Source organism: Ahrensia kielensis DSM 5890 (assembly GCF_000374465.1).
Classification (GTDB): Bacteria; Pseudomonadota; Alphaproteobacteria; order Rhizobiales; family Rhizobiaceae; genus Ahrensia; species Ahrensia kielensis.
In genome coordinates this window covers 1,093,142-1,150,812 of the sequence record NZ_KB894528.1, presented here as the reverse complement: position 1 = coordinate 1,150,812, position 57,671 = coordinate 1,093,142, and the positions used below count along the sequence as shown (strand labels likewise).

The 57,671-nt window shown below is 48.6% G+C and carries 54 protein-coding genes and 1 riboswitch (2 of these 55 running past the window's edge); of the genes, 25 read left to right on the top strand and 29 right to left on the bottom strand.

What is annotated here, in order from left to right:
* A protein-coding gene (locus C504_RS0105765; protein ID WP_018688365.1) for a hypothetical protein crosses the window boundary here: on the bottom strand, positions 1–393 show its 5' portion. The gene continues 1,302 nt to the left of window position 1, outside the view; the window shows 393 of its 1,695 coding nt (coding positions 1–393); its start codon is at positions 391–393; its stop codon lies off the left edge, out of view.
* Between the two features lie 95 nt (positions 394–488).
* On the bottom strand, positions 489–3,050 hold the full coding sequence (locus C504_RS0105760) for a GcvT family protein (protein ID WP_018688364.1): 2,562 nt from the start codon (positions 3,048–3,050) through the stop codon (positions 489–491).
* A gap of 178 nt (positions 3,051–3,228) precedes the next feature.
* Here C504_RS0105760 and C504_RS0105755 point away from each other — a divergent pair, with 178 nt between their 5' ends.
* Positions 3,229–3,888: an ABC transporter permease gene (locus tag C504_RS0105755; RefSeq protein ID WP_018688363.1), complete on the top strand. Its 660-nt coding sequence runs from the start codon at positions 3,229–3,231 to the stop codon at positions 3,886–3,888.
* Here the strand turns inward: C504_RS0105755 and C504_RS0105750 are convergent.
* The 11 genes from C504_RS0105750 to C504_RS0105700 all read right to left on the bottom strand — a co-directional run bounded on the left by C504_RS0105750 (position 3,885) and on the right by C504_RS0105700 (position 14,665).
* A complete protein-coding gene (locus C504_RS0105750) occupies positions 3,885–4,652 on the bottom strand; it encodes an ABC transporter substrate-binding protein (protein ID WP_018688362.1) in 768 nt (255 codons plus the stop codon). The two genes, C504_RS0105755 and C504_RS0105750, sit on opposite strands and share 4 nt — an antisense overlap.
* A 46-nt stretch (positions 4,653–4,698) precedes the next feature.
* A complete protein-coding gene (locus C504_RS0105745; RefSeq protein ID WP_018688361.1) occupies positions 4,699–5,715 on the bottom strand; it encodes a GlxA family transcriptional regulator in 1,017 nt (338 codons plus the stop codon).
* 157 nt (positions 5,716–5,872) lie between these two features.
* The gene (locus C504_RS17280) at positions 5,873–7,054 is read right to left on the bottom strand and encodes an MFS transporter (protein ID WP_018688360.1); all 1,182 of its coding nucleotides are present in this window, start codon (positions 7,052–7,054) and stop codon (positions 5,873–5,875) included.
* Between the two features lie 44 nt (positions 7,055–7,098).
* Positions 7,099–9,132 carry an ASKHA domain-containing protein gene (locus tag C504_RS0105735; RefSeq protein WP_018688359.1) on the bottom strand — a complete coding sequence of 678 codons (2,034 nt, stop codon included), beginning with the start codon at positions 9,130–9,132 and terminating at the stop codon, positions 7,099–7,101.
* A gap of 199 nt (positions 9,133–9,331) precedes the next feature.
* Positions 9,332–10,402 (bottom strand): methyltetrahydrofolate cobalamin methyltransferase, encoded by a 1,071-nt coding sequence (locus C504_RS0105730; protein ID WP_018688358.1) that lies wholly within the window; start codon positions 10,400–10,402, stop codon positions 9,332–9,334.
* Between the two features lie 51 nt (positions 10,403–10,453).
* The gene (locus C504_RS0105725; RefSeq protein WP_018688357.1) at positions 10,454–11,545 is read right to left on the bottom strand and encodes a methylenetetrahydrofolate reductase; all 1,092 of its coding nucleotides are present in this window, start codon (positions 11,543–11,545) and stop codon (positions 10,454–10,456) included.
* A complete protein-coding gene (locus tag C504_RS0105720; RefSeq protein WP_018688356.1) occupies positions 11,542–12,111 on the bottom strand; it encodes a methylenetetrahydrofolate reductase C-terminal domain-containing protein in 570 nt (189 codons plus the stop codon). The genes C504_RS0105725 and C504_RS0105720 overlap by 4 nt, the downstream gene beginning before the upstream one ends.
* Positions 12,112–12,117: 6 nt before the next feature.
* The gene (locus tag C504_RS0105715) at positions 12,118–12,420 is read right to left on the bottom strand and encodes a virulence factor (RefSeq protein ID WP_018688355.1); all 303 of its coding nucleotides are present in this window, start codon (positions 12,418–12,420) and stop codon (positions 12,118–12,120) included.
* A 100-nt stretch (positions 12,421–12,520) separates the two neighbouring features.
* Positions 12,521–13,285, bottom strand: coding sequence for a formyl transferase (locus C504_RS17275; RefSeq protein ID WP_169385084.1), 765 nt, complete (start codon positions 13,283–13,285; stop codon positions 12,521–12,523).
* Positions 13,282–13,917, bottom strand: coding sequence for an exopolysaccharide biosynthesis protein (locus C504_RS0105705; RefSeq protein ID WP_156815855.1), 636 nt, complete (start codon positions 13,915–13,917; stop codon positions 13,282–13,284). The genes C504_RS17275 and C504_RS0105705 overlap by 4 nt, the downstream gene beginning before the upstream one ends.
* 103 nt (positions 13,918–14,020) lie before the next feature.
* On the bottom strand, positions 14,021–14,665 hold the full coding sequence (locus tag C504_RS0105700) for a DUF1638 domain-containing protein (RefSeq protein ID WP_018688352.1): 645 nt from the start codon (positions 14,663–14,665) through the stop codon (positions 14,021–14,023).
* 98 nt (positions 14,666–14,763) lie between these two features.
* Here C504_RS0105700 and C504_RS0105695 point away from each other — a divergent pair, with 98 nt between their 5' ends.
* Entirely contained in the window at positions 14,764–15,855 is a 1,092-nt protein-coding gene (locus C504_RS0105695) for a glycosyltransferase (RefSeq protein ID WP_018688351.1), read from the top strand.
* Positions 15,856–15,924: 69 nt separating this feature from the next.
* Here the strand turns inward: C504_RS0105695 and C504_RS0105690 are convergent, their stop codons facing one another.
* A complete protein-coding gene (locus tag C504_RS0105690; protein ID WP_018688350.1) occupies positions 15,925–16,623 on the bottom strand; it encodes a corrinoid protein in 699 nt (232 codons plus the stop codon).
* Positions 16,624–16,915: 292 nt separating this feature from the next.
* Here C504_RS0105690 and C504_RS0105685 point away from each other — a divergent pair, with 292 nt between their 5' ends.
* Positions 16,916–18,526 (top strand): trimethylamine methyltransferase family protein, encoded by a 1,611-nt coding sequence (locus C504_RS0105685; protein WP_018688349.1) that lies wholly within the window; start codon positions 16,916–16,918, stop codon positions 18,524–18,526.
* A gap of 157 nt (positions 18,527–18,683) precedes the next feature.
* On the opposite strand, the gene C504_RS0105680 is transcribed toward C504_RS0105685, so the two are convergent.
* Both C504_RS0105680 and C504_RS0105675 read right to left on the bottom strand, forming a co-directional pair.
* Positions 18,684–19,058 carry a rhodanese-like domain-containing protein gene (locus C504_RS0105680; protein WP_018688348.1) on the bottom strand — a complete coding sequence of 125 codons (375 nt, stop codon included), beginning with the start codon at positions 19,056–19,058 and terminating at the stop codon, positions 18,684–18,686.
* Between the two features lie 77 nt (positions 19,059–19,135).
* Positions 19,136–19,645 (bottom strand): hypothetical protein, encoded by a 510-nt coding sequence (locus tag C504_RS0105675; RefSeq protein ID WP_018688347.1) that lies wholly within the window; start codon positions 19,643–19,645, stop codon positions 19,136–19,138.
* A 145-nt stretch (positions 19,646–19,790) separates the two neighbouring features.
* Here C504_RS0105675 and C504_RS0105670 point away from each other — a divergent pair, with 145 nt between their 5' ends.
* Positions 19,791–20,900 (top strand): S-(hydroxymethyl)glutathione dehydrogenase/class III alcohol dehydrogenase, encoded by a 1,110-nt coding sequence (locus C504_RS0105670; protein ID WP_018688346.1) that lies wholly within the window; start codon positions 19,791–19,793, stop codon positions 20,898–20,900.
* 70 nt (positions 20,901–20,970) lie between these two features.
* Here C504_RS0105670 and C504_RS18280 read toward each other — a convergent pair whose 3' ends face one another.
* Positions 20,971–21,675 (bottom strand): PRC-barrel domain-containing protein, encoded by a 705-nt coding sequence (locus C504_RS18280; protein WP_018688345.1) that lies wholly within the window; start codon positions 21,673–21,675, stop codon positions 20,971–20,973.
* A 167-nt stretch (positions 21,676–21,842) separates the two neighbouring features.
* On the opposite strand from C504_RS18280, the gene fghA reads away from it, so the two are divergent.
* A complete protein-coding gene (gene fghA, locus C504_RS0105660; protein ID WP_026317257.1) occupies positions 21,843–22,676 on the top strand; it encodes an S-formylglutathione hydrolase in 834 nt (277 codons plus the stop codon).
* A 3-nt stretch (positions 22,677–22,679) separates the two neighbouring features.
* On the opposite strand, the gene bmt is transcribed toward fghA, so the two are convergent.
* The 4 genes from bmt to C504_RS17265 all read right to left on the bottom strand — a co-directional run bounded on the left by bmt (position 22,680) and on the right by C504_RS17265 (position 26,535).
* Positions 22,680–23,702 (bottom strand): betaine--homocysteine S-methyltransferase, encoded by a 1,023-nt coding sequence (gene bmt / locus C504_RS0105655; RefSeq protein ID WP_018688343.1) that lies wholly within the window; start codon positions 23,700–23,702, stop codon positions 22,680–22,682.
* An 89-nt stretch (positions 23,703–23,791) separates the two neighbouring features.
* Positions 23,792–24,457, bottom strand: a complete 666-nt coding sequence (locus tag C504_RS0105650; protein ID WP_026317256.1) for a class I SAM-dependent methyltransferase — start codon at positions 24,455–24,457, stop codon at positions 23,792–23,794.
* A gap of 9 nt (positions 24,458–24,466) precedes the next feature.
* Positions 24,467–25,696 (bottom strand): BtaA family protein, encoded by a 1,230-nt coding sequence (locus C504_RS0105645; RefSeq protein WP_018688341.1) that lies wholly within the window; start codon positions 25,694–25,696, stop codon positions 24,467–24,469.
* 17 nt (positions 25,697–25,713) lie between these two features.
* Complete coding sequence (locus tag C504_RS17265; RefSeq protein ID WP_018688340.1) at positions 25,714–26,535, bottom strand: UDP-2,3-diacylglucosamine diphosphatase; 822 nt, start codon at positions 26,533–26,535, stop codon at positions 25,714–25,716.
* A gap of 239 nt (positions 26,536–26,774) precedes the next feature.
* Here C504_RS17265 and C504_RS0105635 point away from each other — a divergent pair, with 239 nt between their 5' ends.
* Positions 26,775–28,457 (top strand): NADH-ubiquinone oxidoreductase-F iron-sulfur binding region domain-containing protein, encoded by a 1,683-nt coding sequence (locus C504_RS0105635; RefSeq protein ID WP_018688339.1) that lies wholly within the window; start codon positions 26,775–26,777, stop codon positions 28,455–28,457.
* Entirely contained in the window at positions 28,457–31,246 is a 2,790-nt protein-coding gene (fdhF, locus tag C504_RS0105630) for a formate dehydrogenase subunit alpha (protein WP_018688338.1), read from the top strand. Before C504_RS0105635 ends, fdhF begins: the two co-directional genes overlap by 1 nt.
* A gap of 20 nt (positions 31,247–31,266) precedes the next feature.
* Here fdhF and C504_RS0105625 read toward each other — a convergent pair whose 3' ends face one another.
* The 4 genes from C504_RS0105625 to C504_RS0105610 form a co-directional block, all read right to left on the bottom strand.
* Positions 31,267–31,713, bottom strand: coding sequence for a glyoxalase superfamily protein (locus C504_RS0105625; protein WP_018688337.1), 447 nt, complete (start codon positions 31,711–31,713; stop codon positions 31,267–31,269).
* A gap of 178 nt (positions 31,714–31,891) precedes the next feature.
* On the bottom strand, positions 31,892–32,230 hold the full coding sequence (locus C504_RS0105620; protein ID WP_018688336.1) for a Lin0512 family protein: 339 nt from the start codon (positions 32,228–32,230) through the stop codon (positions 31,892–31,894).
* Positions 32,231–32,287: 57 nt separating this feature from the next.
* Positions 32,288–33,334, bottom strand: a complete 1,047-nt coding sequence (locus C504_RS0105615; protein ID WP_018688335.1) for a helix-turn-helix domain-containing protein — start codon at positions 33,332–33,334, stop codon at positions 32,288–32,290.
* A 56-nt stretch (positions 33,335–33,390) separates the two neighbouring features.
* Positions 33,391–33,651, bottom strand: coding sequence for a hypothetical protein (locus tag C504_RS0105610; RefSeq protein WP_018688334.1), 261 nt, complete (start codon positions 33,649–33,651; stop codon positions 33,391–33,393).
* Positions 33,652–33,955: 304 nt separating this feature from the next.
* Here C504_RS0105610 and C504_RS0105605 point away from each other — a divergent pair, with 304 nt between their 5' ends.
* Together C504_RS0105605 and C504_RS0105600 are read left to right on the top strand one after the other, a co-directional pair.
* Positions 33,956–35,326, top strand: coding sequence for an aspartate aminotransferase family protein (locus C504_RS0105605; RefSeq protein ID WP_018688333.1), 1,371 nt, complete (start codon positions 33,956–33,958; stop codon positions 35,324–35,326).
* 87 nt (positions 35,327–35,413) lie between these two features.
* On the top strand, positions 35,414–35,800 hold the full coding sequence (locus C504_RS0105600; protein WP_018688332.1) for a hypothetical protein: 387 nt from the start codon (positions 35,414–35,416) through the stop codon (positions 35,798–35,800).
* Positions 35,801–35,807: 7 nt separating this feature from the next.
* On the opposite strand, the gene C504_RS0105595 is transcribed toward C504_RS0105600, so the two are convergent.
* A complete protein-coding gene (locus tag C504_RS0105595; RefSeq protein WP_018688331.1) occupies positions 35,808–36,395 on the bottom strand; it encodes a DUF922 domain-containing protein in 588 nt (195 codons plus the stop codon).
* 421 nt (positions 36,396–36,816) lie between these two features.
* Here C504_RS0105595 and C504_RS17260 point away from each other — a divergent pair, with 421 nt between their 5' ends.
* The 6 genes from C504_RS17260 to C504_RS0105565 all read left to right on the top strand — a co-directional run bounded on the left by C504_RS17260 (position 36,817) and on the right by C504_RS0105565 (position 45,809).
* A complete protein-coding gene (locus C504_RS17260) occupies positions 36,817–38,310 on the top strand; it encodes a cobyric acid synthase (protein WP_041951595.1) in 1,494 nt (497 codons plus the stop codon).
* A gap of 23 nt (positions 38,311–38,333) precedes the next feature.
* Positions 38,334–38,555, top strand: a riboswitch (cobalamin riboswitch).
* A gap of 114 nt (positions 38,556–38,669) precedes the next feature.
* The gene (gene cobU / locus C504_RS0105585) at positions 38,670–39,209 is read left to right on the top strand and encodes a bifunctional adenosylcobinamide kinase/adenosylcobinamide-phosphate guanylyltransferase (RefSeq protein WP_018688329.1); all 540 of its coding nucleotides are present in this window, start codon (positions 38,670–38,672) and stop codon (positions 39,207–39,209) included.
* Between the two features lie 3 nt (positions 39,210–39,212).
* A complete protein-coding gene (gene cobW, locus C504_RS0105580) occupies positions 39,213–40,262 on the top strand; it encodes a cobalamin biosynthesis protein CobW (RefSeq protein ID WP_018688328.1) in 1,050 nt (349 codons plus the stop codon).
* Positions 40,263–40,268: 6 nt separating this feature from the next.
* Positions 40,269–43,964 (top strand): cobaltochelatase subunit CobN, encoded by a 3,696-nt coding sequence (gene cobN, locus C504_RS0105575; protein WP_018688327.1) that lies wholly within the window; start codon positions 40,269–40,271, stop codon positions 43,962–43,964.
* 1 nt (position 43,965) lies between these two features.
* Entirely contained in the window at positions 43,966–44,595 is a 630-nt protein-coding gene (gene cobO, locus C504_RS0105570; protein ID WP_018688326.1) for a cob(I)yrinic acid a,c-diamide adenosyltransferase, read from the top strand.
* Between the two features lie 98 nt (positions 44,596–44,693).
* Positions 44,694–45,809, top strand: a complete 1,116-nt coding sequence (locus C504_RS0105565; protein ID WP_018688325.1) for a hypothetical protein — start codon at positions 44,694–44,696, stop codon at positions 45,807–45,809.
* Here C504_RS0105565 and C504_RS0105560 read toward each other — a convergent pair.
* Entirely contained in the window at positions 45,806–46,564 is a 759-nt protein-coding gene (locus C504_RS0105560; RefSeq protein ID WP_018688324.1) for a TSUP family transporter, read from the bottom strand. The two genes, C504_RS0105565 and C504_RS0105560, sit on opposite strands and share 4 nt — an antisense overlap.
* Positions 46,565–46,633: 69 nt before the next feature.
* Between C504_RS0105560 and C504_RS0105555 the strand changes: the two genes are divergently transcribed.
* The 10 genes from C504_RS0105555 (at position 46,634) to C504_RS0105515 (ending at position 56,478) form a co-directional block, all read left to right on the top strand.
* Complete coding sequence (locus C504_RS0105555) at positions 46,634–47,077, top strand: tellurite resistance TerB family protein (RefSeq protein WP_018688323.1); 444 nt, start codon at positions 46,634–46,636, stop codon at positions 47,075–47,077.
* Between the two features lie 215 nt (positions 47,078–47,292).
* Positions 47,293–47,475 carry a DUF6732 family protein gene (locus C504_RS0105550; RefSeq protein WP_018688322.1) on the top strand — a complete coding sequence of 61 codons (183 nt, stop codon included), beginning with the start codon at positions 47,293–47,295 and terminating at the stop codon, positions 47,473–47,475.
* Entirely contained in the window at positions 47,468–48,601 is a 1,134-nt protein-coding gene (locus C504_RS0105545; protein ID WP_018688321.1) for a sirohydrochlorin chelatase, read from the top strand. Before C504_RS0105550 ends, C504_RS0105545 begins: the two co-directional genes overlap by 8 nt.
* Before the next feature lie 101 nt (positions 48,602–48,702).
* Positions 48,703–49,077, top strand: coding sequence for a polysaccharide biosynthesis protein (locus tag C504_RS18915; RefSeq protein ID WP_425393371.1), 375 nt, complete (start codon positions 48,703–48,705; stop codon positions 49,075–49,077).
* 428 nt (positions 49,078–49,505) lie between these two features.
* A complete protein-coding gene (locus C504_RS18910) occupies positions 49,506–50,138 on the top strand; it encodes a precorrin-8X methylmutase (protein WP_281167581.1) in 633 nt (210 codons plus the stop codon).
* The gene (gene cbiE / locus C504_RS0105535) at positions 50,138–51,340 is read left to right on the top strand and encodes a precorrin-6y C5,15-methyltransferase (decarboxylating) subunit CbiE (protein WP_018688319.1); all 1,203 of its coding nucleotides are present in this window, start codon (positions 50,138–50,140) and stop codon (positions 51,338–51,340) included. Before C504_RS18910 ends, cbiE begins: the two co-directional genes overlap by 1 nt.
* On the top strand, positions 51,337–52,074 hold the full coding sequence (locus tag C504_RS0105530; RefSeq protein ID WP_018688318.1) for a precorrin-2 C(20)-methyltransferase: 738 nt from the start codon (positions 51,337–51,339) through the stop codon (positions 52,072–52,074). Before cbiE ends, C504_RS0105530 begins: the two co-directional genes overlap by 4 nt.
* Positions 52,067–53,884, top strand: a complete 1,818-nt coding sequence (gene cobJ, locus C504_RS0105525) for a precorrin-3B C(17)-methyltransferase (protein WP_018688317.1) — start codon at positions 52,067–52,069, stop codon at positions 53,882–53,884. The genes C504_RS0105530 and cobJ overlap by 8 nt, the downstream gene beginning before the upstream one ends.
* Positions 53,881–54,654 (top strand): precorrin-4 C(11)-methyltransferase, encoded by a 774-nt coding sequence (gene cobM / locus C504_RS0105520; protein ID WP_018688316.1) that lies wholly within the window; start codon positions 53,881–53,883, stop codon positions 54,652–54,654. The genes cobJ and cobM overlap by 4 nt, the downstream gene beginning before the upstream one ends.
* 162 nt (positions 54,655–54,816) lie before the next feature.
* Positions 54,817–56,478, top strand: a complete 1,662-nt coding sequence (locus C504_RS0105515; RefSeq protein ID WP_018688315.1) for a mucoidy inhibitor MuiA family protein — start codon at positions 54,817–54,819, stop codon at positions 56,476–56,478.
* Here the strand turns inward: C504_RS0105515 and C504_RS0105510 are convergent.
* A complete protein-coding gene (locus C504_RS0105510) occupies positions 56,475–57,152 on the bottom strand; it encodes a cobalt-precorrin-6A reductase (protein ID WP_018688314.1) in 678 nt (225 codons plus the stop codon). The two genes, C504_RS0105515 and C504_RS0105510, sit on opposite strands and share 4 nt — an antisense overlap.
* Positions 57,149–57,671 carry the 3' end of a cobalt-precorrin-5B (C(1))-methyltransferase gene (locus tag C504_RS0105505; RefSeq protein ID WP_018688313.1) on the bottom strand. Its footprint extends 608 nt past the window's final position, so only the last 523 of its 1,131 coding nucleotides appear in the window; the start codon falls outside the window, past its right edge; the stop codon is at positions 57,149–57,151. Before C504_RS0105505 ends, C504_RS0105510 begins: the two co-directional genes overlap by 4 nt.

Genomic DNA, 57,671 nt, shown 5'->3' with positions numbered 1-57,671 from the left:
GCCGACTACAATAGCGGTGATCGGCCATGCTTTGGATTTTATCACGTCCCACATAATGAGCGCCATGACTGGCACGGTTACAATGATCATGGACCATGAGGCGGCAAGCATTGGTTGGCTGTCGGGCAATATCGAGCGAATGAGATAGACTAGGTAATAATCAAGTGGTCCGGCAGGCGCATCAAAATCGACATTTGGCAATTGTCCTGTCGCGATACGCTGCTCCGCATCAAGATAAATATAGCTATCCCAATACATTGCACCAATGGGTACAAGTGTCGGCAATATAAGAAGCAGTACAGAAATGATGGCGATGGCAATGAGCATTGCCCATGCGCTTGCAATCATCTTGTTAGTGTTTCCGTCTGCAACATTTTGAGGAATATGCGTCATAAATTTCTCTGCGGTTTATTATTTGCAAATAATACACCGCAAAGGGTTTACTTTATAGTTACCAAAACCTTGAAAAATACTTAGATTTACCCGATCTAGCTGCGCGGTTTTAGATTTTCTGGATCGTAAAGCGGTTCATAACCAATACCAGCGACTGATACGGGAAGCTCTTCTCCCATATAATCAATCAGCAAGCTGGTGCCTTTTTTCGCATAATCATGCGGCAGATAGGCAAGGGCGATGTTTTTGCCAATTGTAGGCCCAAAGGCCATTGATGTTGTGAAAGAGCGGCGGCCCTGTGCATCCACAAGCGTTTGTTTTGTGGCCGGATCAAGAACCGGACAAATGCCCACAGGATAGCGCGCAACGCCTTGGCTATCGGTATTGTCGTCAATGATAAGCGTGCACAGCGTTGCTGGTTGATGATCACGCGCACGAATGTCCAGATAGGCTTGTTTGCCGCGGAAATCGGCTTCTTTGACTTTCGGGCGGGCAAGGTCAGCCTCAATGAGGTTGTACTCGGTGAGAAGATCGGCGTTTTGCAAACGCAGGGATTTTTCCATGCGGCGTGTATTGGCATAGGTTTCAACACCGAACGGCATGACGCCAGCTGCGTAAATGGCATCCCATACAGCAAGACCATCTTCATATTTCATATGAAGTTCCCAGCCCTGTTCGCCAACATAGGAAAGACGCAAAGTGGTCACGGATTTACCAGCGATCTCAATTTGGCGCAGTGATGCAAAAGGTGAGCTTTCCTGACTAAGTGCATCTGGATCACTGATGACCTTTTGCAATGTTGCGCGTGCGTTTGGCCCCCAAACACCAATGGTGGTGTATTTTTCAGATACGTCTTCGATGGTGACATCAAAGCCTTTGTCTTCGGCAAGGCGGCGCAAATAATGATAATCGCGTGGGCCAGCGTCCGCACCGTCAATCACGCGGCAACGGTCTGCCATGCGAATGACAGTAAGGTCAGCGGCAACGCCGCCAAGATCGTCAAGGAAATGCGTATATATGCCTTTGCCGATCATGTTGTCGCCGCCGATTTTCGCAACGCAAGCATATTCCATCAGGGCAACATGGTCCGGTCCTGAGACTTCAAACATGGCAAAATGCGACAGGTTGACCATGCCGACATTTTCGCTCATCTCGAGATGTTCAGCGTTTGAAACGCGCCAGAAATGGCGGTTGTCCCACTCGTTTGTTCGAACCGGAACTTTATCGGCCCATTTATCAAGCAAATGTTCGTTTGACGCATAGCCATGCGCGCGCTCCCAGCCACCAAGTTCCATGAAATAGCCGCCAAGTTCAACTTCGCGCTCATAGAACGGTGAACGGCGAATGCCGCGTCCGCCTGCGAAAGGTTCGCGCGGGTGAACCGCAGGGTTATAAATCTTCATCGCCGTTTCTGTGCAGCGTGCTTCAATATATTCTTCTGTCGTCTGGAATGGATAAAAACGTGCATAATCAATCGCATGGTGATCAATTTCCGTGCGTCCATCGGTCATCCAGTCAACGAGCAATTTGGCCATGCCTGGGCCGTCTTTCACCCAGATTGCGACCGCATACCAAAGGCCGCGCACTTTTTGGCTTTCGCCCATTGAAGGGCCGCCATCGGTGGTTACTTGTAAAAGACCATTAAATGAGTGGCTTTCATTGTAGCCCAGCTCGCCAAGAATTGGCGTTAGCTCCATAGCACGCTCAAGCGGCTCCATGATTTGTTCGATTGGCAGATCACGCTGTGACGGCGAAAGGCGCGCTTCGTGCTTTTCTAGAATATCGCGTGGATGGCAGAGGCGTGGTTCTTTTTCCTCATAGTAGCCCCACTCAATTTGGCCGCCTTCTGGTGTCTTTGGATCGCCCGTATCGCGCATATAGGCCGAATTGCCCTGATCGCGCAAAAGCGGATAACCAATGTCTTTTCCTGTGCCTTCAAACTCTGTGTAAGGGCCAAAGAAGGTGAGCGGGTGATCAACCGGCATGACGGGCAAATCTTCGCCAACCATATTGGCCATAAGGCGTCCCCAAAGACCTGCGCAGATGATGACTTTGTCAGCCATAATGGTGCCGCGTTCAGTTTTAACGCCTTTGATATGTCCGTTCTCGACAATCAAATCGAGCGCTGATGTATTGGCAAAGCTATTGAGCTTGCCGCTGGCGATTGCTTCATCAACAAGTTCGCCAGCAAGGGTTTGGGATCTCGGCGCAACAAGGCCAGCATCAGGGTCCCAGAGCGCGCCCTGGATTTGGTCTTCTTCGAGCAACGGAAATTTCGCTTTTGCTTCTGCCGCAGAAATCATTTCGGCACGTGTACCAAAAGCTTTGCCGGATGTGACTTTTCGCTTAAGCTCGATCATGCGCTCATCATCGCCGACACGCGCAACTTCCAAACCGCCTACTTTTGCGTAGCGGCCGCGCTTGGAAAAGAAATCAATTGAATAAAGCGTTGTCCAGCATGTCAAAAAGTCATGGGCTGTCGCGTAGCAAAAATCAGAGGCATGAGATGTGGAGCCGATATCCGTTGGGATAGCTGATTTATCTATGCCGACAATATCGTCCCAGCCGCGCTCAATCAGATGATGGGCAATAGAGGCGCCGACAATGCCGCCCAAACCGACGATAACTACTTTTGCCTGAGTCGGAAATGCTGCCATATTGGCCTCCCATGTGTTTAATTTAAGCTATGTATAATGTGCCAAATTTGATGCGCGCGGCAATGCAAATAATCGGTACATACCAATTTGATTTATCTCTAAAGCTGTTTTGAATTCCTGTTCTTAATGCGACAAGTTTTTGCGTGAACTATGAAACGCAATAAGCTAGATCAATCTCATGCACCTTTCAGCTGAGATTATTGATATTTTACTTTTGTCCTTGCGGGTCAGTATTTTGGCCTCGTTGATTGGCTTGGGTATTGGTGCGCCCATGGGTGCGTATCTGTGCACCATCGCAGATAAGAGCCAAACCATTTGGCTCACTGTCTTTAGTGCGCTGCTTGCTGTGCCCACAGTTGTTGTCGGGCTTGTTGTTTATCTTCTTTTGTCGCGCTCAGGGCCGCTTGGGTGGTTGAACATTCTATTTACGCCCACGGCTATTGTGATCGCACAAGTTCTGATCACGGTGCCTGTCATCACTGTATTTGTTCACCGTGCCTGTTCTGCTGCATGGCGTGAGGTGGGCGATGCGCTGCGCCTTGATATCGTCAAGCGTTGGCGGCGTATGTGGGAGGTTGGAAAAATAGCAAAGGCGGGCCTTGTGACTGCGTTTTTAGTCGCGTTTGGGCGTGCGATTTCAGAAGTCGGTGCGGTGATGATTGTTGGCGGTAATATTCGCGGGGAAACGCGTGTGATGACAACCGCGATCACGCTGGAAACGCGGCAAGGCAATTACTCGATTGCTGTTTGGCTTGGGGTAATTTTGGTGTTGTTATCGCTTGGCGTAACGATCGTCACGTTTTTGGTCACGCGTGAGCGCAATCCTTCCAAACTCTAATCCGTGCCAAGAAAGAACATTTGCTGACCATCGATGCGAAAGTCTTTTATAGCTTTTCTGCCTTCAGCGCCCGTTAGCCACTCATGCCAGCTAAGAGCATATTGTGTTTCTTCATTTGGAATGAGTTTATTTGTAACGACGATGCTTGAATAAGGGTTGTTGATCGGTGGATTGCCTTCAAAAACAATGACATGATCAGCTTTGCTGGCAAACTTTGTCCAGGTTGCGCGATCTGATAGAGTGTAGCCGTTGATCTGTGTTGTTGTAATGATTGTTTGCCCCATACCGCTACCAGCCTCGCGGTACCAAGAACCGAAATTGGCAACATCAAAACCCGCTTTGTTCCATTCACGCAGTTCTTTGCGGTGCGTGCCGCTATCATCACCGCGTGAGATAAAGGTCGAACCACCTTGCGCAAGAGCTTTGAATGCATCTGTGGTTGTTTGCGCGTCTTTGAGGCCGGCTGGGTCGTCGCTGGGGCCAATAAAGATGAAGTCATTATGCATGACATCGCGGCGGTCCTTGCCATAGCCTTCGGCAACAAACTTGTCTTCGCCTAGTCGGTCATGGGTTAGCAATGCAGCTGCATCGCCGTTTCGTCCCATTGCCAGCGCTTGCCCTGTACCAATAGCGACAACTTTGACCTTAATGCCTGTTTTTAAAGTGAATTGGGGAATGATCGTATCAAGAAGGCCCGAATTTTCCGTTGATGTTGTTGTTGCCAAAACAAATGATTTATCAGCCGCATGAACCGAAGAAGCCATGATGGCTGCTCCTAATACGCCTGCTAAAAACTGCCGCTTGTTCATATTAGGCAACAAGTAATTGTTTGCGTTCTGCGCGTTCTTGCTGCGGTGATTTGGCGTATAGCTCGCGGTAACATTTTGAAAAGTGCGATGCCGATACAAAGCCGCACGCAATCGCAATTTCAACCACTGGCAGTGCGGATTGAACGAGCAAGTGCCGCGCGCGATCTAATCTGATTTCCAAGTAATATCGTGCCGGAGAACGGCCCATTTCATGGCGGAAAAGCCGCTCAATCTGCCGCCGCGACAATCCGACATGATTGGCGATTTCAAGCAATGATAACGGCTCGGAAAGATTGGCTTCCATAAGCTCGATGATGGCGAGCACACGCGCATTTTGTACGCCAAGACGCGCACGCAAGGGCAGGCGCTGCCTGTCACTGGCGGCGCGAACACGGTCTGTCAGCATTTGTTCGCAAATTCTATTCACCAGTTCATCGCTGAAATCTTCTAATATCAGCGACAGCATCATATCCAATGCCGCTGTGCCACCTGCACAGGTGTAGATGTTTGAATCAACTTCAAAAAGATCAGCATAAACCTCTGCTTTTGGGAATTTTTCCTGAAAGCCGGGCATGTTTTCCCAGTGAATAGCGCAGCGTTTTCCGCTCAATAGACCTGCTGCGGCAATGACATAAGCGGCGGTGCATAAGCCTCCGATTGCAATACCGCGCGCATATTCTTCTCGCACAAGGCCCATGACTGACTTCGTGGTGAAGTTTTCTATATTGGTGCCGCCGCATACCAAAAACAATGTCGGCCTACTGGAAGCGCTTAAAAGTTTGCGCTCTTCTTCGATTGAGGTCTTTGTTATGACCTCAATGCCATTTGAAGCCGAGACGCTGCCACCAGATTCGCATGACAGACGCCAATTATAAGCATCATAGCCCAACATTCGGTTCGCTGAACGCAGCGCTTCAACCGCCGATGTGAAGGCGATCATTGTAAATTCTGGAAGCAAGTAAAAGACGACGGTTCGTCGATATGCCGCCGAATTTGATTGGGCCTCAGTCATGGCCATCGTCCCTCAATTAAATACCCGAACTACGGGGCGCAAATTCTATTAAGAAAGCAAATCATCAAACGCGCTATTTTAGCAAGAGAAATTTATTCGGCTGGATATTACTCCAGCATGAAATTGCATTGTTGATTGAGGCTCTAAGGTCAAGACAGCTTGCTTAAGCAGGACGATACCAATTTCTGAGGTAACCACAAAGCATGTGAACACAAATTGCGATGACGTAAGTTACGCAAGCAATGACGAGCATACCGCTTTGGCTGAATGTGCCGATGGTGACCGCAAGTACAGGCGTGCCAATCAAATTACCAAAATTACCCGTTTGGACAAGAAGTCCATTAGCTTTTGAACGGTCTTCAATTGTGTTGTTAAGCTGAGGAACGGCGGCAAAAGTTGCACCTTGGACAAGGCCAAGGCCAATATATAACGCAATCCCCATCCAGGCGTTGATACCAGAAAAAATCATAGTCAAGGAGACGACAAAGGCGAGGGCAAACCCCACCATAACGACTTTGACAGCGCTCATAATCCGCAGCAAATATGTGCCGAGCGTAAGAGACGCGATGATGCTGGTTACTGGCATGGCACCGATCACCAATAGTCTTTGATCTTCTGCAACAAATTGCGGGAGTAGCGTTATCATTGAAACAAAGGTCAGTGTGTAAAATACCCAGCCAAGTGCAGGCGCAGCAATAAAGGGTGACTTGTATGCCTGAACATGTGCGAGCCAGAAATTGGTATCTGGCGCGGGTGTTTGCGCGGTTGATAAATTTGTGCGCGGGTTGGGCATGCAAAGAACCAATAAGATGCCGATCAAAGCCATGTAGATGCCGTGGTAAAGGAATAGTTGGTCAAAGCTGCCGTTTTTCAACACCGCAGGTGAGATCACTGACATGAGAGCAAATGCGACACCGAAATATGTGCCCCAAAGTGTCATTGCATAGGTTCTGATCTTGTCGGTGGCGTAGCTGGCGATAAGGGTTGGCGCTGCAACCGCAATGGCAAGGTGCGAAATGCCCTCGATCGCACGCAATGTGATCATGCCCCAGAAAGGCAAAAGCAGAACCTGTGCAAAAGATGTCAGTGCACCGAGAAACAGGCCGCCAATCAGTAATTTCCGATTGCCATATTTGGCACCCATGACGCCGGCATAAAGACCGAAGATAACGCCTAAGAGGCTTATGGTCGATAAAAGAAAACCAGAGCGTGCATCGCTTTGACCATAATAGGCGCTAAGCTCACCAAAGATTATCGTGATTTTTGCAAATTGCGCGGCAGCGCCAAGGCCCGCGAGCCAGATTGCAAGAATCAAGAAGATCGGATTGACGCGCTGAAATAACATAAAGCAGCTATTAGCCTATTTGGTCGTGCAGGAAAGGCTGAATCTTATGTGCGCGCTCTGCGTCCACCGGATCTGCGTGGCCGTGTTTGTCCATCACTATCATCAGCGTTTTGTTTTTTTGCCGGCAGGGTAACAACCTTTCCAAGCTTTTCGAAAAGGTCGACTTTGTTGGGCAGCGCCATAGCATTGATGAAATGCTCTTGGAACTTAGGCTCCAATGCGGTTTCTACTTTTTCGATTTCACGCACTGTCTTTTCGATTTCGCGGCGGTAATCGCGGTTGATAAGCGCCATGCGCGCGCCTGTGCCAGCCGCATTGCCGACGGCTTTTACATTTTCGATTTCACAATCAGGGATAAGGCCCAGAACCATTGCGTATTTAGGGTCAATGAAAGAGCCAAACGCACCAGCGAATCGAATTTGATCAATCTGCGTTATGTTCTGCTTGTCCATAAGAAGTTTGATGCCTGCATAAAGCGCAGCTTTTGCCAGCTGGATTGCGCGGACATCATTTTGTGAAATAATGATTTTCTGAGCGCCGTCATGTAGCAAATATGAATATGTGCGTCCGGTTTCCTGCACACGGCTGGAACGCTCGGTCAGAACGCCGTTGATCACGCCATCTTCTGAAATGATGCCTGCCAAAAACATTTCGGCAACAACTTCGATGATGCCAGAACCGCAAATGCCGGTGATGCCAGTCTTTTCGACGCTTTCTGCAAAGCCTTCTTCATCAGACCAAAGCTCTGATCCAATAATGCGGAATTTAGGCTCTAATGTTAGCGGATCAATGCGCACACGTTCGATAGCGCCGGGCGCTGCGCGTTGGCCGCCAGATATTTCAGCGCCTTCAAAGGCTGGGCCAGTGGGGGAGGAGGCAGCAACCGTTTGTTGCTTGTTGCCAAGTACAATCTCTGCGTTCGTGCCAACATCCACCATAAGCATAATGTCGTCAGAACGGTGCGGGCCTTCGGCCAAAGTTGCAGCAGCTGCATCGGCGCCAACATGTCCGGCAATGCACGGGATCATATAGACGCGGGCGCCTTCATTGGCTTCAAGATCAAGCTCTTTGGCCGATGTGTGAACTGCACCGGAAACGGCAAGCGCAAAGGGTGCACCGCCTAGTTCTGTCGGGTCAATGCCTAAGAAAAGATGGTGCATGACAGGGTTGCCAACAAACACCATATCGAGAATGTCTTGGCGTTCTATCTCGGCAGTTTCGCAGACTTCGCCGATCAGCTCATTCAGCGTTTTTCGCACCGCGTCCGTCATCGCGCCGCGCCCTTCAGGGTTCATCATCACATATGAGACACGGCTCATAAGGTCTTCACCAAAGCGAATTTGCGGGTTTGATGCACCCGCTGATGCGATAACGGCACCAGAAAGCAATGATACAAGATGGAGCGCGATTGTGGTTGAGCCAATATCGCAGGCAATGCCATAGGCTTCGTTTTGAAGTTCTGGCCATAGCGCAATCAGTGTGGGCTGTGCTGTGTCTGAATCTCGATGTATCGCGGCTGTTGCTGTCCAATTTCCTTTGCGAAGGATCTTTTGGACTTGCGGCAAAATATGTTGCGCGACTTCAATATCTGTCCAGCCCCAATCATTTTCGAGCGAGACTTTTAGGCGATCAAGATCGCCAAGCGGCTTGTGCATGTCTGGTTCTTCAACTTCAACATAGCAAAGCTGAACGGCTGGTTTTCGCTCAAAGACCTTGTTATCAGCAGCCTTACGTATGACCTGCGCATTGACTTGAACATCAAGCGGAATGTCAACGACAAGATCCCCTTCAATCGTTGATGAGCAGGAGAGGCGGCGTCCTTCTTTTAGGTCGCGTTTTTCTGCATAGCGCAGTTCTTTTGCACCAAGCTCAGAAATGTTTTCTGCTTTTGATTCAATGCCATGCTTTGAAAAGTGACCAGTTTGAATTTCGACTTGGCAGCGGCCGCAAATGCCGCGACCACCACATACCGACTCCACATAAACGCCAAGATCGCGCGCTGCTTCGAGCACGTTTGTGCCCTTGGCGAAGCGCCCACGTCTGCCAGATGGTGTAAAAACGACGAGGTGATCGGTCAAAGTATGCCCCCTACTGAAACTGCTATATTATATATCGCAACAGAAACCAAAATAGTCGCGCCGACATAAACACCGATAAAAACAATTAATGAAGTGGGGGATCAACGCAACGTAGTCAGATAGCTTTTTTACCTGATCAGGGGCTGGCGATTGAAACGGAATATTCATTTGTCTGGCATTTCTAGGGTGCTTGAGTAAATCACCCCCGCGAGCGGCGGCCCTCACGGCGACCACGTGCGCCTGCAATTGCAGCATCGGGGTCTTTGTTAAAGTTGATCCATGCAGCGCCGCCATCATCTTGATTGAGCAAGAAATTCGCAGCACGAATAGCTTCCATTTCTTTGCCGGGGCGCGGTTTTGTTGAACCCATGCCAAACATTTTTACAAATGTTTCGTCGTCCATTTCTGGCAATATGATGCCGGCTGCTTCAACAAGCGCGCGTTTTTCTGCAATCTTCTTAGGGCCGACTGGAAGTGCAACAGGATTCATAATCGCTGATGTCATGCCAGCAGCGTAAGCCATAGGTAGGAACGCATTATTGATACCATGGCGGTTTGGCAGGCCAAATGAAATGTTGGATGCACCACAAGTTGTGTTGACGCCAAGCTCTTCACGCAAACGGCGCACGAGCGTGAACACTTGGTGTCCTGCTGTCGCCATAGCGCCGATTGGCATAACAAGCGGGTCCACCACAATGTCATGCGCGGGAATGCCAAAGTCTGCAGCGCGCTCAACAATTTTCTTTGCTACGGCAAAGCGCACTTCGGGATCTTCTGATATTCCAGTGTCATCATTTGAAATTGCGACAACCGGCACATCGTATTTTTTCACCAGAGGCAAAACCAGTTCCAAGCGTTCTTCTTCGCCTGTCACAGAGTTTAGCAATGGGCGACCTTTTGCTGTTTTTAGTCCGTTTTCCAGTGCGCCCGGGACAGATGAATCAATGCACAACGGACAGTCTGTTACCGCCTGAACATGTTCAATCAATTGCTGCATTAAAATAGGTTCAACAAAATTGTTGTCGGCATAACGTGGATCGGCAGCCATCTTGCCGGAAAATACAGCGCCGGAATTGATGTCGAGAATAGTTGCGCCAGCAGCGACCTGCGCAATTGCGTCTGCTTCCACGCGGCTGAAATCACCATCTTCAAGTTCTTGATTCAGGATTTTTCGGCCGGTCGGATTAATCCGTTCGCCGATAACGCAGAACGGCTGGTCAAAGCCAATGATTGTTTCTTTGGTAGCAGATGCAACGATTGTGCGTGTCATGGGAGTCTCCTGAAGATATAAAGAATTGTTTATATCGTTATATGAATTTGATCAAGTGTTGCTGGCGGCATTTTCAGCCATCTCAGCTGGTATTTGTTTTTGTTCGTCGACGAGTTCTTCCATGCGTTCGGCAACAAGTGCTGCGTCAGATACGGCTTCGCGTTTCCAAGGTTGGCGGCCTTTTAAAACGCCAGAATCATGTACAATTTCGGCGACGAATTCTTCTTGCCGATACGCCATAACATGAATGCCTGAAACGCCCTCGATTTCTTTAATCTCTTGCATGATTTCAATGCAGAGGCGTTTGCCTTCAGCTTTTTGCTTTTCAGCCCCTTCAAGACGCGTGATGATATGGTCAGGGATGTGAACACCGGGCACATTCGAGCGCATCCAGCGTGCTGTCTTAGCTGACGCCAGCGGTCCAACACCTGCCATGATGTAACACTTTTCATTTAATCCCATATCCACGACGCGCTTCATATATTCGCGAAACATTGGCACATCATAGCAATATTGGCTTTGCACAAATTGCGCGCCGGCCTCGATTTTCTTTTTAAGGCGTAGCGGCCTAAAATCATGGGGCGGGGCGAAAGGGTTGATCGCCGCTCCTAGAAAAACATTTGGCGGATAGGTGATTTTGCGGCCCGATAAAAAACGCTCTTCATCGCGCATTGTGCGTGCTGTTTCTAAAAGCGACATACAGTCCAGATCGAATACTGGTTTTGCACCTGGTTGATCGCCTGCCTGAACTCCGTCGCCTGTTAGGCACAAAATGTTTTGAACGCCCATTGCAGAAGCGCCAAGGATGTCGCCTTGAATGGCGATACGGTTTTTGTCACGGCAAGCAATCTGCAATATGGGTGCATAGCCCATGCGGGTTAAAAGCGCACAAATGGCAACAGACGACATATGGCAGTTTGCGCCGGATGCATCGACCGCATTGATGCCGTCTACCCAACCTTCGAAGATTGCTGCGCGCTCATAGACTTCATTAGGATCTGCGCTGTCTGGTGGGTTTAATTCGGAGGTGATTGCAAATTCGCCGCGGCGCAATACGCGTTCAAGGCGTCCGCGCGAGGAGTGGCCCGGCAATGGATCAAGCGGCGCACCAGCATCGAGTGGGTTGATATCTGAAATGCTCATGATTTAACGCTTTCTTTTGCCTGCGCTGCCTCTGCGGTGACGCGAAGCCAAGATGAAGTCTCGCGCAAAGATTGGTTCACAGGTTTTTGAACATCCATTATTTTTTCTTGGCCATGTGCCATTTTGCTGGCGCCATTCCACGCTTGCACCCATACACAAGGCATGTCTGGTTCAACTTCGCAGTTGCCATTTGCGCGCACACCGCCGCATGGGCCATTGCGCAATTGTTTGGGGCAATTCATAGGGCAGGACATGCCGGTGGAGGACAAAGCGCACTGACCGCACATGCGGCAATTAAACAGCAGGCCTTTTACATGTCTTTCGACAAATGTGACTGGTTTTTCTGCACGGTGATAGCCGACAGCTTTCCAAAGTGGATGCAGGAACAGAAAGAGATTGGCAAATTTTTCATAGAACCATTCGAAGAACCGCGCATTGCGCACGACCCAGAGCCGAATGGTGAAACGGCGCTGCTTGCGTCTGTCAGGGCTGACATTGGCGGGCTGAAAATCGGACTTAGCATTTGTCCGGCGTAGTTTTGAAGTCCACGTTTCCAGTCTCGCCATACTGTCTCAGCTTTCTTTGCCGTCGCCTTTGACCAATGCCACAAGACGAGCCTTATCATACGTTGCCTCAATCTCGGCGGCAGCAGCTTCTGCTTCCGCTTCCAGATCATCGCCAACAGGAACGGGGTCTGATTTTCGCCATTCAGCTAGATAAGCATCGGAATCTTTGGCGCCAACGCGCATTGCGCACATGTCAATCGCTTCGGTAAAACGAAGCGACAGTTCGCGCTTTGCGACATTGCGACGTCCTGCTTTTACAATTACTTGCGCAGGAATATCACGCCAATATACGATGGTCTTGTCGGCCAAAATCAGTACCTCCAATTGAAATTTGAATGAATGTGTTGCTGTCAGCTTGTTGCATGACGACGAGGGAAGATCAAAAAGCGACAGAGCCTATTTAGACTGCTCACCAGATATTTTTAGTAATTCCATTCCAAAAGTATCCATAGACCGTTGGATGGTAGTGTTGTTTTGATATTCCTTGGGCCATCATGGGCTCCACATTGCCTTCAAGGGCAGATTTAACCGCCGCAATACATATATCGGCGCATTGTGCCGATATCGTGTGGTGATAGGTCAGGAAATTATCGTTCGGATGTGGTTTACAACTTTTCTGAGCAATGACATTGCCAGTATCAATACCGGCATCAATGAAATGGACTGTGCCACCGAATCGATCCGGTTTACCTTCGATCAGCGACCAATAACCAGGATTAAGGCCGCGATAATCCGGTGTTAGCCCGCCGTGAAAATTGAGTAGCGGTATGTCAATTGATGCGATGGTTGCTTTTGAAAATATACGCGTGCCGATGACTAATGTTGTCGCAATCTGATTATCCCTCAGATGTCCGGCAAGGCTTCCATCATTGACGGAGCCAATATGGATTGTTTGAAGGTCGCTCGGCATTGTTTGAGACGTGTTATAGTCATCTGCAATTTGCTGATAACGCTTTTGTGCCCATGTTTTGCCAAGCTTGGATATGAGTTGCATGGGCAGTTGCGCCAGTGTTTGAAACCAGCCAATTTTACGTGCACGTCTTTTAAGAAATGTGGATTTTGATTCGCTGCTTTCTACGATCAATAATGCATCAGGGAACTGCTGCTTGAGCAGATTGATTAAAATAGCGGGGGCTGAGCCGCCCGCAGTTACGATTGCCAGTCTTTTACTCACCCGCCGATTATCCATGTTACGCCGAAATGGATAGCCATAACCATGCCGATAAGGATAGCGATTGAGGCAGCGCCCAATGCGACACCAATAAACAACAGACGGCCATCACGCTCAGAAAGAGCTGCTCCACAAATGGCGCATGCAAATGCGGGGAACCAGTTACCAAGCGGTACAGGTAAAATAACAGCAACACCTAAAATTAATGCCCAAATGCCGATAATTTTTTCGGCGCTTTTTACATCTGGAAATGGCCACGCGCGTGGTTTTACGTAGCTTTCAAGCTTTTCCAATGCCGGAATGATCTTGGTTGTTAGCTTTTCGAATGCCTTTTTACTCAAGGATTGTTTGAGAAAAAACTCTGGTAGCCAAACGGTGTTACGCCCCAGCACCATCTGCATGGCGACAATAACAATGGGTATGCCCAACACAATTGTGGAGCCTGGCGGGAAAGGCAGCATATTAATGAGGCAGGTGATAATGAGAAATGCTGCAAATGATCTGCCCGCAAGCGCCTCACGAATGCAGCGAATGGTAACTTTTGAGTCGCCCTCACGGGCCGCGAGTCCGCGCAAAACAGCTGATAGCGGACGTGGATGATACTCATCGCTTGCCGGTTCTACTAGCATAGTCATCGTCTCATCCGTCTGCTGTAACATCAAATTGCTCGCACTACATCGCCATTAGGCGCAATTACCTGTCGCCTTTATGACTACACGCAATTTACAACTAAATTATTTACGAAATGCCGTTATCCGGAATTTGGGTATTGGCAATTGCCGGTGCAAGGTCTCCATAGCCGGTAAACTTGCGGATATAATTTAAACCCAAAATTGCGGCTATTTCTTGTGCTCTTCTGTCCAATTCAGTGTCATTTGTTTGGGCTAAATAAAGCGCCGTCGTGTAATTGCCGAAATACATTTCTAACAGCTCTGGATGTTTGAGTATTCCAAGCGGTTTAAGCAAAAAGTTCTCATAGTGACGGGCTAAAAAATCAGTGATGAAGAAGGTCGTTGTGTAATCGTCGCTTGTTTTGTCAAAAGACTGATTGCCGATATAAAATGAAAAGCAGTGCGGCCCTTCTATGCGCTCTACGCCGTGTTTTTGGCAGATTTTATCGAGCTGCCCGCCTGTACCGCAATCTGCGTAGCCAATAAATATATTGTCGTAACCTTCGCTGCGTGCCTTAACGATTGCTTCGTCAATCGCTGGCGCAATCAATTGTGGCTTATGATGGTAATCAGCAGGCAAGCAAGTGAGCGAGACGTGCCCAAATCCATTCATTTCGCAAACATCTAGAATTTCACGCGCGATCATGCCGCAGGCAATCACACGGGTTTTTGCCTTTTCATAAATGTTTTCTAATGGATTTTTGTTGGGCATTCATTCACCTTTATACATGTAATAACTCTTTGATGGGTGTTTTGGCCAGTGTGTATACGTCGTAGTATTGTCGCATTGGCTCATAGTTAGGGGACGACATGCAAGCTCCGGAACTTACGATTGTTCTTCCGGCATTTAATGAGTCGAAGAATATTGAGCCACTTGTTGGCAAAATCGCTGATGCAATGGGCAAAATTGCCCATGAAGTGATCGTCGTTGACGATAATAGTCCTGACGACACAGCGGGTGTGACGCGCAGATTGGCTGCCAAGCATCCGCATGTTCGCTGTATTCGGCGCGTCGGGCGGCGCGGTCTATCGGGTGCCTGTATTGAAGGCATGATGGCGGCTAACGCGCCAATTGTGGTTATTATGGATGCAGACATGCAGCATGATGAAACTCGTTTGCCAACCATGCTGGATGAAATCAAAAATGGTGCGGATCTCGTTATCGGTTCGCGCTATGTTGATGGCGGCGATCATAAGGCTGGCTTTAATCAAAAGACACGCGCAAAAGGTAGCGAGATTGCGACGACAATGGCTAATTATATTACCGGCCATTATACATCCGATCCGATGAGCGGGTTCTTTATGTTAACGCGCCAGACGGCAGATAAAGCTGCTGAAACCGTTTCAAAAGACGGCTTTAAAATCCTTTTTGATATTGTCAGCCGTTATGGCGATACGCTTAAAATCAAAGAGGTGCCGTTTCAGTTTCGCGAGCGCGTCGAAGGCGAAAGCAAACTTGGCTTTCTCGTCACAATCCAATTTTTGGGCCTTTTGGTGTCGCGTTTTACTGGCGGCCTAATACCTATGCGCTTCATGCTTTATGGGCTTGTGGGTTTTACCGGATTGTTTGTCCATATGGCGACATTGTTCGCGTTACATTATGGCGCCAATGTTGATTTTGCCGCGGCGCAATTTGCTGGCGCATTTGCTGCGATGACATCAAACTTTATTCTCAACAATAGCGTAACCTATGCGCACCGAAAATTGAAAGGTAACCGCTTTTGGATTGGCCTTTTGACATTCTATGCGGTGTGTAGTGTTGGTGCATTGGCAAATGTTTCCATTGCGCAAAGCCTTTTTGAACTTAATCAATCGACATTGTTTGCAGGATTTGCCGGAGCGCTTATGAATGCAGTCTTTAATTATGCTGTCACGAAACTTGTGACATGGCGCGATACGTGACGCCAAAGTAATTTGGTTTAAAAAAAAGGGCTGCTTTTGCTGCCCTTTTATTTTTGATTTATGAAGCTACTAAGCTAATTCTTGGTTGTGCTTTCGCTTCATGAATTCTTTTGCTGTTTCCACAGCAACAGCTGCGTCGCGGCAATAAGCATCGGCACCAATTGCTTTGCCGAAGTCTTCATTGAGCGGCGCGCCGCCCACAAGCACGATAAAGTCATCGCGCATGCCTTTTTCTTTCATCGTATCAATAACGACCTTCATATAAGGCATTGTGGTCGTAAGAAGGGCTGACATGCCTAAAATGTCTGGCTGCTCTCTTTCCAACGCTTCGAGATATTCCTCAACGGGCGTATTGATGCCCAAGTCGATAACATCAAAGCCAGCGCCTTCCATCATCATGCCGACGAGGTTTTTGCCGATGTCATGAATGTCGCCTTTAACAGTGCCGACAACCATTTTCCCAAGTTTTGGCGCGCCTGTTTCAATCAACAGAGGCCGCAAAATGAACATTCCAGCTTTCATAGCGTTTGCAGAAAGCAAAACTTCCGGCACAAACAAAATGCCATCACGGAAATCTTCACCAACGATACGCATGCCCTCAACAAGAGCTTTGGTTAGAACCTCATAAGGCTCCCATCCTCGCCCAAGAAGAATATTTGTGCCCTCGGTAATCTCTTCTTTGAGACCATCATAAAGGTCGTCATGCATTTGCTGCACGAGTTCGTCGTCTGACAATTCACTTAGGATGATTTCTTCTTCGTCGGACATAGTAAACTCCTCGGCTATGCGCGATAATAACGTAAGTCTAGCGTGGTTTTTCTTAACAAGTTGAATCTGGTGCGACGTTACTTAATACGAAAACGACACGATAGGCTTAACGTTTAAACATAAGGGTATCCTTATGTCATTATGTCTGATCGATCAAGAGGTTCTTATACGTCATGTGAATTATAATGTGTCGTCTTAAAGCTAGACGAAGGCGCGTATTGAAGGGCCAAGAATCATTGTTGGCTGAATATGAGATTAAGACTATGTAGTCTCGCATTGTGGGGATAGGCAAATGAGCGATTCTGAAAATTTTGATGATATTATTCCAACACCGGAAGGTGGCGGGGAGGAAGTTCATGTGCCTGCACGTGCGCGCTCGCGCAAAGCAGGCCGAGGCGCAGCTGGACGAAGAGCCGCACGTACTGGCGGCGGCCCGGGCGAGAGCCATACATATATAAAGCGCAAAATTCCTGTTTATGAGGTTTTGAACGAAGAGGCTTTGGCGCTCATCGAAGCGAATGCTGATAAAATTCTTGAAGAAATTGGCATTGAGTTTCGAGAAGACGAAGAAGCATTGCGAATGTGGCGTGAGGCTGGTGCAATGGTTGAAGGCGAGCGCGTTCGTTTTCCCAAAGGGCTTTGCCGCGAATTGCTTAAAACAGCGCCGTCAATTTTCACGCAGCATGCCCGTAATCCGGAACGATCTGTTCAAATTGGCGGCGATGCGACTGTGTTTGCGCCTGTTTATGGTCCGCCATTTGTGCGCGATCTTGAGGGTGAACGTCGGTATGCGACGATTGAAGATTTCCGCAATTTTGTAAAATTGGCTTATATGGCACCTGCCATGCACCATTCGGGCGGCACTGTTTGTGAGCCTGTTGATGTGCCGGTCAATAAGCGTCACCTCGACATGGTTTATAGCCATATCAAATATTCAGATAAACCATTCATGGGATCGGTCACTGCGCCAGAACGCGCTGAAGACACGATTTCGATGGCGAAAATTGTGTTTGGCGAGGAGTTTGTTGATAATAATTGCGTTGTCATCAATCTAATTAACGCCAATTCTCCGATGACATTTGATGGCACGATGCTTGGTGCGGCAAAGGTTTATGCCCGTGCGGGACAGGGTTGTATCATTTCGCCGTTCATTCTTGCAGGCGCCATGAGCCCCGTCACCGTTGCGGGAACTTTGACGCAGGTCTTGGCTGAAGTATTGGCTGGCGCTGCCTTCACGCAGCTTTGCCGTCCAGGTGCGCCGGTCTTATTTGGTACATTTGCAGCCTCAATTTCTATGCAATCGGGTGCGCCAACATTTGGTACACCTGAACCTTCTTTGGTGTCTTATGGAGCTGCGCAATTGGCGCGTCGCTTGGGCTTGCCGTTCAGAACAGGCGGATCTCTTTGCGGATCAAAAGTGCCGGACGCACAAGCAGCGCATGAAAGTGCGAATACAATCAATATGACGCTGCTTGCTGGCACGAACTTTGCACTTCACTCGGCTGGATGGTTAGAGGGCGGTCTTGTTTCTTCCTATGAGAAATTCATGATCGACGTTGACCAGCTTGGTATGATGCAGGCAATGAGCCAAGGGGTTGATATTTCAGAAAACGGACAGGCCTTGGATGCAATTGCAGAGGTTGGTCCGGGTTCCCACTATCTTGGATGCGCGCATACGCAAGCAAACTTCCAGACAGCATTTTACCGCTCTACAGTCGCTGACAATAATTCTTATGAGCAATGGCTTGCAGAGGGCGAAAGCCGTGTTGAAAGCCGTGCGAACAAGCTTTGTCGCCAATGGCTTGACCAGTATGAAGCACCGGCCCTTGATGAGGAAATTGACACAAAACTCTTGGCCTTCATCGAAGATAAAAAGAATTCGATGCCGGACGCATTCACCTGAACACAGCCCGTTCACGCCAGGGAGACAGGCAGTGTGCGCCAGATGGCCCGCCTTATCCATGGTGAAGTGTGGCGTGTAGAGAGTGAGTAATATAATAAAGGCGGCGCGCTATAATCAGCGCGCCACCTTTTAAATGACCGTTATTGGCTAGAGCGAATTAGTCTTCCATATCGCCGCCGGCTTCTTTCCAGTCGCCAATGCCGCCAATATTTGTGACGTTCTGATAGCCCATATCTTTAAGTGTTTTGCCTGCAAGAGCGGCTTGACCACCAGCGCCGCATACAAGGTAAAGATCAGCGTCTTTTTGCAATACTGGATTGTGGAATTGCATCTCGCTATCGGCCGCAAATTCCATAAAACCGCGGGCAATGCGATGCGCACCCTTTATAGTGCCGCTTTTAGCAATGTCACCAGAATCACGCACATCAATAAATGTGCCGCCGCCAGACTTGTATTTCGCAATTGCTTCTTCCGCTGAAATGCGCGGAACGCTGGCGTTGGCTTCTTCGAGATAATTTTTTGCAGATTTCATGGTCTTACTCCTGTTGATGGTTCGATCAATAGGTAAGAAGCATACGCTAAAAAAACGAGGTGGTTCGCGCTTTTATTTTAAGTATCTGCGGGTTTTTCTGTGAGCCAGAACTTATATGCGTTGGCGTGTGTGCAATGGGCCAATTTCTCGCGTTTGTTGCGAAAATCAAGACTTAAACTTTCTAATTGCTGTTTTCGTGCGACGGGTAATTTTCCTAACTCATCGGGTAGTGACGTATAAAATTTACGCGCAACATTGGCACGAAGATCGGAAATTTCACCTTGTTTTTCATTGGCTTTCAAGCCGAATTGATTAACTATTTCATAGTCAGTCGCAATGTTTAAAGTGAAAAACTTAAGGTGCTCTGGCGGAAGTTCCGTTTGATATATTTGCGCTGCACATATGGCCACGCCCTTAGCAAGGACATCTTCTATGCCTGCCTTATCGCTTTTATAAGCTTTGGCATTATGCATAATATAAGCACGGATTTGCTGGTGTGATGAAGTGATACGATCATACTCGCTATAGGCTGCGCCACCGATGACGGCAAGCAGCGCCATACCTGCAATGAGAATGCGTGGTTTCATCAATATTCCTTCCGAATAGATAGTATCCCACCAAAACTGTAAAAAATGATAAACAGCACGAAAATTCCTTTTAACGTGCCTATGGCTGGCTTGCATCACACAGCCATGCGCGGCAAGGTTTGCAAAATTATTAACGGAGAATGTTATGAAAACACGTGCCGCTGTAGCCTTTGAAGCAGGTAAACCGCTTGAAGTTGTCGAGGTTGATTTGGACGGCCCAAAATCTGGTGAAGTTCTGGTTGAAATGAAGGCAACGGGTATTTGTCATACGGATGAATTTACTTTGTCGGGCGCAGATCCTGAGGGCGCATTTCCAGCAATTTTGGGCCATGAAGGCGCTGGTATTGTTGTTGAAGTTGGTCCGGATGTGAAAGATTTAAAAGTCGGCGATCATGTGATCCCGCTTTACACGCCTGAATGCCGTGAGTGCGAATATTGCCTCAATCCGAAAACCAATCTTTGCCAGAAAATCCGCACGACACAGGGCCAAGGCGTGATGCCGGATGGCACAAGTCGCTTCTCTTACAAAAGCAAGCCGATACTTCACTATATGGGATGTTCTACATTTTCGAACTATTCCGTTTTGCCTGAAATTTCACTGGCTAAAGTGCGTTCCGATGCGCCTTTCGACAAGATTTGTTATATTGGTTGCGGTGTTACAACCGGCCTTGGCGCCGTTATGTTTACGGCCAAGGTAGAGCCAAATTCAACGGCTGTTGTTTTTGGTCTCGGCGGTATCGGACTTAACGTTGTTCAAGGATTGCGGATGGTTGGTGCGCGCCAGATCATTGGCGTTGATATGAACCCTGATAAAGAGGCGATGGCACGCCAATTCGGCATGACTGATTTTGTTAATCCAAACGACATTAAGGGTGATTTGACCGGACATTTGGTTGAGCTTACTGGCGGCGGTGCGGATTACTCGTTTGAGTGTATTGGCAATACAAATGTTATGCGCACAGCGCTGGAGTGTTGCCATAAAGGGTGGGGCGAAAGCATCATTATTGGCGTGGCACCAGCTGGGGCGGAAATTGCTACGCGTCCATTCCAACTCGTGACCGGTCGTTCATGGCGCGGTTCAGCATTTGGCGGTGCAAGAGGGCGTACCGATGTGCCGAAAATCGTTGATATGTATATGGAAGGCCGCATCGATATTGATAGCTTGATCACGCATACGATGCCTTTGGACGATATCAATAAAGGCTTCGATTTGATGCATTCAGGTGAGAGCATTCGCTCTGTTGTTCTCTACTAGGTTTTAAACGAACACATGAAAAAGCCGCCTCCAATGGAGGCGGCTTTCTATTTAGACCAGTAAAACGTGCTTACTGCGCTGGGGCTTCTTCTTTAGGTGCTTCCATTGTTTCAGGAGCAACTGGAGTTTCAGCCACTGGCTCTGCCGTTGTCATTGCTTCTTCTTCCGAAGCCTGCTGCTCTTTTGTCGTAAATTCTGGCGCAGCTTCCAATTCTTCCTTCGTGCTGTTGAGCACTAGAAGTGTATCGCCTGAATCTGGATCGGTTTCAAAAGTGATTGCATCAAAATTGATCGCAACGCTTTTCTCACCGATGCCGAGGAAGCCGCCAACACCGACGATAATACCGGCTAGGTCACCTTCTGTAGACACGATAATCTGTTCAACATCGCCAAGTGATTCACCTGCCGTGTTTTTGATATCAGAACCGATCAGATCGTCAGACGTCATCTGATTAGCAGCTTCATATACGAAGAACTTCTCCGTGCTGGTTGCCGCCATATCTGTCGTTGGCGCAGCATCCATATCCGTTGCTGGCATAGCTTCTTCTGACTCCATAGCAGGTTCAGTCATTGTGTCTGTTCCGGCCTCTGCTTCAGGCGCTTTGTCCATTGTTGCTGCATCATCCGCAGGTGCTGCATCGCTTGGTGCTTCCATCTGCTCTTGTGTGGTTTCTGGCTGCGCTGTATCCTGTGCAAGTGCCACGGGTGTAGCGAACGCCATTGCGCTAAATGCTACTGTTGCGAGTGCTGTAGAAAGGTTCAATTGCTTTTTCATTTTTCTCTCCAATCTTGCCGTTGAGGCTGTTATGTTGCAACAACGACAAGAGCTGGGTTCGGTTCCTCTTGTTGTTTGAAATTTTTTCGATTTTCATATTAAGATATTGAAATATATTGCTATTTTAGATTGTGACCATTGTGTGTCTGAAAGGTTTGGAGTTGGTTTTGAAGCTTGTTGAGCAAAAAAAGACTTTTGATGGGGCGCTAGAAGTGTTCGATCACGAGAGTGAATCTTGTCAGTGCACGATGCGGTTTGCCGTATATACGCCGCCACAAGCTAAGACCGCTAAAGTGCCGGTCCTATGGTATCTATCGGGACTGACCTGCAATTGGTCCAATGTGATGGAAAAAAGCGGCATTATGCGACTGGCCGCTGAATTTGGTTTTATGGTTATCGCGCCAGATACATCGCCGCGCGGTGAGCAGGTTGCCAATGATGATGCTTATGATTTGGGGCAGGGCGCAGGGTTTTATATCAATGCGACCGAAGCGCCGTGGGCAAAACACTTCCAGATGGAAACATATATTATGGAAGAACTGCCTGCATTGATTGCTAAGGAGTTCTTAAATGCTGATATGGATAAGCAAGGCATTATGGGCCATTCAATGGGCGGGCATGGTGCGTTAAGCTTGCATCTCAAATATCCGGGGCGCTTTAAATCTGTTTCCGCCTTTTCGCCAATCGTTGCGCCATCGCAAGTGCCGTGGGGCGAGAAAGCTTTTTCTACATATATTGGCGATGATCGTGCGGCTTGGAAAGCGCATGATACGTGCGCGTTGATGTCATCATCAAGCGATGTGCCGATTTTGATTGATCAAGGAACGGCAGATAATTTTCTTGATGAGCAGTTACGGACACATTTGTTTGCTGAGGCTTGTGAGGCCGTTGGGCAAAAAGCTGAAATCAATATGCGTGAAGGGTATGATCACTCATATTACTTTATCGCGACATTTCTGCCCAACCATTTTGATTGGCATGCAAAAGCGTTGAACGCTTAAGTTTTACTTGCGGCGACGTCCACCGCTGCGACGCTCTCTTTGCGGGCCTTCACCGGCAGCTGCCGCTTTGGTGTTACGCATCGGGCCAATTTGGTCACAAATAAATTCAACCGTTGGGCGTTCGGCTTTCACATGATTGTCGAGCGCGACACGCATCGCACGTAAATGATCGCATGATGTGCCGCAACAACCGCCGATAATGGCTGCACCGCCGTCGATGGCCAGCTCAACATATCTTGCCATCAGGTCAGGGGTGCCGGAATAAACGATTTTATCGTCTTGAAATTCTGGAATGCCGCAATTGCCCTTGATGACGATTTTCGCATCGGGTGCAGCGTCTTTCATATCGAGCAGCGAAGACAAGATATCGGAAGCACCAACACCGCAATTTGCGCCGTAAGCTGTTGGCGCTTGTGGTGATTTTTCAAAAATCTTACCCATTTCAGCCGGATGTATGCCCATCATGGTTTTGCCTGCCGTATCAAAAGATGCGGTGCAAACAAATTCCATGTCTTCTGCGGCAGCGGCCTCTGATGCTGCTTGCATTTCGCCGCTGGCAGACATTGTTTCGATCCAGATAACATCCACACCGCCAGCCTTTAGGCCTTTGATTTGTTCGCGGAATGACTCCACTGCAAATTCATAGGTCAGGGCGCCAAGTGGGACGAGCAGTTCACCTGTTGGGCCGACAGAACCGGCAACGATTATTTTGCGATCTGCTTTATCTGCAACGCTACGCGCAATTTCAGCGGCTTTTTTATTGAGTTCGAAAACACGATCTTCGGCTTTGTGAAGCTTTAAGCGTTGGCGCGTTCCACCAAACGAGTTGGTCAGAAAGATATCAGCACCGGCATCAACAAAGTCCTGATGCAGTTTGACAATTTTTTCTGGTGCGCTTTCGTTCCAAAGTTCTGGCGCTTCTCCTGATTCCAGTCCCATCGCAAATAGGTTTGTACCCGTTGCGCCATCGGCAAGAAGAACGCCTTTTTCAGCGATGAAATCAGCAAGAGGTGTTGCGGTTGTCATTAGATGCTCCAAGTTTCAGAATGTTATATAAAGAAATAAGGAAATCTTTATGTGTTTGCAACGCTTGATTCTTGTCGCGTTCATTCAATCTAGGATATGGATGGTTTTTTGATGACCGTGAACTGTGCATAGCCACGATAGAGAGTGCCGAATTCAGCGGTGCCATTGATAGTTCTGGCAACTCTACGCGTTACCGTTTCAAGGTCCTGCCGTGGTTGAACATGAAATTTACGCAACCAGCCATAGAGTGCATTTTTAAACCAATTCGGCAGCTTTGCTTGATTGCCAAAATCAACAATCCAAAGTTCGCCGCCTGGTTTTAACTGATGCGCGGCATGTTCAATCGTGGCTTCCCAGTCAGGTATCATCGACACCGCATAAGAGAGCAATATTCTATCGAATTCTGGAATGCCAAAGAGTGTTGCTCCGTCAAAATTGGTGGCATCACCCTTGGCAAGTCGGAGCTTATTGTGAAGGCCAGTCCTTTGCAGATTGGCCTTTGCGGATTTGAGCATTTCTTCAGAAATATCCAAGCCATAGAGTTTTGCTGTTGGATAAAGCTTTGCGCCTAAACACAAATTTCGCCCCGTACCGCAAGCAATTTCGAGCATGGTGCCGTTTTGGGGCACAGCTAAGCGTTGCAAAATTTGATCGCGCCCAAGCAGGTAAAACTTGCGTGTCGCGTCATAAAAATAGCGCTGCTTACCGTAAATGGTATCCATCAAGGATGCGTGACTGTGATCTGCGTTGCTCAAAATCTTACTCTATTTTCGGGTGTAAATATGAAAGCCGCCATAAATCGCAGAGCGGTCTTCCAGATTGAGCGCTTGTGAGCGTTGTTGATCATAATGCCAGTTGCCGAGTATTTGGGTATCCACACGCCCTTGAAGAATGTCATCGGTGCCAGCAGTGCGGTAGATTACGCGCGCACCACTTTGAGCTGTGCGATCAATTTGTTTCCACATTGCGTTGAGCTGCTGATCGGTCATCCAGTCTTGTGCGTCGAGTAGGATGTAGCAATTTTTAGTCTCGGCGGGCATTTCCTCCAACAGATCGGTGAGGTTACGATTGTGGATTTCGGCCTTGTGAACATTGTTGCGCACAGTTTCATAGTGTTCTTTTTGTAGGTATAGGGGCAGCGGTCCTGTGCCATCTTGTTTGTAAGAGCGGTTAAACGCCTGCCAAGCAAAGTAGTTTTCATGCAATGGAAAATCACACATGAGTTTGCGTGTACGCTCAATGAGCACTGCATGAATGTCGCCATCTGCGGCTCCGGCGAGGGCCTCATATTGCTGCGGCGGAATGCCGAGACCAAAAAGAGATGCACGGTTAGACGTGATGAATTTGATGAGTTTTGCATTAAGGGCAGGGCGCATTTTTGCGTCGAAAAATGCTTTTTGCTCTGCCTGTGTTTTGCAGGCCAAAAACGCTTTGTAATCCACGCCCAATAATCGTGACATGAAATGTGCAATGCCGATGAACTTACCAAGTGCGCCGTAACGGTAAAAACCATCTTCAAACATATCGATCCGGCGCGCGCGTAAGCCTTTGCGTCCATTCCAATAGTCTAGCGATTGTTGATCTAAATAGGGAGCAATGTAATGGTCAAATAATGCAGCATTGCCTTTGACATTCGCTTTGCCAAAAAACTGATAAAAAGCATCATAATCAGGTAAGTGAAGTGCAGCGGTATATTTCAAGCGGTTGAGCGCGATGTGAGCCGGAGACAAATCAACCGCTGTTATGGATGCTGGCTGGGCGGTCAGATAGCTCATTATATTACAGCCACCAGAAGCAATCGTAACAACATGATCGGTGTGCTGAATGTTCAGCGCCTTCATATCTTGCTCTGGGTCTTCCCATATTTGCGGATAGACCAAGCCCGTGAATGTTTTGGCAAACATACGCTCTAAAATACCATCTATGCTGAGGGCTTTATTGCGTTGTACGGCTGCACCAAGCTGAGTGCGTACAGTGTTTTGAATTGCTGACATTGTGTGATTTCTGCCCTTTAAGCGGCGGATTGTTTGCCATTCGTATTGGTTGATTGTGGAGCGCTGGCGGCCAATAATTTAAGGTTTCTAAGGCGCATCTCTTCGGCCCAATCGACGAGATGAAACTTGCCACTTTCATCTTCTAAAATTGCAGTGCAACTCTCCACCCAGTCGCCTGTGTTTACATAACGAATGCCGTTTAAATCATGCAGTGCTGCATGGTGAATATGGCCGCAGATAACACCGTCAACGCGCGTTTTTTTCGCTTCTGTTGCGAGCGCTTCTTCAAAGTCGCCAATAAAATTGACTGCTTGTTTAACCTTGAGTTTTGCCCATTTAGATAAGGACCAATATTGGCCACCCCAAAGGCGGCGCACACGATTGAACCACCCGTTGAACCAGAGCAAAAAGTCATAGGCCCAGTCACCAGCATGGGCGAGCCATTTTGCGCCCATGACAACCATATCAAACTGGTCGCCGTGAATGACGAGATATCTCATGCCGTCTGCGGATTTGTGAATGTCGCGGTCGCGTACTTCAATGCCGCCAAAATGGGTGCCAAGGAACCCGCGCAGCATTTCATCATGATTGCCCGGAATATAAATTATTTCAGTGCCCTTACGCGCTTTGCGCAGTAGCTTCTGAACAACATCATTATGCGTTTGAGGCCAATAAAAAGCCTTCTTCATTCGCCAGCCGTCAAAAATGTCACCAACGAGATAAATCTTGTCGGCATCATTATGGCGCAGAAAGTCCAAAAGCATTTCGGCTTGGCAGCCGCGAGTGCCCAAATGAACATCGGAAATGAAAATCGTTTTGTGGTGCTTGGTTTCAATCATAGCAGAACCGTTTCAATTTCAGTCCGCTAGACCAGATTCATATGTCAGCTATATGAACATGCTGTGGTTCAAAATCTGAGATATTTGAATTGTATGTTTTGCAATGGGTGGTCGTGGGCTACAAAATCCAGTAATCATCTGGACTATAGATAAACACGACGCATTAACGACGCTTTAGGAAAAGCCTATTGCTCTTTGTCGAATTAAGTTGTGATAATGATGATATTGGATGATTTTAGATGAATGATTTGACGCCCATGCGCAAAGGCCGAAAAAGCAGCCTTACTAAAGGACGTCAGCTTGAAGACACAGCGCTGGACGAAATAAGGCTTGCTTTGGCAGGCGCATCGGTTGCTCGCGATTTGCTAATCGAAAATCTTCATAAAATTCAAGACATGTTCGGCTGCATAGAAGCGCGTCATATTCGTGCTCTGGCAGAGGAAATGCGCATCGGCCAGGCTGAAATATATGAAGTTGCATCCTTCTACGATAATTTTGATGTTATTCGGGAAAATGACGAAAAGCCTGCGCCGCTTACCATTCGCGTGTGCGATTCATTGTCCTGTATGATGAATGGTGCGGAAGATCTGCTCGCCAATTTAAGCGCAAATGCGAACCCAAATCATGTGCGTGTTTTACGGGCCCCTTGTATGGGGCGCTGTGCTGGCGCACCTGCAGCGCGCATTGGTGACCGCGAAGTAGACAATGCTTCGACGGAAAAGCTTCTTAAAATGAGTGAGCTTGGCGAGTTTGATGTTGCTGTGCCTGACTATATCAATCTTCATGCCTATCAGGAGAGCGGTGGCTATCAGGTGCTTGACCGTGTGCGTGCCAACGAGCTGACTGTTGACATGTTGATTGAAACGCTAAGCGGTGCAGGTTTGCGCGGTCTTGGTGGAGCAGGGTTCCCAGCGGGAAAAAAATGGGGTTTTGTAAAAGGCTACCCCGGTCCGCGCCTGATGACCATCAATGGTGATGAAGGCGAACCTGGTACATTTAAAGATCGGTACTATCTCGAAAGTGATCCGCATCGCATGTTCGAAGGTGCAATTGTTGCAGCCCATGCGGTCGAAGCGACACGTATCTATCTTTATATGCGGGATGAATATCCTGCTGTTTTGGAAATTTTACGTACTGAAATCGCAGCGCTTGAAGAAGCCGAAATCATAGATAAAGGCTTTATCGAATTACGGCGCGGCGCTGGCGCATATATTTGCGGCGAAGAAAGCGCGATGATCGAGTCGATTGAAGGCAAGCGCGGATTGCCACGGCATCGCCCGCCTTACATCGCAGAGGTAGGTTTGTTTGGCCGTCCGACGCTTAATCACAATGTTGAAACATTGTGGTGGATACGTGACATCGTGGAAAATGGGCCTCAATGGTTTGAAGATCAGGGCAAACCTGACCATCCAGGTATTCGGTCATGGTCTGTGTCGGGCCGTGTTAAAGAGCCAGGTGTCAAACAAGCGCCTGCTGGTGTTACCGTGCGCGAACTGATTGATGAATATTGCGGCGGTATGGCCGATGGACACAAATTCAAAGCCTATCTTCCGGGCGGTGCATCGGGCGGTATTTTACCAGCATCCATGGATGATATTCCGCTAGATTTCGGCGATAGTCTTTTCCAGCATGGTGCCTTTGTGGGATCGCACGCTGTCGTAATCTTATCGGATCAGGATAATATCAAAGATGCGGTCATCAATTTGATCGATTTTTTTGCGCATGAAAGTTGCGGCCAATGTACGCCGTGCCGAAGCGGTACTGAAAAACTATCCAAGCTTTTGCGCAAAGAAGGCAAGCTGGATGAGGAAACCATCCGCGATATTGAACAAGTTATGCGCGATGCGTCGATCTGCGGCCTGGGGCAGGCGGCACCCAATCCGGTCAATCATTTGCTGACCCATTTTAGGGAGGATTTGTGATGAGCAAGCAAGTCAGTTTTACTCTTAATGGCAAGTCGGCAATCGCCGAAGATGGCGAAACCATTTGGCAGGTTGCAAAGCGCGAAGGCGTGGACATTCCTCACTTATGTTATCTTGATAAGCCCGGTTACCGCTCGGATGGTAACTGCCGTGCTTGCATGGTGGATATTGAGGGCGAGCGTAATCTTGCTGCGTCATGTATCCGTAAACCGTTAGAAGGCATGAAGGTAAATACGGCGACAGAGCGTGCAGAAAAAAGCCGTAAAATGGTATTTGAAATGCTCGCCGCTGATATGCCTGCGCGCGATAGCGGCCCTGATGATAAATCCGTCTTTTGGGCATGGGCGGAAAGCTTTGGCATTGACGGTTCGGACCGTCTGCCGAACAAATTTGCCGATGCCCCGCGCGAAGTGCATGACATATCAAATCCGGCCATTGCTGTGAATATGGATGCATGTATTGCTTGCGGTCTATGCGTGCGTGCGTGCCGCGAAGTGCAGGTTAATGATGTGATCGGCATGGCGCAGCGCGGCTCTCACTCAGTGCCCGTTTTTGATATTCATGATCCGATGGGGCTTTCTACCTGTGTGACATGCGGCGAGTGTGTTCAGGCTTGTCCAACCGGAGCGCTTTATGAAAAAACGCTTATGGATGAGGCGGGAAAAACACGCAAAATCAAAGAGTTTGATAAATCTGTCAATTCCGTTTGCCCGTTTTGCGGTGTTGGTTGCCAGACAACGATTAATGTCAAAGACAATAAGATTGTACAGGTTGATGGCCGCGACGGACCGGCCAATGAAAATCGGCTCTGCGTTAAAGGTCGCTTTGGCTATGACTATGCGATGAGCAATGAGCGTCTAACCAAGCCATTAATCCGCCGTGATGATGCGCCCAAGCGCGGCGATATCGATATGCGCTTTATGAAAATCGAAGACGTTTTTCGCGAAGCGACATGGGAAGAAGCGATGGCTAAGTCCGCTGAAGGGCTGATGGCGATTGAAAAAGAATATGGCGGCGATGCGCTCAGCGGTTTTGGTTCAGCCAAGGGTTCGAACGAAGAAGCTTATCTGTTCCAGAAATTGGTGCGCCAAGGTTTTGGCACCAATAATGTCGATCATTGTACGCGGCTTTGCCATGCTTCGTCGGTTGCAGCGCTTCTGGAAGGCGTTGGCTCCGGTGCTGTGTCCGCGCCATTTACAGATGCAATGGTGTCTGACTGCGTGATTATTATTGGCGCACGCCCAGCCACCAACCATCCGGTTGCTGCGACCTATTTCAAGCAAGCGGCAAAAAAGGGCACCAAGATCGTTGTCATGGACCCGCGCAAGCAGGACATGATGAAATTTGCAGAGCATGCTCTGCAGTTCAAGCCGGGCACAGATGTCGCGATGCTGAATGCTTTGCTGCATGTGATCGTTGATGAAGAGCTTTATGACGAGCAATATATTCAAGCCAATGTAACGGGCTTTGCGGCGCTTAAAGAAAAGGTCAAAGACTTTGCGCCCGAAGACATGGCCGAAGTTTGCGGCATTCCGGCAGAGACTTTGCGCGAAGTGGCGCGTCTTTATGCAACGTCCGAGCGGTCCATCATTTTTTGGGGCATGGGCATTTCGCAGCATACGCATGGCACGGATAATTCTCGCTGCCTGATTGCGATGGCTTTGATTACGGGGCAGATCGGGCGTGAAGGCACAGGTCTGCATCCATTGCGCGGCCAAAACAATGTGCAAGGGGCCTCAGATGCGGGCCTTATTCCGATGTTTTTGCCTGACTATAAAAGCGTAGAGAACGCCGATATTCGTAGCCAGTTTGAAAATGTTTGGGGCGCAACTATTGATCCGAAACGCGGTCTTACCGTTGTTGAAATCATGGATGCTATCCATGAAGATAAGATCCACGGCATGTATATTATGGGCGAAAACCCAGCAATGTCAGACCCAGATCAGCTTCATGCGCGTGCTGCACTCGCCAAACTGAAACATCTTGTTGTTCAAGATATTTTTCTGACTGAAACGGCATGGCATGCTGATGTGGTTCTTCCTGCTTCTGTGCATTCAGAAAAGCTTGGTACATTTACCAATACGAACCGCCAGATACAGATCGGACGTCCAGCGCTTGATCCGCCCGGAGAAGCGCGACAGGACTTGGACATTATCATTGATCTTGCCAACCGGATGGGCCTTGGCTGGACTTATGGTGACGTTAGTGATGTCTACAATGAAATGATGCTTGTTATGCCATCATTGAACAATATTCCTTGGTCGCGCCTTATTAAAGAAGATGCTGTTACCTATCCTGCGAAAAGCGAAAATGAACCGGGAAGTGCCGTGATTTTTGAAGACGGTTTTCCAACGGCTGATGGCAGCGGTAAGCTGGTGCCTGCGGATTTGCGTGCACCGGATGAAGTGCCGGACGAAGAATTTCCGATGGTGCTGACAACGGGCCGTTTGCTTGAACATTGGCACACGGGGGCAATGACACGCCGTTCAGACGTTCTTGATCACATTGAACCGGAAGGCATTGCCGCCATGAACCCGTATGAGATTGCGCGTCAGGGCTTGGTTGTGGGTGAAATGGTCAGTGTTGAAACGCGCCGTGGCGCGATTTCGGCCGTGTTGCGCGCCGACCGCGAAGTGGCGGATGGTATGATTTTTATTCCGTTCTGCTTTAATGAAAGCCCAGCGAATGTGCTTACAAATCCGCAACTTGATCCATTTGGCAAAATTCCTGAGTTCAAGTTCTGTGCGGCGAAAATTGGACGATATGAAGAGGTGCAGGCAGCAGAATAAACTGCTGCCTTTGTAGCTTTTCACCCGTGCACATGCCCAAGAATGGATAAATGCGGTTCGCCATCGCTGGTTTTTGCTGGTGAATCGCCTTTAATGTCGATTTGCGCATTGATGCGTTTTCTGAAAGCTGAAAAGCTATCAAATGTGACAACATCAACAGCTTCATCCAAATCAAGCGTCACACGGAAATAAGCCCCGCCGCCTTGCTCTGTCACCGATAGAACGCGGCCTGTGAATGGCTGTTTGAGATATGTGCCACGCACATGATCGCCAACTTGTACCGAAATATCTGGATAATTTGAGAGCAGGGCCGCAGCGGTGTTCCAGTCTCTGTAGCCTAGTTCTTTGGCAACCAACTCAAGTGCTTGGCCGTGCGATAGCTGATAGCCAATTTTTGACTGTTCAACCCGCATTTGCCGTGCGCGGAATTTGGCACGCTGTAGTGGTGTGTTATTGTTCGATTGCATTCTTGCCTCCGTTGAGGCGGTCTTTGAAGTGGGGCTCACATTACCACATGACCGCAATAAACGGGATGCAGAATTCAACTTTAAAAAGGTTTCACCATTTTCAGTGAGCGGCAGGCACCTCAAGCCCAAGGCGGCATTAGCCTCAATCTTGCTTGCTTGTCAAATCCAAAGATGATGCTCAAATATCGAGCCAAACTTGCACAGCGGCAACTGCCATTGTCGTCACGCCGCCAGTATCGGGCTTTCCTTGGTCCAGCCCGCCAATTTCAGCTGTGACCGTTATGTCGCCATAAGGGAAGACTTTGGCGACTTCTGCCGTGTCCACGAGGTCTGGCTTTGCAATGCCGATGACGCATTTAACGACCATCTCGGACGGGTCTTTATCAAGTGCATGGGCGACAGTAAGCGAGTTGCGATAGAGCGCATCTTTGACGGCGCGTATTGCTGCCTTTGTGTAATCCTGACCACGCAGATCAACACCCATACCAAATTCAGTTGCAAATCGTTTTAGCGCCATAGTGCTTCGTTCCTTTGCTAAAGATGCGTTGTGCTGTGCTCAGTTTTTAGCCAGCGATTATGCCGTTTGAGTAAGATTTTGTTCTCTAAATTCCGTCGGACTTTGTCCTGTTCTTTCACGAAAAGCACGGTTAAACGGTGCCAGCGACGTGTAGCCTAAATCAAAGGCAAGGCTGGTGATTTGCTCGCGCGCAAAGCTTGGTTCGGCAAGCCGCTTTTTCGCGTCCGCTATACGATGATCATTGATAAAGGCGGCGAAATTTCTGTAGCCGAGACCATTGTTGATCAGTTTGCGCAGACGATGTTCTGGAATGTTCATCTGCGTGGCCAATTGACCAATTGAAAGGCCGGAATGCAAATAAGCACCTTCTTCCATGAGGTCGCGCAAACGCCCCAGATCAATACGGTCTGCCGCGCTTAGTTCTTCAGTATTTAAGGTCAAGTTTTGTGCGGATGTTGATATTGGCAACAGGGATTGACGCAATGTCAAAACAGATATGACCAAAATAATGCCGACACCTAAAATCGCGCTCGCAACGGTGAGGCGGGCAACAGCATGCTGTATTTCTATTGTTTCAAGAATTTCAATGCCGATAATTGCAACGCCGATAAGTGGAACAAGTACGCGCATGGCACGCCCAAAGTAGCGCCTTGAAGCCACAAGATCATCGCGGTAGCAGCAGCGAACTCTTTTAATGGTCCAGCCCATAAGCAGGGTCACGATGATGACTTGCAGCGTTTTTGCATAGATTGCTATAGGCGGAAACGGGATGCAGATAAGATAAAGAGTGCCGATCAAAATGAGCGGGACTGATTTGTACCAACGCCATCTATAATGATCATCATGTAATGCTTCAATAAAAAGCCAGAAAAAAGCAGGCGATAACATGCCGAGCATTTTAAATGGGATGATGTATAGCCCCATTGCTTCGCGCACGATGGGGAGTGCGACGACTGAATAAACAGCTGCGCCTGCCAAAAACAGGCTGCCAAATGCAGCGGCAGCGGTAATCGGGCGCCTTGCGAGGAGCTGTAAAATTAAAGCCATACAAAGGGCAGCGGCGCCGCCTCTCATAGAGCTTTCAATGAGTTCGATAATCGTCATTCAAGTCAGATATATCAGCAGCGCTCAATTTAAAAGAGCACTGCTGATAATGGCGCTTATATGCCGAAGTTGCCGGTGGGGGCACTAGGGAATTGTGGGTTGGGATTTCCCTTAGTGATGCGGCAAACAAAGTCGGCACCAAGCGCAGACGGATCACATGTTTTAATGCTGCCAGTTGCTTGGTTGTCTAGTTCTACAATTTCAGCGTTTTGTTTCGGTGCTTTAGTGTCAGCGCTCGCTGTTGTGATACCCATTTGCATTGCTGCAATAAGTGTAATCGCTGCGATTGCTGTTTTATTCTTTTTGAGGTCAAACATCTTGTGTCCCTTTCGTTTAATAAATTCGATGGGCTAGAGATGGTTGATCTATTGGCTTCGTGCTGCGCAGATTTGAAAACAGTTCAGTCATTTTCAAAAACGATCAGAGGTTTTTAAAAATGATTTACCCTCAACCGACATTTGTTGATTGCCAAGTTTTGTAGCTCTGATAGGTTTCTGTCATGAGATTGAAAACCACAACATTATCACGCCATGCTGAGCTTTTATTGCTTTGCGCACGGATCGGCTATTCGCCGCCGAATCTTTCCTGATTCATTAATCTTCACAATTTCAGGAACTGATCATGACTTTTCAAAATTATTCGACTGAACAACTTCAAAAAATGGATGCTAAACATCATTTGCATCCCTTCACTGACCACAAAGAATTACGTGATGCTGGTAGCCGCATCGTTACACATGCCAAGGGTGCCTTTATTTATGATAGCGAAGGCAACGAGATTCTCGATGCTATGGCAGGGCTTTGGTGTGTTAATATTGGCTATGGATTTGACGAATTAGCGGATGTTGCCGCAGAGCAAATGCGCGAATTGCCATATTACAATTCATTCTTCAAATGCACGACGCCAACGCCGGTTTTGTTGGCAGAGAAAATTGCATCGCTTGCACCTGATAATATGAACCAAGTATTCTTTGGCTCATCGGGCTCTGAGGCTAATGATACAGCGCTTCGTTTGGTGCGTCATTTTTGGGTGCTGGAAGGCAAGCCAGAAAAGAACATCATTATATCGCGCGATAATGCCTATCATGGTTCCACCGTGGCAGCGACTTCGCTTGGCGGTATGAGTGCAATGCACGAACAACTCAATGGCGCTGTACCGAACATCAAACATGTGATGTGTCCTTATTATTATGGACTTGCGCAAGAAGGTGAAAGCGAAGAGGCATTTGGCCTACGTGCTGCTAAAGCCGTGGAAGATGCAATTCTCGAAGCTGGACCTGAAAATGTGGCGGCGTTTATTGGCGAGCCAATTCAGGGAGCGGGCGGGGTTAAAATTCCACCGGCGAGCTATTGGCCTGAAATTCAGCGCATATGCGAAAAATACGACGTGTTGTTGATGCTGGATGAAGTGATTACCGGCTATGGCCGCACTGGCGATTGGTTCGCGGCACAGTCGATGAATATCAAAGCGGATACGATAACAACGGCAAAAGGCCTCACATCGGGTTATATGCCTTTGTCTGCACTGATTGTTGGTGACCGTGTCGCCAAGACACTGGTTGAAAAGGGCGGTGAGTTTTATCACGGTTATACTTATTCAGCGCATCCTGTTGCCTGTGCTGTCGGGCTTCGCAATTTGGAAATCATTGAACGTGAAGGAATGATTGAGCAGGTTCGTGATGAAACGGGTGCTTACCTGCTCAAGAGCCTTCAAGATAAGATTGGCGATCATCCTTTGGTTGGTGAAATCCGCGGAAAAGGCTTTTTGATTGCGATTGAAATCGTCAAGGACAAGAAAAGCAAATCGCGTCACGAACCATCGGGTTCTGGGGCGAGTGCTGTGCGCGATAACGCAATTGCCAATAATATTATGATGCGTGCTGTTGGTGATACGATGATTATGTCACCGCCATTGATCTGGACTCGCGAACATATTGATATGGCCGTTGAGCGGGTTAAGGCTGCACTTGATGGGGCTATGAAAACACTTTAGTAGCGCCTATGCTGCACTGCAGCGCGATAAAGCTTGATTTTATTGCGCTGCAGCATTATGTGTGATTTCCAATGATCGGAGATCACTATGTTTACGCCTGTTGACTTATTCGACTTATCACTCAAAAGGCGTTCATCCGGTATGGATGTTATGGTGCTTGCACCCTGGGTTATCGCCATGCGTATGCCAGCTTTGGCGTATGAAGTTGCGACACCTTGGCTTGCTAAAGATGGCAAGCGGGGCGGTGAGGGCGAATTGGCTCTAACCGAAAAAACAGATGCCCTGATGGAAAGTTATAATGCGGCTCAAGCTGAGATGATTTCAGCATGGAGCGCACTTGTTATCGGCGCTATGCGCGGCGAAGTTCCTAATGCCCAAGGAATATCCAAATCACTTCAAGATATTTCGGATGCGAGCATTGAGCCAATGGCTAAACGCGTTCGGGCAAATTACAAAAGACTACGAAAAGGCTGAATTTGACTTAAGCATCCTCAAACAGGGCTGCTAGTCGTTTCTGCTCAATAGCATCGAATCGTTTTTGAGCGCGGTCATGACTGCGCAATATACGTTTGAATGTTTTTTCGGCCACTTTATCAAGCTTTTCGCATGTTTTATGCGTTGGAAGCGTCATTAGGCTTTCGCCTATTTGTTTGGCAAATTGTTCTGCAATCTTTACGTGCATCTGCTCGTGAAGTTTTGCATATTTCGAAAGTCCATCCCAAGCGCGGCGCAAGTCACGGTCTTTCGATGCGCGTCTGTCTGCCCAGCGCGGTAATGTAATATCAGCCTTCACACGAAATTTTGCAGTCTTGAAACTGCAACCAGCTTTTGTGGTTTCTTGTAAGAGGGAAACTGGCTCAAAACTAATCGCAGCCGAGGCAAGCGCATGGCCGCTCAATGGCCCTTTGACGCGAAGCTCGCGGTCGATTTGCGCGCCTGTTTGCCCGTTAACTGTATAGAAGCTCGTCTTAACGGCTGGGCTTGTGCTCACGCATCCGAAAAGTGACGTAAGGGCAATAAAAATACAGCCTTTTTTCAATTTTGGCCTCATCGCCATGAAAGTGATCATCGAAGCTCCTTTGATTCTTCAAGAGCATTCAGCACTTGCCTGACAATATCAATGTAAGAATTGCATGATGCGCAGATGATTGTGGAAATCGTTAAAAAGTGTAAACAAAAAAAGTCATAAAAAGTGCAAAATTTAGACTTGGTTAAGGTCTCAATAACCTCGTGGTAACGATGTGTGTTTATAGATGTGAGGCAAGGCGTTCAATACAGCCTGCTCCGGATCAGGTACTGCGTACCGGAGAGAATTTCGCCACAGCGTATTTGTGGTAAGTTTTGAGTACTAACCGCATTGCAACACATAGTTGCGATGCGGTTTTTTACTTTAAATGAAGTGCGCAAGAAATTTATGTGCCGCTGCGTCATCTCTACGGCAATATATATTTGCGCTTTTCGCTCATGATAAATTGAGCTACGCGATTATCATGACACTTTCTATTATGTTGCAGGGTACAGGCTCGGATGTTGGCAAGACCGTATTGGTTGCTGGCCTTTGTCGTGCGCTTAAAAATCGCGGCATGAAAGTTCGTCCCTTTAAGCCGCAAAACATGTCGAACAATGCAGCTGTTGCCGATGATGGCGGTGAGATCGGACGAGCGCAGTGGTTGCAAGCGCTGGCGTGCGGTGTCGCGCCCAGTATTCACATGAACCCCGTATTGTTAAAGCCGCAATCGGAAGTTGGCAGTCAAGTCGTTGTGCACGGTAAGGTAACCGGAAGCGCAAAGGGGCGGGATTATCAAAAACTAAAACCCAAATTACTCGGCGCCGTTTTGGATAGTTTTGAGACACTCAAGCAACAAGCAGACATTGTTGTTGTCGAAGGTGCAGGTTCACCAGCTGAAATCAATTTACGCGCTGGAGACATTGCCAATATGGGATTTGCGACCCGTGCAAATGTACCTGTTATATTGGTTGGCGATGTTGATCGGGGCGGCGTGATTGCTTCGCTTGTAGGAACACACACAATTTTACCAGATCAAGACCGCGCTATGATCGCAGGTTTTCTTATCAATAAGTTTCGCGGCGATGTTTCGTTGTTTGATGATGGTTTAACGGCCATCACCGAATTTACAGGTTGGCGCGGATTTGGTGTTGTGCCCTGGCTTGCAGAGGCTGGAAAGCTGCCAGCGGAAGATTCTGTGGCGCTGGAGACATTGGTACGGGCTGCATCAGGCAAGGCTTTGCAAGTCGCGGTGCTGGTCACGGACCGTATTTCCAACTTTGATGATTTTGATCCGCTGATTGCCGAGGATGATGTGGATGTTCATTTCATTCGCAAGGGTGAGGCTATTCCTGCCGACTCGCAAATCGTTATCTTGCCCGGTTCTAAGTCAACCATTGCTGATTTGACGTGTCTACGCGCAAATGGATGGGATGTTCAATTATATGCGCACGCAAAGCGCGGCGGGCATATTGTTGGTATTTGCGGCGGCTATCAAATGCTCGGGCTGAAGATCGCTGATCCCAATGGTATTGAGGGCGCTGCTTGCACCATTGATGGGCTTGGCTTGTTGGATATTGAAACGATCATGTTGCAAAAGAAGAATGTGCGCAATGTGAGTGCACATAGTCCGGTGTTTGACGTACCATTGACGGGCTATGAAATTCATATTGGTGAAACGTCTGGTGCGGATTGTCAGCGTCCGACAAGCATAATTGATGGACGTGCCGATGGCGCTATGAGTGCGGATGGAAAGATAATGGGCACTTATCTTCATGGTTTTTTTGATAATGGTGCGTTTCGGCGTGCTTGGCTAGCCAGCTTCGGTATTGCTTCAGCTGGCGGCAACCATTTGGACAGTGTTGAAAAGACGCTTGATGATCTTGCAGAACGCTTAGAACAATTGCTGGATATTGATGCGATGCTGGCTGTTGCCAAACGCTATGAACAGAAAACTGCCTTACCCTCTTCAATTTGATTGACGTTGCTTGCAACAAAGACCTAATGTTGGCGTGCAATGGTTCTAAAAATGCTTATGCATTTTTGGATGAAAAGGGAATGTGACAGGCGAACCCAAATCGGGCGCCTTTATCACTGCCGACCCCGCGACTGTAGAATGGTAAGCACACCGCGTCTTTATGAGACACCACTGGGATAGCCCGGGAAGGTAGATGTGCCGGATAAACCATGAGCCAGGAGACCTGCCTTTGCGATTGATCTGATAGGGCGGGCGTCCTGTATCGGGCCAGATGTGTAGGCAGTTGGTTTGTGCTGGCAGTCTTCACCTTTAGGTTCGTTCAATGCGCTTGCTATGAAACGCAATGAGATGAACCGGACATGAGCGCAGCTTCTAATTTTGAGACAAAAGGTCGAGTAACGCTTGTTTTGGGCGGTGCGCGCTCGGGTAAATCTACATTTGCCGAAAAACTCGTCTTAAAGAGCGGTCTTTCACCTCATTACATTGCAACGGCGCAAATCTGGGATGAGGAAATGCGCGCGCGCATTGATATGCACAAAGAGCGACGAACCGCTGGCTGGACTAATATTGAAGCACCTGATGATCTGGAAGCTGCACTGCTAGAGGCCGATGGTGAAAATCATATCATTCTTGTGGATTGCCTCACCTTATGGGTGACCAACCTTATGATGGGACAAGCCGATATTGCGGCGCGTTCGCAAATATTGCGCTCAGCATTGAGCGACATGAAAGCGCCGGTCGTACTTGTCAGCAATGAGGTTGGGCTGGGCATTGTGCCTGAAAACGACATGGCGCGCGCGTTTCGCGATCACGCTGGACGACTACACCAAGAAATAGCCGCTATGGCGGATGAAGTTTATTTTATCGCAGCGGGATTACCGCTGAAAATGAAGGGCTAAACTATGTTGAACGCAAAAATTCCTGCCACCGTGATTACTGGGTTTTTAGGGGCAGGTAAAACAACAATGATCCGCAATCTGCTGCAAAACGCTAATGGCAAGCGCATTGCGCTGATTATCAATGAATTTGGTGACCTTGGCGTTGACGGCGATGTGCTGAAAGGCTGCGGCATCGATACATGCACCGAAGATGACATTGTTGAGCTGAACAATGGTTGTATCTGCTGTACCGTTGCGGACGATTTTATTCCAACAATGGAAAAATTGTTGGAGCGTGAAAACCGCCCTGACCACATTATCATTGAAACGTCTGGTCTGGCGCTGCCGCAGCCGCTTGTTGCAGCCTTTAACTGGCCAGAAATCAAAACGCAGGTCACTGTCGATGGTGTTATCACTGTGATTGATGCTGCTGCTGTATCTGAAGGGCGCTTTGCGCATGATCATGATAAGTTGGATGCACAACGTGCGGCTGACGAAGAGCTAGATCATGAAAGCCCGCTTGAAGAATTGTTCGAAGACCAAATCCGTGCCGCAGATATGATCGTGTTGAATAAATCAGACTTGATTGATGCTGACCGTCTTGAGGCTGTGGTGGCCATTGTTCAAAGCCAAACAGATCGCGCGCTCAAAATAGTGTCTGCTAAACATGGCGAATTGCCAATTGAAGTGCTGCTTGGACTTGGTTCGGCGACAGAGGGCGAGATTGAAAACCGTAAGTCTCATCATGAAATTCACCATGCGGATGGTCATGAGCACGACCATGATGAGTTTGAAAGCTTTGTTGTTGAGACAGGCGAAATTGCCGATACGGAAAAGTTTATTGCTGGGCTTAAAATAATCATTGCGGCTCATGATGTGCTTCGATTGAAAGGTTTCTGTGCTGTTCCGGGCAAGCCGATGCGTTTGGTTGTTCAAGCTGTTGGGCAGCGTATTGAGACTTATTTTGATCGTGCTTGGCAGACAGACGAAACGCCTTCATCACGTTTGGTGGTTATTGGTTTGCATGATCTGGATCAGGCCGCAATTGCTGCCGAAATCAAAGCTGCGGCTTAATCCAACATGCATTTATTGCTGGCGCAAAAAGGCTCGCTAACGGATGGCGATGGGGAGGCGATTGATCTTGGTCAGTCGCCCGCAGATATTTGCTTTTTATCTTCTGCTGATACCGAACTTGCGAGCCTTTCGGAAGCTGCAGATGCGACCGCGTGCGATAGTCTTCGATTAGCCAATATGCTTCAACTCAAGCATCCAATGTCGATTGATGCATGGATGGAGCGAACGGGCAATAAAGCAAAGCTTATCGTTGCGCGTCTTCTTGGCGGGAAAACCTATTGGAATTATGGTGTTGAAGCGCTGATGATGGCGGCGCAGCAACATGGGGTTCGCATCGCTCTATTGCCCGGCGATGATAAGCCAGATGCTGAGCTTGCTGATTTATCGACTATTTCAGTTTCCGATTATTGGGCGCTGTGGCAGTTTCTCGTGCAGGGCGGGGCATCGAATGCGCAAAGCTTTTTAGGTGCTTGCCAATCAATCGTGGATGGTCAGCCGATTGATGAAGAAGCGCGTCCGCTACTCAAAGCTGGGCTGTTCGGCGCGTTTTATACAAGCGAACAAGATCAACCGACTGCAGCAATTATCTTCTATCGTGCCTTGTTGCAGTCGGGGCAAACGGCACCCATTCATGCGCTTTGTAAAGCACTGCAAGAACGCGGTGTTCGCCCGTTACCGATTTATATATCCAGCCTTAAGGACGAGGTGAGCGTTGCGACTGTTGCGCAATTGTTTGAAAAACATGCGCCAGATGTTGTTTTAAACGCGACCGGATTTGCGGTTTCTACGCCCGGTGCAGACCGCAAGAAAACGGTGCTTGAATCCACCGGCGCGCCGGTGCTTCAAGTCGTGCTCTCAAGCTCAGATGAGGCAACATGGACAGCTTCTACCCAAGGGTTAAATTCACGCGATTTGGCGATGAATGTTGCCCTGCCTGAGGTCGATGGGCGGGTGTTGTCGCGGGCTATTTCTTTCAAATCTGCCGACGCGTTTAATGAGCGTGTGGAATGTAATATCGTTGCTCATAAGCCAGTTGCTGACCGTGTTGATTTTGTCGCTGATCTTGCGGCCAATTGGGCGCGGCTCAAGCGTACTCAGAATGAAGACAAACACATCGCCATTGTGTTGGCGAACTATCCTAACCGCGATGGGCGCCTAGCCAATGGTGTCGGCCTTGATACGCCCGCTGGAACAGTTGAGGTGCTGCGCGCAATGCGTGATGCGGGGTATAATGTTGGTGATATACCTGTTGATGGCGATGCGTTGATCGATCATTTGCGGGCGGGCCCAACAAATGCTGCTGTTGATGTGCGGGAAATTCGCGAAACGATTTCCTTTAATCAATACAAGGAGATGTTCGCAAAACTTCCCGTTCAGATTCAAGATGAAGTCGCTGCGCGCTGGGGTGCGCCAGAAAATGATCCGTTCTTTGTCGATGGTAAATTTGCGCTACCGCTTGCGCGCTTTGGTGAAACGCTTATCGGCATCCAGCCCGCACGCGGCTATAATATTGATCCGAAAGAAAGCTACCATTCGCCGGATCTTGTGCCGCCGCATGGTTATCTGGCGTTCTACATTTATCTGCGCGAAATCTATGGTGCGCATGCGGTCGTTCACATGGGTAAACATGGCAATCTGGAATGGTTGCCGGGCAAGGCTTTGGCGCTTTCTCAAACCTGTTATCCAGAAGCTGTGTTTGGCCCATTGCCGCATATTTATCCGTTTATCGTCAATGATCCAGGCGAGGGAACGCAAGCAAAGCGGCGAACCTCTGCTGTTATTATCGACCATCTGACCCCGCCGCTCACACGCGCCGAAACCTATGGGCCTCTTAAAGATTTAGAGGCGCTGGTTGATGAATATTATGATGCTGCTGGAAATGATCCGCGCCGGCTAAAACTCTTAAAGAAGAACATACTCGAACTCGTGCGTGATATCGGTCTTGATAAAGATGCGGGTATTGCCAAACAAGACCGTGATGATGCTGCGCTGGAAAAGCTGGATGCTTATCTGTGTGATCTCAAAGAGATGCAAATTCGTGATGGTCTGCACATTTTTGGCCTTGCACCAGAAGGCCGTTTGTTGACCGATTTGGTTGTTGCATTGGCACGTGTTCCGCGCAGTGCAGGCGAGGGAAAAGATGCGAGTTTGCAGCGGGCAATTGCTACTGATTTTGCCCTTGGAGTTGATCCATTGGATTGCAATCCGGCCCTGCCGTGGGACGGTGAGAAACCGCGCATTCTCATGGAGGTGTGCGACGATGTTTGGCGCACAAACGGGGATGCGATTGAGCGCATAGAACTTTTTGCGGCGCAATTGGTGAGCGGCGAAACTGCTTGTGAAAACCAATGGACAAATACACGAAACGTTCTTGAAGAAATAAACCAGCGTATTCGTCCTTCCGTTGTGGTGTGCGGACAGGCTGAACTGGACGGTATTTTGACCGCGATGGGCGGGCAGTTTGTTGAACCTGGACCGTCTGGTGCGCCAACACGCGGGCGGCCCGATGTTTTGCCGACAGGGCGGAATTTTTATTCGGTTGATACACGTGCCGTTCCAACTGAAACAGCTTGGACGCTCGGCAAAAAATCTGCCGAACTTTTGATCGTGCGTTATATGCAGGATAATGGCGAATGGCCAACGAGCTTTGCGCTCACTGCGTGGGGCACATCCAATATGCGCACGGGCGGTGATGACATTGCGCAGGCGCTTGCGCTAATCGGAGCAAAGCCAATTTGGGACGGCGTATCGCGCCGTGTTACTGGCTATGAAATTATTCCAACATCGGTGCTCGGACGGCCACGTGTTGATGTGACTTTGCGCATATCTGGCTTTTTCCGTGATGCTTTCCCCGATCAGATTGCACTGTTTGATAAAGCGATACGGGCGATTGGCACATTGGATGAAGATGAAGCTGACAATCCGATTGCTGCACGTATGGCAAAAGAGTGCCATGCGCTTGTCGGTAAGGGTATGGATTTGGTGACGGCTCAGGCGCAATCCGGCTACCGCGTATTTGGATCAAAACCCGGAGCCTATGGCGCTGGTCTTCAAGCGCTTATTGATGAAAAGGGATGGGCTGACAAAGCTGATCTTGCCGAAGCCTATATGGTTTGGGGCTCTTATGCCTATGGTGCGAAGGCTGAAGGCGAAGGCGCGCGCGGCATTTTTGAAACGCGGCTAAAGAGCGTGGAAGCTGTTGTACAAAATCAAGATAACCGCGAACATGATTTGCTCGATTCTGATGATTATTATCAGTTTGAAGGTGGTATGAGTGCTGCTGTAGAGCACCTCAAAGGCGAGCAGCCTATTGTCTACCACAATGATCATTCGCGCCCTGAACGGCCTGTCATTCGCACGTTAGAAGATGAAATTGGCCGTGTTGTGCGTGCGCGTGTTGTCAATCCAAAATGGATCGCAGGCGTGATGCGTCATGGTTATAAGGGCGCATTCGAGATGGCGGCAACAGTGGATTACATGTTTGCTTTTGCTGCGACAACGGGCGCGGTGAAAGACCACCATTTTGATGCTGTTTACAATGCGTTTCTGGTAGATGATGCTGTTCGTGAATTTATGGAAGCAAAAAACCCTGATGCGCTGCGTGAAATGGCCGACCGGCTGAATGAAGCAATAGAGCGCGGTCTATGGACGCCGCGCAGCAATTCAGCCAAATTTGATTTAGATGAGATAGTTGGAGCTTGATATGAGTGAAGAACAAAAGCCTGTGGTTGACGATGTTGCAAAACACAACGCGAAAATGGCGAAGAAAAAAGCTGCGCGCGATAAAATCATGGCAACCAAGACCGATGAAAAAGGCCTTGTCATTGTTCATACGGGCAAAGGAAAAGGCAAATCCACAGCGGCATTTGGTATGATTTTCCGCAATATTGCGCATGGGCGAAAATGCTGCGTTGTTCAGTTTATCAAGGGCGGCATGTCCACCGGCGAGCGCGATCTCATTCTGGCCAAGTTTGGAGATGTTTGTGGTTTTCATACGATGGGCGAAGGCTTTACTTGGGAAACACAGGACAAATCACGCGATATCGAAATGGCCCAAGCAGCGTGGGCAAAGGCCAAAGAAGAGATTTTAGACGAGAGCAATCACATGGTTTTGCTCGATGAAATCAACATTGCTATTCGCTATGATTACATCGACATCAATGAAGTCGTTAGTTTCTTGAATGAGCACAAACCTCATATGACGCATGTGGTTCTAACTGGCCGTAATGCAAAAGAAGAATTGATTGAAGCGGCCGATCTTGTAACGGAAATGGAGCTGATCAAGCATCCTTTCCGCAGTGGTATTAAAGCGCAAATCGGCGTGGAATGGTAAGCAAAATCTATGGTGATCAGTTTTAATATTACTGTTTAAATTTTGTAATTCTTAATATTCCCATTTTAAACTTCCTCTGCAGAACGCGGGGGAAGTAAATGGAAATCCAACCTATTAGTTCGATCGAATGTGTGTTGTTGCACACCCGCTTCTCGCCATTGGCGTCTGAAAAAATCACAGCACATATCGCGAATTTAGCGGCGTTACTTGGTTGTCGCGGCGATTGCCATATGATTTCCGAATTGGGCCAGCCGCCCGTTTTTACTGTTGGTGATTACCGGATTACGATTATTCAAGAGAATAAGCCGTTGCCGATTGAAGGCTTCGGTGGGTGTCTTCCGCAACCTATTACAAAAATGATGATGCCGGATGCGGAGCAGCGTGTCGCTAACCACAGCGCTCATAGCTTTGTGAAGATTGCGCGTAACCTTGCTTTGCATGATTATGATATTGTGCCAAATCTTGACGATGAGACGTCTGAGAATTTTGTTTCAACACAAGATTCATTGCGCGCTATGACGCTTGCCTACCGGATTGCAGATGTCATGCATCGCAACAATCAGGCGGCGGCTTTCCACTGGCTGCCAAGCGATTATCTGGTTTCGCCGCAAGCTTTTGAACAGGCAGGCAGTGAGGCTTCCCTGACTAGCTTTTTCATCCGCCCTTATCTTTATTCAAGCGACGGCTATATTAATGATCAAGGGCCGGTTGGAATGGTGGCGAATGGTTCGCAATATTTGCTGCCAAAGCCGGTTATTTTCAAAGAAGCCAATGTTTCATATGAGTGGATGATCAAGCGTTCCATTCAGTTTATCGATATGGCTATCAAAGCGGATGCGGTTCCTGCAAATGGTGCTCCTTTTGGTGTTGCAGAAGGTGAAATTATCGAAGTGTTTCATCAGCCGCCGGAACCTGCAAACCCGATGGGCGCTTTCATGTTGGTGCCGCGCAATGTGCCTAAATATGGCATCAAGGGTGGTTTGCACTCCATCTTGAAAGAGGATGTGCTTGAAAATGATATAGAAGAGCGCGCTCTTGGCGAGTTGAATAAAGATGATCCGATTGATCTGGCGATCTTAAATGCACTGCGTGAACGAATGCAGGAAGCGCAAGAACCAACTGTACTTCCACGGGTTCAAGATCGCCGCATGGGACCGCGTGAAACCCATGGGGCCGCTACATTTGGAAAGCGCAAAACGTTCGGCAAGCGCTAGTAATATTGATCGAAGAGTAGTTTTGCTGCCAAGGCTATACAGGTCAATGTGAGCAGCGGTTTAATAATGCGGGAGCCTTGCTTCATCGCTAGTCTTGCGCCGACTTGAGCGCCTGCAAATTGTGCAATACCCATCAAAATTCCAAGCTTCCAAACCACTGCGCCAGCGATTGCCAACACGACGAAGCCGCCAATATTTGAAGCAAAATTGAGAAGCTTTGTGTGCGCGGTTGCTTTTAAAATGCCAAAGCCAGAAAGAGTTACAAAAGCAAGCATGAAGAAGGAGCCAGTTCCTGGGCCGAAAAAACCATCATAAAAGCCGATAAGCGGCACTAATGTTGCCATGAATACAAATGGCGTTAGTCTTTGGGCGCGGTCAACATCGTCAAGGCCAGGTTTGAACCAAAAGAAGAGTGCTATGGCGATCAGTAGCGCAGGTAATATGAGGCGAATGTTTTCCGATGGAAGCTGTGTAATTAATATCGCCCCAATGCAGGCCGCTAACCCTGATATGATAGCAGGAACGATTTGCTTTTTTAGGTCCACATGGCCTTTAGATGCATAGGTGTAAGCAGCGGAGCCAGAGCCGAAAAGCCCCTGTAGTTTATTGGTGGCCAAGGCTTGAAGCGGCGGCAAACCTGCAATGAGTAGCACCGGCAATGTGACAAGACCGCCACCGCCTGCAATTGAATCAATGAAACCAGCAAAAAAGGCTGCGAATACTAACAGGATGATGATTTCATTGCTTGCTGACATATCATTCCATGATCATAGTAAGCTTGTATTGGCAAGTGCTAAACTGCCGAACACGGATTGGGGGATCTAATGGGCGACGAAAAACCGCAAAGTCTTTTTGCTAAAGTTAAATCAATGATTGAAACGGATAAAAATGTCCGTTTGGTTGCGGGCGATCCGACGCTGAGTGCGGAGCTCTTATTGCTTTTTCGAATGATTTTGGCTGATGGCACAGTACGTGAAGTCGAGATTGATATGCTCAAACGCATATGCGCAGAAGAATTTGACGTCACGCCCAGTGCGCTTGATGCCATATATAAATATCTTGCCGATATGGCCTATGAGACGTCCGCAACACAATCAGCTGAAATGTTTAAAGAGCTCAGCCTCGAACGCCGCCAAAAATTGCTTGATCATATGATTGCAATTGCTGAGGCCGATGGTGAGCTAGTAACGTCAGAAGTTAAGCTTATCGAGCGAACCGCGACACTGCTTGGATTCGATTTAAAATCGCATGGGCCAATTGCCGATTAAAAACTTTTGCATCCTGAGTTTCTATGATTGACCCATAGGTTTTTAATGCCTAGGTTCGACCGATTACCGGTGGTGCTATTTATGATGGCCAGAACGGGGTTTGTTAATTGGTTGACCCAGCTCGGGGACCTTGAACAAACGCTGCCGAACTGAAGATCTTGGTTCTTAATTGAACTCGAGTGCCCTTGGTAATGCCAATAGCAATTGAGGGACTTATGATGCTTAGAATTTTCGTTACACTTCTTTCTTCCATTCTTGCAACGAACGCATTTGCGCATGCTGGCCATGTTGAATTTAAAGATGGCCATGGGCATCATCTGCTCTATGCCGGTGCTATCATTGCTGTTGCAATTCTTGCTGCTCTTTATGTAAAGTTTGGCAAATCAAACAATGTTTGAGAACGCGCCTGACGGCAAAAAATACGGTGTCATGATCTGCGGTCATGGCAGCCGTAACCAGAATGCGGTTGGTGAGTTTGCAAAGCTTGCCGAACGTATGCGTGAGCGGTTTCCCGATGTGCCCGTTGACTATGGCTATTTGGAATTTGCCAACCCTGTTATTCACCAAAGCATTGATGCGCTTAAAGCCAAAGGTGTGAACCATGTGTTGGCTGTGCCGGGCATGTTGTTTGCTGCTGGTCATGCGAAAAATGATATTCCGTCAGTGCTGAATACATACCAAGCGCAAAACCGCGACATCACTGTCGATTATGGCCGCGAACTGGGCATTGATATGCGGATGATCCGCGCTGCAGGCGCACGAATTAAAGAAGCGCTTGTCGCTTCTGGCTGGAAAGAGGGCGAAAGCCTGCATGATTCCATGCTGGTTGTTGTCGGACGCGGTGCTTCTGATCCTGATGCCAACTCCAATGTTGCCAAAGTTATGCGTATGCTTTGGGAAGGCTTGGGGTTCGCATGGGGCGAGACAGCCTATTCTGGCGTTACGTTTCCGCTGGTTGAGCCAGCGCTCGAACATGTTTCTAAACTTGGGTACAAACGTATCGTTGTTTTCCCATATTTTCTTTTTACCGGCGTATTGGTCAAACGTATTTACACGCAAACCGATAGTGTTGCTGCAAAACATCCCGATATTGAGTTTATCAAGGCTGGTTATTTAAACGACCATGATTTGGTGATCGACACGATGGTTGAGCGCGTTCGCGAAATCATTGAGGGCAGCAACAATATGAACTGCCAGATGTGTAAATATCGTGAGCAGGTTCTAGGGTTTGAAGCTGAAGTTGGTTTGGCGCAAGAAAGCCACCATCACCATGTGGAAGGAGTTGGCGGCGCGCCCGTCAATTGTCCATGCGATGGTGACTGTGATGCGTCATGTCGTGATGAGGCATTTTGTGCCAAGCACGGCCTTGAGTGGACGCCGGTTCATTCGCACGACCATGACCATGATCACGCACACGACCACGACCATCACCATGACCACGCTCATAGCCATGATGATCATCACCATCACCCATATCCGCAGGCAGACCACCCGCTTGGTCCGCGCACATTGAAAAAGAACTGAGCACACTGCCGTGGCGCTGTTTGACAGATATTTGATTGTGGATTGGTCTGCAGCGAACGCACCCAAAATGGGTAAAGACTCAATTTGGGTTGCGTTGTGCGATGGCACTGAGTTGCAATGGGTGCGTAATCTGGCAACGCGGTTTGAAGCTATGGCGCTTGTTCGGGAGGTTATTGCCGACAGTTTGGCTACCCGTAAACGCCTTTTTGCTGGCTTTGATTTTGCCTTTGGTTATCCGCAAGGTGTTGCCGAGCGTATTAGCGGTGCTGCAGATTGGCAAAGTGTTTGGGAACGGTTTTCGGCACTTGTTTCAGACAATGCTGACAATCAGTCAAACACATATGAAACAGCTGGAATCCTCAACCAAACGGCTTTTGACGGCGTGGTTGATGGTCCGTTTTGGGGACATCCACACCAGCATGGGGAGCGTTATCCCGGTCTTGCGCCAACAAAACCAAGCCATGCTTTTGGCATGATCCGCGAGTTTAGGCGCGTGGAGCGGGTTTACAAAAGCGCAAAATCACTATGGCAAATGGCAGGTGCTGGCGTCGTCGCTGCGCAGTCGATGACAGGTATAAAACATCTGCAATCTTTGCGCGAAGATATGGCGCTGAAAGATCATATTGCTGTTTGGCCTTTTGAAACAAAATTTAATGATGATCTTTCAAAGTCGGTTGTGATCGCAGAAATTTATCCGTCAATTTTTCCGATTGAACAGGGCGACGACGAGGTCAAAGATGCGGCGCAAGTGCGCACGGTGGCACAGGTGTTTTCACAAGCCGATGCGCAGGATGGCTTTGCCTATTGTCTGTCATGTCCTGAAGATTTGAACGGTGCTGACCGTGCGGTGGTTGAGCGCGAAGAAGGCTGGATTGTGCGTGCGCCAAAAGTTCAGACCACCGGATTGGATTACATTCGTGATCCTGCAGAAATTTATAAGCAGTCCTTTGCGACGGTGATGCGCGAGGCGAATTTGTCGAGTCTTCCCAGTGATATGCGCGAAGTTGCTGTCAGATTGATTCATTCTTGCGGGATGATCGATGTCGTTGATGATATCGCTTTTTCGACTGGTGCGGTGAAGGCTGGAACGGCTGCGCTTAAAAATGGTGCGCCGATTATTTGTGATGTTGAAATGGTGCGTCACGGCATCATCAAACGCCATTTAATGCATGACAATAAGTTGCTTTGCGCGATTGCTGATGAGGCAACACGCACCCTCGCTGGCGACATGCAAAATACGCGCAGCGCAGCGGCTATGGATATTTTGAAAGATCATTTGGGCGGTGCAGTGGTGGTGATTGGTAATGCGCCAACGGCCCTTTTCCGGTTGCTTGAATTGATTGATGATGGCGCGGAGAAGCCAGCGCTGATCATTGGTATGCCTGTCGGATTTGTTGGTGCGCTTGAAAGTAAGGAAGCGTTGATCGCAGATAGTCGCGGAGTGCCTTATATCGCTGTGCGTGGTCGCCGCGGTGGCAGCGCAATGGCATCGGCTACGCTTAATGCGCTTGCTGGCGGCTTGAAAGGTGGTCTTTGATGAGCACAGCTTGGCTTAATATTATTGGCATCGGCGAAGATGGTATTGACGGTCTATCGCAAGAGGCGCGTGCGCTGATTAGCGCTGCGGAAATAATCATTGGCGGTGATCGCCATCATAAATTGGCAGATGCGCCGAACGCGACGCGCATTAAATGGCCGTCACCTTTTGATGCGATGATTGATACGATTAAAAGCTATAAGGGAAAGTCTGTCGTTGTTTTGGTGACGGGTGATCCACTTTGGTATTCGGTTGGGGCACGTATTGGCCGCGCTATTCCAGTAGCTGAAATTTCTTATCACCCACAATTGTCTGCCTTCCAATGGGCGGCGGCTCGGCTTGGCTGGTCCTTGGCAGATGTTGAAACGCTGACCGTGCATGGCCGTGCGGCTGAACAGATCGTTCCATATTTTGCGCCTGATGTGCGTTTGCTCATTTTGACAAAAGACAAAACATCGCCTGAAACGGTCGCAGAACTGCTTGTTGATCGCGGCTATGGCGCATCTAAAATGACTGTACTTGCCGCACTTGGCGGCCCAAACGAGGCGCGGTTTGAAGGTGTTGCAGAAAGCTGGAAGCATGATGTTCCAGATTTCCACACTTTGGCCGTTGAATGTGTTGCTGGGGCAGGGGCGCAGATATTGCCGCGCACTGGTTTGCCCGATGATGCCTTTGTTCATGATGGCAAAATGACCAAGCGTGCTGTTCGGGCGTTAGCACTGTCTAAGCTCGCCCCAACACGCGGCGCATTGCTGTGGGATATTGGCTGTGGGTGTGGCTCTATTGCAATCGAATGGATGCGCGGTGCACCAGAAGCGCAGGCTATTGGTTTGGAGCCGCGCGAAGATCGCCGTGCGATGGCGCAGCAAAATGCTGCCCAGCTCGGCACGCCCAAGCTTAAATTAGTGGACGGGCAAGTGCCTCACTCTTTGGGTGGGCTGCCTGCGCCAGATGCTGTGTTTATCGGCGGCGGCTTATCAATGGAGACTGTCGCGGTTTCAATTGATGCTTTGAAACCTCATGGCCGTCTTGTTGCCCATGCTGTAACGCTTGAAAGCGAAGCTGTGCTGCTGGAAGTTTTTGCAAAACATGGCGGCGAGTTGCAACGTATTTCCGTGGAAAGTGTCATTGATGTTGGTTCTTTTCACGGTTGGAAACCTTCTATGTCAGTGACGCAGTGGTCATGGAGTAAAGACCTATGAGCGGTAAACTTTATGGCGTGGGCGTTGGGCCGGGTGATCCGGAACTTATTACGATCAAAGCGCACCGTATTTTGCAATCCTGTCCGGTTGTTGCTTATCCGGCACCTGATAGCGGGCAAAGCTTTGCTCGGTCTATCGTTGCCGAATATCTAAGTGCTGAACAAATTGAACTTCCCATCATTGTGCCGATGCGTGTTGAGCGGTTTCCTGCCGCCCAAGTGTATGATGAAGCATCTAAAAATATTGCGGCGCATCTTGATGCTGGCCGTGATGTGGTGGTTCTTTGTGAAGGTGATCCGTTCTTTTATGGGTCCTTCATGTATGTTTATGAGCGCTTGGCTGAGCGCTATGACTGCGAAGTCGTGCCGGGTGTCTCATCTATTATGACGGGTGCTGCGATGAGCGGCATTCCGCTTGCTGCGCGCAATGATGTTCTGACAATCCTACCTGGACCATTGCCGGATGATGAATTGCGTGCACGTATTAATGCGGCTGATGCACTCGTCATTATGAAAGTTGGCCGCCATCTTGCGCGTATTCGCACATTGATGGGCGAAATGAACCTGCTTGATAAGGCCGTTTACCTTGAGCGCGTGAGCCTTGCCGAACAACGCACCATGCGCCTTGCAGATATGACGGACGAAACCGCTCCCTATTTTTCTATGATCACGATTTACAAAGGCGCAGAGCCTTGGATCGACACCGTTAATATGAATGTGACCAAATATGACTAAGCAAACTGCCATTATTGTGCTGAGCGAATCTGCGCTACCGGTTGCGCGAAAAATCGCAGAAGCAACAAACGGCGTTATTCACGCGCAGAAAAAACGTGTATCTGGCGCTGAATTGACGCCAATCGACGATCTGCGTGCACATGTTCAAGCGCTGTTTTTAGATGGCACGCCCATTATTGCCGTGATGGCTTCGGGCGCATTGATACGGTTGCTTGCGCCTGTGCTTAGCGACAAAATGAACGAGCCAGCTGTGCTTGCTGTTTCTGAAAATGGGGCAAGCATTGTGCCGCTTTTGGGTGGGCATCATGGTGCCAATGATTTAGCGCGTGAGATCGCAGACGCATTGAATGGTTTTGCAGCTGTGACCACGGCAGGCGATGTGAAGTTTGGTGTTGCACTTGATAATCCGCCCGATGGTTTTGTTCTGGCCAATCCTGAAGCTGCAAAAGAAGTTATGGCTTCCCTTGTCGCTGGCGCAACGGTTAAGCTGGAAGGCCAAGCTGAATGGCTGACGGCAAGCACATTGTCATTTTCTGATGATGGCGCTGTATCAATTGTGGTTACGGATCAAACCTATGCGCCAAGCGCAAACCAATTGGTTTATCACCTTAAAAACATCGTTATTGGTGTTGGCTGTGAACGTGGTTGCCCTGCCGAAGACTTGCAAGAGTTAGTTTTAGCGCAGTTGAGCAAGGCTAATCTTTCGCAGCATTCCATTGCGTGCATCGCTTCGATTGATGTTAAGTCAGATGAAGCAGCTGTTCATGCCTTGGCAAACCATTTCAATGTTCCTGCACGGTTCTTCGATGCAGCTACATTGGAAGCGGAGACAGCGCGATTGCAAAACCCGTCCGATGTGGTTTTTGCCGAAGTTGGCTGCCACGGTGTATCGGAAGGTGCAGCATTGGCATCTGTTGGCGACGATGGTGATTTGATTGCCCCGAAAGCTAAAACTAAAAAGTCGACATGTGCGATAGCGCGTGCCGCAAAACCAATGACGGCGCTTGCAGGCCGGGCGCGGGGCACTGTGTATGTTGTCGGCATTGGGCCTGGATCAGAAGCATGGCGTTCGCCAGAAGTCAGCCGCATGGTTTTGAAGTCCACAGACCTTGTGGGCTATTCGCTTTATCTTGATCTGCTTGGACCATTGGCCAATGGCAAACAGAGACACGATTTTGATCTTGGCAAGGAAGAAGACCGTGTGCGCCATGCGATGGAGCTTGCAGGCGAGGGCAAAGATGTTGCGCTCGTATGTTCCGGTGATGCAGGCATTTATGCGATGGCGACTTTGATCTATGAGCTTTTCGATAAGGGCGGTATTACGGATGCTGCGCAGCGCATTGAAGTTATTTGCTCGCCCGGTATTTCTGCATTGCAGGGGGCAGCGGCACGTTCTGGTGCACCGCTTGGCCATGATTTTTGCACGATTTCATTGTCTGATCTCTTGACGCCTTGGGCCGATATTCAAAGGCGCGTTCGCGCTGCTGGTGAAGGTGATTTTGTGATTGCCTTTTACAATCCAGTCTCAAAAAAGCGCCGAACGCAGCTTGCTTGGGCGCGTGATGAATTACTCAATCATCGCCCTGCCACTTCGCCTGTTATTCTAGCAACCAATCTTGGCCGTGAAGGCGAAAAGGTGCGCATTGTGCCGCTCGGCGAATTGAATGTTGATGATGTCGACATGTTGACGGTCGTTATTGTTGGTTCATCAGATAGCCGTGTTGTTACGACCGGCGATGGCAAATCATGGGTTTACACACCGCGCGGTTATAGCGGCAAAGACACAACACAAATGGAGAGCACACGATGACCGTCTATTTTATTGGCGCGGGACCGGGCGCGCCTGACCTCATCACTGTTCGCGGATTGCGGTTGATCGAAAATTGCCCTGTTTGCCTTTATGCAGGATCATTGGTGCCAACAGAGATTGTCGAAGCTGCGCCAGATGATGCGTTGGTTATGGATACCGCGCCAATGCATCTTGATCAGATCATTGAAGAGATCAAAAAGGCGCATGCGCTTGGCCAAGATGTTGCCCGTGTTCATTCCGGTGATCCGGCGATTTATGGCGCTGTAGCTGAACAAATGCGCCGTCTTGATGTGCTTGGTATTGATTATGATGTTGTGCCGGGTGTGCCAGCTTTTGCTGGTGTTGCTGCAAAGCTTAAGACCGAGCTTACATTGCCGGAAATTGCACAAACGATCATCGTGACCCGCACAGGCATGAAAGCTTCTGCGATGCCCGACGGTGAACAACTTGAAATTCTTGGGCAATCTAAAGCAACGCTTGCGATCCATTTGTCGATCAGAAATCTGGATTATATTCGCCGTTCGCTAGAGCCTTATTATGGGGATGATTGTCCCGTGGTGATTGCTTATCGCGCGACATGGCCCGATGAGCTATATATCAAGACAACGCTGGCGGGGATGAAAGAAGAAGTGCGCAAGCATAAAATTACGCGTACAGCGCTGATTATGGTTGGTAAAGTTTTTGGCGATGTCGAGTTCCGCGATAGTGATCTTTATAATGCTGATTACGCCCATGTGCTTCGAAATAAAGGGAAAAAGAAAGCGAAATAACCTGGCGGGTATGCGTCTCGCAAAATTTCGTTTTCCCAGTCTGGAAACCGCTATCACTTTTCTTGAAACTGTTTGTTGGCCCTGTAATGGTCACAAACCGGTCTAATTCAGACCAAGTTTTCACGGAATGAAACGTACAGTTATAAAACTGGAGGGGTTTTCATGAAAACAATATCATTGGCAATTTTGCTTTCGACAACGATGCTTGGTTCGGCTTTTTCCGATGAGTTTAAATTTTCATCTGCTGTTGATGCTGTAACCGTTTTTCCTCGCGGCGCAGAAGTTGAGCGTGTCGCGACAGGTGAGATGAAGCAAGGCACGCATGTTGTGCTGATTGAAAATCTACCTGCGGATATTTCAGCCGATAGCGTGCGGGTGGAAGGTGTAAGCGATGGCGATATTTCGATCGGTTCTGTCGATGTGCGGCAGGTCTATCTTTCACGCAATGAAAACCCCGAAGATCGACTTAAGATAGAATTACAGATTGAAGCGCTCAATGATGAGCATATGAGGCTTGATCAAGCTATCTCGGATACGGATTTACAGCGCTCAATGTTGCAAAATCTGATTTCAAATGCGGGCAAGCCTAATCAGGGTGATGCAAGCAATGTTCTTTCCGCATTTGAGGTCGCCGATCTGCTTGATGGAGCCGCGCAGCGTCTTGATGCTTACGCCAAGCGAACGATTGATGCGCGCGCGAGCCAACGCGATATTCAGCGCCAAATTCAGGATTTACAAGGTCAGATCGCGCAGTTTGCGCCAAATGAAGAATTACGCTCTGTCGTGGCAATTAATCTTGATGCAAAAGATGCAGGGCAGGCTTCATTTAAGATCAAATATGCCATCCGCGATGCGGGGTGGCAGGCCGTCTATGATGCTGAATTATCGTTGGGTGATGGTACAGATCCCAAAATGGAAATTGTACGCCGTGCCAATGTGCGTCAATCGACGGCTGAAAGCTGGGACAATGTTGCGCTCACACTTTCAACGGCACGCCCGTCCACACGCACTGCTGCACCTGATCTATCTTCGTTTGAAATAAACCAGATAAAGCCCATGGCGCGTTCAGCATCGAAGGTTCAAGCGTTGGAAGATAGTGTGCGTTTAAGCTACGCTGATGTCGCAGAACCAGAGGTGTTGGCTGTAGCCGCACCAATGGGAAATATGGTTCAGCAAACAGCAATTATGGAAACGGGCGGCTATCAAGCGACTTATGCAATCGCGGGAAAAGTAACGATTTCCAATACAGGTGAAACCAAATCCGTGGTTATGGGCGAAGATAATTTTGATGTTGATGTGAGCGCCTATGCGGTTCCGCGTTTGGATGCGGCGGCCTATTTAATCGCTGGTTTTACACTCAAGGGCGAGGCGACCTATTTGCCGGGCCCAGTGCTGCTGTCACGCGATGGCGCTTATATTGGGCGCGGGCAAATGCCTATGCTTGCTCCCAATGATACGCATGATTTGAGCTTTGGTCAGGACGATTTTGTTACTGTTGAATTTGTTGAGACAGATAAAAAAGAAGGTGAAACGGGCCTCATTTCCGCGTCATTGACCATTGAGCGTAGAGCCGTGACAACGATCAAAAACCTCCATGGATTTCCGATGGATGTTACGATTGTGGACCGATTGCCGGTTGCCAACCATGAGGATATTAAAGTTGCCATGCTGGCCGGAACAACGAAGCCGACGCAAGAAGATGTTGATGGCAAACGCGGCATTTTGCATTGGGATTTGAATATGGAAGCCGGTACGGCGGCAAAAGTTGATTTTGGTTATCGGGTCATATGGCCAAAGGCTATGGATGTTTCCCCGCTAAATTAAGCACTTTGCCCAACAATAATAACAGGGATTTTCAAGGCGCGTGCTGCTTCAATTTTGGCATATGCGCCTTGGCCACCTGAATTGCGACAAACGATATGTGTGATGGAGAACTGCTTTAAAAGCGTAGTTTCATCTTCTATACCGCCCGGCTTTCCAATGATAATTTGATGGTTCGGCAACGACAATTGTGTGGATGGTTCATCGACCATGCGCACAATGAAGTGCACATCGCTCCGCGTTTTAAAAATATCAATATACTGACTGCCAAGCGCTAAAAGAACGCGGGTACCTATTGGAATTGCTTTGCGCGCATCTTCCAATGTGGCAACTTCAATCCAAAGATCATCTTGTGATTTTTGCCAAGGTTGGCGCGTTCTTATATCTAATTTAATGCCAGTATTCGCTGCCGCGATTTTCGCGTTTTTAGATATGTTTTTTGCAAATGGATGCGTGGCGTCGATGAGGCGCGTGACATTGTTTTGAGTTAAGAACCTAGCCAAACCTACTGCACCGCCAAACCCGCCAATGCGCACTTCGCCTGCAACGGGCGATGGTTCTTTTGTGCGTCCAGCGAGCGAAGAAATGATGCGTGCTTGCGGCAATTCCAAGACAAGTTTTTCTGCCAATTCAGCGGCTTCTTTTGTTCCGCCTAAAATCAAAATGGTTTGGCTCATGAACCCTTAAATCCGGTTTGATGAAGCACATTTCCTTTCCGGTCCACAATCATAATTTCCACATCTACGGGAGCGCCGCGCAGCACGTTCAGTGCTGTTTGTCGCGCGAGATCAGCAATTGGAGCGGTTAAGTCGATATTGTTTGTGCGAGTCAAATCAAGCGCTTGTGCCGCTGTGTTTGCATTTAGAATCTGGTCCTTAAGATTTTGATTCAAAGGTGATTTAACGTCAGTTTTTTCGGTCAGCGCCGCTAGAAAATTCATGTCGACTTGGCTGCGACCAGAGTGGAGATCAACAGCGCCTTGGGCGAGCTTGACGATCTTAGCAAAGCCGCCTGCAATGGTGATTTTATCGATTGGATGCTCACGCAAATATTTTAAAAGACCGCCTGCGAAATCTCCCATGTCGAGTTGTGCAATTGCTTCAAAGCCATAGACTTTGATGGCAGCATCTTCTGATGTTGAGCCGGTTGAGCCGAGCACATGGTTGATGCCTGCCGCCCGTGCAACGTCGATACCG

What these genes read in the sequence shown, in the direction of transcription:
- C504_RS0105760 (WP_018688364.1), bottom strand. Translation starts at nt 3,050, where the DNA reads ATGGCAGCATTTCCGACTCAGGCAAAAGTAGTTATCGTCGGTTTGGGC.
- C504_RS0105755 (WP_018688363.1), top strand. Translation starts at nt 3,229, where the DNA reads ATGCACCTTTCAGCTGAGATTATTGATATTTTACTTTTGTCCTTGCGG.
- C504_RS0105750 (WP_018688362.1), bottom strand. Translation starts at nt 4,652, where the DNA reads ATGGCTTCTTCGGTTCATGCGGCTGATAAATCATTTGTTTTGGCAACA.
- C504_RS0105745 (WP_018688361.1), bottom strand. Translation starts at nt 5,715, where the DNA reads ATGGCCATGACTGAGGCCCAATCAAATTCGGCGGCATATCGACGAACC.
- C504_RS17280 (WP_018688360.1), bottom strand. Translation starts at nt 7,054, where the DNA reads ATGTTATTTCAGCGCGTCAATCCGATCTTCTTGATTCTTGCAATCTGG.
- C504_RS0105730 (WP_018688358.1), bottom strand. Translation starts at nt 10,402, where the DNA reads ATGACACGCACAATCGTTGCATCTGCTACCAAAGAAACAATCATTGGC.
- C504_RS0105725 (WP_018688357.1), bottom strand. Translation starts at nt 11,545, where the DNA reads ATGAGCATTTCAGATATCAACCCACTCGATGCTGGTGCGCCGCTTGAT.
- C504_RS0105720 (WP_018688356.1), bottom strand. Translation starts at nt 12,111, where the DNA reads ATGGCGAGACTGGAAACGTGGACTTCAAAACTACGCCGGACAAATGCT.
- C504_RS0105705 (WP_156815855.1), bottom strand. Translation starts at nt 13,917, where the DNA reads ATGACTATGCTAGTAGAACCGGCAAGCGATGAGTATCATCCACGTCCG.
- C504_RS0105700 (WP_018688352.1), bottom strand. Translation starts at nt 14,665, where the DNA reads ATGCCCAACAAAAATCCATTAGAAAACATTTATGAAAAGGCAAAAACC.
- C504_RS0105695 (WP_018688351.1), top strand. Translation starts at nt 14,764, where the DNA reads ATGCAAGCTCCGGAACTTACGATTGTTCTTCCGGCATTTAATGAGTCG.
- C504_RS0105690 (WP_018688350.1), bottom strand. Translation starts at nt 16,623, where the DNA reads ATGTCCGACGAAGAAGAAATCATCCTAAGTGAATTGTCAGACGACGAA.
- C504_RS0105685 (WP_018688349.1), top strand. Translation starts at nt 16,916, where the DNA reads ATGAGCGATTCTGAAAATTTTGATGATATTATTCCAACACCGGAAGGT.
- C504_RS0105680 (WP_018688348.1), bottom strand. Translation starts at nt 19,058, where the DNA reads ATGAAATCTGCAAAAAATTATCTCGAAGAAGCCAACGCCAGCGTTCCG.
- C504_RS0105675 (WP_018688347.1), bottom strand. Translation starts at nt 19,645, where the DNA reads ATGAAACCACGCATTCTCATTGCAGGTATGGCGCTGCTTGCCGTCATC.
- C504_RS0105670 (WP_018688346.1), top strand. Translation starts at nt 19,791, where the DNA reads ATGAAAACACGTGCCGCTGTAGCCTTTGAAGCAGGTAAACCGCTTGAA.
- C504_RS18280 (WP_018688345.1), bottom strand. Translation starts at nt 21,675, where the DNA reads ATGAAAAAGCAATTGAACCTTTCTACAGCACTCGCAACAGTAGCATTT.
- bmt (WP_018688343.1), bottom strand. Translation starts at nt 23,702, where the DNA reads ATGACAACCGCAACACCTCTTGCTGATTTCATCGCTGAAAAAGGCGTT.
- C504_RS0105645 (WP_018688341.1), bottom strand. Translation starts at nt 25,696, where the DNA reads ATGTCAGCAATTCAAAACACTGTACGCACTCAGCTTGGTGCAGCCGTA.
- C504_RS17265 (WP_018688340.1), bottom strand. Translation starts at nt 26,535, where the DNA reads ATGATTGAAACCAAGCACCACAAAACGATTTTCATTTCCGATGTTCAT.
- C504_RS0105635 (WP_018688339.1), top strand. Translation starts at nt 26,775, where the DNA reads ATGAATGATTTGACGCCCATGCGCAAAGGCCGAAAAAGCAGCCTTACT.
- fdhF (WP_018688338.1), top strand. Translation starts at nt 28,457, where the DNA reads ATGAGCAAGCAAGTCAGTTTTACTCTTAATGGCAAGTCGGCAATCGCC.
- C504_RS0105625 (WP_018688337.1), bottom strand. Translation starts at nt 31,713, where the DNA reads ATGCAATCGAACAATAACACACCACTACAGCGTGCCAAATTCCGCGCA.
- C504_RS0105620 (WP_018688336.1), bottom strand. Translation starts at nt 32,230, where the DNA reads ATGGCGCTAAAACGATTTGCAACTGAATTTGGTATGGGTGTTGATCTG.
- C504_RS0105615 (WP_018688335.1), bottom strand. Translation starts at nt 33,334, where the DNA reads ATGACGATTATCGAACTCATTGAAAGCTCTATGAGAGGCGGCGCCGCT.
- C504_RS0105610 (WP_018688334.1), bottom strand. Translation starts at nt 33,651, where the DNA reads ATGTTTGACCTCAAAAAGAATAAAACAGCAATCGCAGCGATTACACTT.
- C504_RS0105605 (WP_018688333.1), top strand. Translation starts at nt 33,956, where the DNA reads ATGACTTTTCAAAATTATTCGACTGAACAACTTCAAAAAATGGATGCT.
- C504_RS0105600 (WP_018688332.1), top strand. Translation starts at nt 35,414, where the DNA reads ATGTTTACGCCTGTTGACTTATTCGACTTATCACTCAAAAGGCGTTCA.
- C504_RS0105595 (WP_018688331.1), bottom strand. Translation starts at nt 36,395, where the DNA reads ATGATCACTTTCATGGCGATGAGGCCAAAATTGAAAAAAGGCTGTATT.
- C504_RS17260 (WP_041951595.1), top strand. Translation starts at nt 36,817, where the DNA reads ATGACACTTTCTATTATGTTGCAGGGTACAGGCTCGGATGTTGGCAAG.
- cobU (WP_018688329.1), top strand. Translation starts at nt 38,670, where the DNA reads ATGAGCGCAGCTTCTAATTTTGAGACAAAAGGTCGAGTAACGCTTGTT.
- cobW (WP_018688328.1), top strand. Translation starts at nt 39,213, where the DNA reads ATGTTGAACGCAAAAATTCCTGCCACCGTGATTACTGGGTTTTTAGGG.
- cobN (WP_018688327.1), top strand. Translation starts at nt 40,269, where the DNA reads ATGCATTTATTGCTGGCGCAAAAAGGCTCGCTAACGGATGGCGATGGG.
- cobO (WP_018688326.1), top strand. Translation starts at nt 43,966, where the DNA reads ATGAGTGAAGAACAAAAGCCTGTGGTTGACGATGTTGCAAAACACAAC.
- C504_RS0105565 (WP_018688325.1), top strand. Translation starts at nt 44,694, where the DNA reads ATGGAAATCCAACCTATTAGTTCGATCGAATGTGTGTTGTTGCACACC.
- C504_RS0105560 (WP_018688324.1), bottom strand. Translation starts at nt 46,564, where the DNA reads ATGTCAGCAAGCAATGAAATCATCATCCTGTTAGTATTCGCAGCCTTT.
- C504_RS0105555 (WP_018688323.1), top strand. Translation starts at nt 46,634, where the DNA reads ATGGGCGACGAAAAACCGCAAAGTCTTTTTGCTAAAGTTAAATCAATG.
- C504_RS0105550 (WP_018688322.1), top strand. Translation starts at nt 47,293, where the DNA reads ATGATGCTTAGAATTTTCGTTACACTTCTTTCTTCCATTCTTGCAACG.
- C504_RS0105545 (WP_018688321.1), top strand. Translation starts at nt 47,468, where the DNA reads ATGTTTGAGAACGCGCCTGACGGCAAAAAATACGGTGTCATGATCTGC.
- C504_RS18915 (WP_425393371.1), top strand. Translation starts at nt 48,703, where the DNA reads ATGGCACTGAGTTGCAATGGGTGCGTAATCTGGCAACGCGGTTTGAAG.
- cbiE (WP_018688319.1), top strand. Translation starts at nt 50,138, where the DNA reads ATGAGCACAGCTTGGCTTAATATTATTGGCATCGGCGAAGATGGTATT.
- C504_RS0105530 (WP_018688318.1), top strand. Translation starts at nt 51,337, where the DNA reads ATGAGCGGTAAACTTTATGGCGTGGGCGTTGGGCCGGGTGATCCGGAA.
- cobJ (WP_018688317.1), top strand. Translation starts at nt 52,067, where the DNA reads ATGACTAAGCAAACTGCCATTATTGTGCTGAGCGAATCTGCGCTACCG.
- cobM (WP_018688316.1), top strand. Translation starts at nt 53,881, where the DNA reads ATGACCGTCTATTTTATTGGCGCGGGACCGGGCGCGCCTGACCTCATC.
- C504_RS0105515 (WP_018688315.1), top strand. Translation starts at nt 54,817, where the DNA reads ATGAAAACAATATCATTGGCAATTTTGCTTTCGACAACGATGCTTGGT.
- C504_RS0105510 (WP_018688314.1), bottom strand. Translation starts at nt 57,152, where the DNA reads ATGAGCCAAACCATTTTGATTTTAGGCGGAACAAAAGAAGCCGCTGAA.